Genomic DNA, 50,240 nt, shown 5'->3' on the forward strand with positions numbered 1-50,240 from the left:
GCGATATTCACTCGGCGCCAGCCCGGTGATTTTCTTGAACGTCGCGCGAAAGGCTCCCGGATCCTGATAGCCCACCGTCCACGCAATATGGTCGATGGTGCCGTTGGTGAACTCGAGCATTTCCCGGGCCTTGCCGACTCGCAGGTGCTGGCAGTATTCGGTGGGTTTCAGGCCGGTCGCCGCACGGAACCGGCGCAGAAATGTTCGCTCTTCCAGACCCGCACGTTCGGCCATTGCCGTCAGCGAGACATCGGTCGCGCCGGTGCCCTGCAGCCAATGCTGAACCTGAAGAATCGGCCCGTCGCCATGATTGAGAATCGGCGCAAAATTGCTGCCGCACGCACTGGCGCTGTCGCTGTGCTCCACCACCAGAAACCGCGCGGTGCTGCTGGCGATGCTCGGCCCGAGCAATCGGTCCACCAGCCGCAAACCAAGCTCTGACCAGGCCATCAGCCCCGCCGTCGTTATCAGGTCACCGTCATCGACAATCGGCGTGTCGGCCTTGAGCCTGATCTTCGGGTAACACTCGGCGAAGGCCTTGGCCGAAGTCCAGTGCGTGGTAGCGCTGCGACCATCGAGCAACCCGCTCTCCGCCAGCAGCCACGAGCCGACACAAACCCCGCCAAGCGTCGCGCCACGAGCATGTTGTTCACGCAGCCAGGGCAGCAGCCCGGCCGGCATCTGTGCCGCGGAAAAACCGGCAATGGACGGCGGGATCAACACCGCCAGCAAACCGTTGTCGGCAGCTGGATGACTGTCATGGACCCGTACCGGTGGCCGATCTCCATCGACCTGCCAGTGGCTGATCCGCAGCAGCGGCAGCTGTGTGGACTGGTGTTCGGCGGCGATCCGGTTGGCGACCCCGAACAGGTCGGTCAGGCCATGCACCGCCGCCATTTGCGCCCCGGGATACATCAGCACGCCCAGTTCCGCGACGGTCCTTTCTGCACCCATTGTCAGTTTTCCCCTGTGTATTGTCGGTGCGGCCAATCCTCGAAACCGTGGCCAGCGCCAATACTGAACCCACGCCAACCCACACTTCGAGGACACACCCATGGCCAAGCAAGCGCTCATCGTAGTCGATATCCAGAACGACTACTTCCCCCAAGGCAAGTGGCCGCTGGCCGGTGCCGACGCCGCCGCCGACAACGCCGCCCGGCTGATCGCGGCCTTCCGTGAAGCCGGTGATTCGGTGGTGCATATCCGCCACGAATTCACCTCGCCCGAGGCACCGTTTTTCACCCCGGGCTCCGAAGGCGCGAAACTGCATCCGAAAGTGCTCAACCGCACCGACGAGCCGGTGGTGCTCAAGCACTTCGTCAACTCGTTCCGCGAAACCGATCTGCAATCGATCCTCGACGAACAAGGCATCAAGGAGCTGGTGGTGGTCGGCAGCATGAGCCACATGTGCGTCGACGGCATCACCCGTGCGGCGGCGGATCTGGGTTACACCGTTACGGTGATCCACGATGCCTGCGCCAGCCGTGACCTGGAATTCAACGGTCTGACCGTGCCCGCCGCCCACGTGCATGCGGCGTTCATGTCGGCGCTGGGCTTTGCCTACGCCAGCGTGGTGTCCACCGACGAGTTCCTCGCCGCCAGCCGCTGAGCCCGCTCTGATACAACTGGAAATACCTGCGCCCGCCTCGTTGCGGGCGTTTTTCCGTGGGTCATGAAAATCTCACGCGTGAGCCATTGATGGCATTTTGATTTGGTTGTAGTGTGGCTCACGCGTGAGATGTTCATAACGGAGTCATCGCCATGAAAAGCCGCTCCCCTGCCACCCAGTCAGAGAGCCCAAAGGGAGTGCGCTCGACACCGTCCGCGAAAAAACCGTCGAGCTTCTACATGAAGCAGATGCGCGCGGGCCTGGCTGCCGCCGGTTATGTGAAACACGAAACTTGGGTGCTTCCGGAAAACCGAAGCTTGCTCAAGCAAATGGAGCAACAGCTACGCCAACCGATTCTGGCTGGCTCTTTCATGTCGGAGAATTACATGAGCGCAGGCAACAACTGGAACATCGATAGCCTCTACAACGCTTTCAAGGCGCTGGACGAGGTGGCTTCGCAGGAGATCACGCTGTCTCTGATCCAGAGCTCCGAACCCAGCCTCAAGCTGGAAATGAACGAATTCGGCGGTCTGCCGATTCACATCGCCCTCGCCGGTCAGCAGATCATCGTCGACACCGTGCTGGTGGACATCGATTCGATCACCGACGTGCGCGCCTTCAACGACGCCGTGCTGCGCAGCCGGGAAATGTTCCCGCTGTCGTCGATCGGCATCGAGACCATGCCCAACGGCCAGACCGTCTACAACATGTTCGGTGCACTGAGTGCCGACTCGAGCCTGACCAACGTGGTCACCGAGGTGAAAACCCTGGTCGACAACGTGCAGCGCGCCAGCGAAGCCTTCGAACACTTCTTCAAGTAATCAACAGGGAATATCCAATGACTCAGTCCATCTGGAGCAAGTTGTTCACCGCGCTGCGCGGCGGCGCCAACGAAGTCGGCGAAGCGATCGCCGATCAACAGGCCCTGCGCATCCTCGATCAGGAAATCCGTGACGCCGACAGCGCGCTGTCCAACGCCCGTCGCGAACTGGTCACCATCATGGCCAAGCACAAACTCTCCGCCGACCGCGTGAGCGAATACGAAGCCAAGATCAGGGACCTGGAAGCCAAGGCTGTTTCCGCCCTGAACGCCGGCCGTGAAGACCTGGCGCTGGAAGTCGCCGAAGCGATCTCGACCCTGACCAACGACCTGGGCGTCGAGAAGAAACAAAGCGACGAGTTCGGCACCTACGCCGACAACATGCGCAAGGACATCAACAAGGCCGAAGCGCGGATCAAGAGCCTGCGCCAGCAAGTGGACATGGCCAAGGCCCGTGACAGCGTGCAGAAGGCTCAGGTCAGCGCCTCGATCGCCAGCGGCGGCGCCAACGGCAAGCTGGAAACCGCCGTCGGCACCCTGAACCGTCTGCAAGCCAAGCAGCAGCAACGCGCTGCCGAGCTGAGCGCTGCCGACGAACTGGCCGATGCGTCGACCGGCAACGACCTGGATCGCAAGCTGCGCGAAGCCGGCATCACGCCGAACGAAGGCAGCGCCAACGCCATCCTCGAGCGTCTGAAGCAGAAGTCCGCCCAGTAACGGCGGCGGGAGTAAAGAAGGGCACCGGGTGCCCTTCTTTTTTGCCTGCTCGTTCGCCGCGCGCCCGGTACACTAGCGGCGTTTTTGCAAACGAATACCTCCACCCGCTTCAAGGAATGTACCCATGGGATGGTTCAAAGATTTGCTCGGCACCAGCAACTGGCAGTCGGCCGCGCCGGCGTCCGGGTCTGCCGGCGGCCCCCTCGGACTGGCGCAGGGCAAGGCGATCCGCTTCGACACGACCCTCGGCCTGTTGCTCGACGGCAGCACTTCAGTGCGGGTTCCCGACGCCCAGGCCATCTGGAGCGCCGGCTGGATCGACCTCGGACAGTCGAACAAACTGCATCGCTACTACCTGAACGATGAAGAATTCTGGGTACAGATCCATGTCACGGGCGACGATCAGATCGAATCGGTGACGCTGTTCAATTACGTCAGCTATGTGACGGTCAACAGTGACGCCGAACTGCAGCGCCTGGCCGGACCGAACAGCCTGATCGGCCTGCCGACCTATCGCCACGAAGGTGTCGAATACACCCGTGAATGGGGCACCGAACGCGGCCAGACCGAACTGGTGCCGCTCACCGAACAGGTGGTCAACCCCGACGAGTCGTACACCATCAACCATCACTCGATGCTCTACGCCCGGGAGACCGGCCTGACCGATCGCCGCGAGCTCTTGCTGTTCTCCGTCGAGCAGGACGAAGAAGGCACCGTCAGCCTGAGCACTTCGCTGGGCATCTCGCTGTACACCACTGATTTGAGCACCATCTAAAAGGAAGTTTTCCATGCTGGAAGCGTTGTCCATCTCCCTGAACAAAGCCGCGCTGGTCGGTTTCGTCGCCTACCTGATCGGCGCCGTGCTGCTGTTCATGCTGTTTCAGTTCGTCTACACCCGCATCACGCCGCACAAGGAATTCGAGCTGATCCGTGCTGGCAACAACGCCGCCGCGATCGCACTGTCCGGCGCGATCATCGGCTTCGCGATTCCGGCCAGCAACGTGATCGCTCATTCGATCAACGTCCTCGACTTCGTTCTCTGGGCGGTGATCGCGGCCGCGGTGCAATTGCTGGCTTTCCTGGCGACCGGGCTGGTGCTCAAAGGCACGTCCCAGCGCATCGTTAACGGTGAAATCGCCGCCGGCATCTATGTGGCGGCGGTGGCGATCAGCGTCGGCATGCTCAACGCCGCGTGCATGACCCCGTCCTACTGATCGGCAGGAAGCCTGAGATGAAACGAAGCAAGTACGTTCAACTGTCGCTGGCCGCTTCGGTAGCCCTGGCGATTTCCGCTGAAGTGGCCGCCCAGGAGCAGCAACGCAACTTCCAGAGCGTCGAACAATGCGTCGACGCCGAAGTGGCGCCGGATGTCTGCTCGAACGCCTACGTCGCAGCCCTGGCCGAACACCGACGGATCTCCCCGGCCTACGACGACAAGGCTGCCTGCGACGCGGACTTCGCCGCCGACTGGTGTCAGAAAAATTCCGCCGGCCGTTTCGTACCGAAACTCGGTGGCTTCAAAGTGCCGCAGGACGGTGAGCCGGCACAGAACCTCGATGCGATCGCCAATGCCCAGATGCCCGCCGGCGACGCGGCCGCCGTGCAGAGCAATCAGACCAGCACTTCGCACTCGTCCAGCGGTGCAGGCAACGGCTGGCTCACCGGATGGCTGATCGGCAATGCCATGAGCAACAACCGCGCGATCGACTCGCGGCCGGTTTATCGTGAGCGCAATACCCGCCAGACCTACGACACCTCGACGCTGAACCGTCGCATCGAATCGGCGCCGAGCCGCAGCCACCGGGACTACGACAGCGATTACCGCAAACCGGTCAACGTCGCTGCGTCCACCTCCCGTGGCGGCTTCGGCAGCCAGTCCAGCGCACGCAGTGGTTGGGGCGGCTGGGGCCGTTCGAGCAGCTGACCATGAAGAAGATCCACTGCGCCGAGCGCCACGACTGGAAACAGACCGCCGAGAGCCTCGGCTTTCTGTTTCACACCATCGACGACGAGCCGTACTGGGACGAGCGCGCCTACTACCAGTTCACGCTCGCACAGATCGAAAACGATCTGGAGGATCCGACCACTGAACTGCACGAGATGTGCATGGACCTGGTCGACCGCGTCGTGCACAGCGAAGAACTGCTGGATCGCCTGAGCATTCCGGCGTCGTACTACGACATGATCCGAACGTCCTGGCTGGAAGGTCATCCGCATCTGTACGGGCGTATGGACTTCTCCTACAGCGGCAAGGGCCCGGCGAAGCTGCTCGAACTCAACTACGACACGCCCACCAGCCTTTATGAAGCGGCGGCGTTTCAGTGGGGCTGGCTGGAGCAATGCATCGAGCGCGGGATGCTGCCGCGCCATGCGGACCAGTTCAACAGCATCGACACCCGGCTGCACGAGGCCTTTGCTCAACTGAAACTGAAGCGGCCGTTTTACTTCGCCTCGATGAAAGACTCGGTCGAAGACAAGGGCACCACGGATTACCTGCGGCTGATCGCAGAGAAGGTCGGCATCGAATCGCGGCACATCGACATCGAAGACATCGGCCTGAGCGCTGACGGTCGTTTCGTGGATCTCGAAGATCGCTGGATCCCGCACCTGTTCAAGCTGCACGCCTGGGAGTTCATCTTCCACGAACCGTTCGGCGCGGCGATCGCCGAATGCGACACCCAGTTTTTCGAACCGGCGTGGAAGTCGATTCTTTCCAACAAGGGCGCCCTGCCCCTGCTATGGGAGTTTCACAAGGGCCACCCGAATCTGCTCGCCGCGCACCTCGACCCGAATCCGGGCAGCGCGGTGCCCAAGGGCTGGGTGCGTAAACCGTACTTCTCTCGGGAAGGCGCCAACATCGAGTTACAGACCGCTGAAGGCCTGATCGTCAAAGAGGATGGGCCCTACACCGATGCGCCCTTCATCCTGCAGGAACTTGCCCCTTTGCCGAAGTTCGACGACAGCTACACGCTGATCGGTTCCTGGGTGATCGGCGACCAGGCGGCCGGGATTGGCGTGCGCGAAGACAACAGCCTGATCACCAAGGATTCGAGCCGGTTTTTGCCGCATTTGATTCTTGACTGAAAAACCTGCGGGCATGAAAAAGGCCCGTCGTGTTCAGCGACGGGCCTTTTTTATTCAGCGCGAATTCAGCAGCGAATCAGAACGGAATATCGTCATCGAAGCTGTCGAAATCCGGAGCCGGCTGCGGTGCGGCCTGCTGTGGAGCCGGGGCCGAACGCTGCTGAGGTGCCGACTGCTGCGGACGCGGAGCCTGCTGGCGTGGCGCCTGCTGCTGGTAGTTGTTGCCACCGCCTTGTTGGTCGCCCTGTTGTGGACGGCCGCCGAGCAGTTGCATGGTGCCCTGCATGTCGACCACGATCTCGGTGGTGTAACGCTTGATACCGTCTTTTTCCCACTCACGGGTCTGCAGCTTGCCTTCGATGTAGACCTGCGAACCCTTGCGCAGGTATTCGCCGGCGATTTCGGCAACCTTGCCGAACATCGATACGCGGTGCCACTCGGTCTTCTCGACCTTCTGACCGGTCTGCTTGTCGGTCCACTGCTCGCTGGTCGCCAGACTCAGGTTGGTCACGGCGTTACCGTTGGGCAGGTAGCGTACTTCGGGATCCTGGCCGCAAGTACCGACCAGAATGACTTTGTTAACCCCACGGGCCATAACGTTCTCCTAGGCTTCGCACGCAGTCTGCGCCGGGTTGTTCACCAGGCGTTCGAGAGTGGTGCGATCCATTAATTCGGTGTCCAGTTTGATGTAGATCGCCGCTTCATCAGCGACTATCACTGCATCAGTTACCCCTACGAGGGCCTTGAGACGCTCGACCAGACCCGCTTCGCGGATCGCTTCGGGCGACAGCGGCAGGCGCAGGCTCGTCACGTAGGGAGGTTCGCGCATGGTAACAGCAATGGCCAGCCAAAGTGCAGCCAGCCCGGCACATCCGAGGAACACAACCGACAGACCGCCATGCTGGAACATCCAGCCGCCGAGAATCCCGCCGAGTGCCGAACCGAGGAACTGACTGGTGGAGTACACGCCCATGGCCGTGCCTTTGCCACCTGCCGGTGAAACCTTGCTGATCAGCGACGGCAGCGAAGCTTCCAGCAGATTGAACGCGGTGAAGAACACCACCGTCCCGATCACCAGAGCCCGCAGGCTGTCACCGAACTGCCAGAAGAATAGCTCAGTGAGCATCAGCGTCATCACGGCGCCGAGCAAAACTCGTTTCATTTTGCGTCTCTTCTCGCCGTAGATGATGAACGGAATCATGGCGAAGAAGGAAATCAGCAGTGCGGTGAGGTACACCCACCAGTGCTGCTCCTTGGGCAGACCGGCCTTTTCGACCAGCGCCAGGGGCAGTGCGACGAAGCTCGACATCAACATCGCATGTAACACAAAAATGCCCAGGTCCAGCCGCAGCAGGTCCGGGTGCTTGAGCGTCGGCATCAACGCCTGGCGTGCAACGCCGGATTCGCGGTGGCTCAGCGGCCCGGTGGACTTCGGCACCATGAACATCACGATCACGATCCCGACCAGGGCCATGCCGCCGGTGGCGAGAAACAGGCCGGACAGGCCGAACGCACGGGTCAGCAGCGGGCCGACCACCATGGCCACGGCGAACGACAGGCCGATGGTCATGCCGATCATGGCCATGGCTTTGGTGCGGTGCTGTTCGCGGGTCAGGTCGGAGAGCAGGGCCATGACTGCCGCCGAAATCGCCCCGGCGCCCTGCAGGATCCGCCCGGCAATCACGCCCCAGATCGAATCGGCCTGAGCCGCCAGCACGCTGCCGAGGGCAAAGACGATCAGCCCCAGGTAAATCACCGGACGCCGACCGATGCGGTCGGAAATGATCCCGAACGGAATCTGGAAAATCGCCTGGGTCAGGCCGTAAGCGCCGATCGCCAGCCCGATCAGGGCCGGGGTCGCTCCCGCCAGATCCATGCCGTAGGTCGCCAGTACCGGCAACACCATGAACATGCCAAGCATACGGAAGGCGAACACCAGGGCCAGACCGCTCGCCGCGCGGGTCTCGCTGCCACTCATGCGTTCGCTGTGGGGATCGTGCATGGAAAAACCTCGTGTGAACCGGCGGCGATTCTACCAGTCCCATCGAGAGACGGGGTATATCGCGACGCTTTGACGCGTACAGATGAAACTCTCTTCATGTAAGGCAAAAAACCCTTCACTTGATAGTGTGCATCCATCCAGTATTTGGCCGTATACTCCTGTGTTTTCGACGCCCGCCGAGCGAGGCCATTTTGGACAAGATCCTGATTCGTGGGGCCCGTACCCACAACCTGAAGAACATCGACCTGACCCTGCCACGGGACAAACTGATCGTCATCACCGGCCTGTCCGGATCCGGCAAGTCTTCCCTGGCTTTCGACACGCTGTACGCCGAAGGTCAGCGCCGCTATGTCGAATCCCTGTCGGCCTATGCCCGACAGTTCCTGTCGATGATGGAGAAGCCCGACGTCGACACCATCGAAGGCCTGTCGCCGGCGATCTCCATCGAACAGAAGTCGACCTCGCACAACCCGCGCTCCACGGTCGGCACCATCACCGAAATCTACGACTACCTGCGTCTGCTTTATGCGCGCGTCGGGACGCCACGCTGCCCGGATCACGACATTCCGCTGGAAGCGCAGACCGTCAGCCAGATGGTCGACCTGGTGCTGGCTCAGCCGGAAGGCAGCAAGCTGATGCTGCTGGCGCCGGTGATCCGCGAGCGCAAGGGCGAGCACCTGTCGGTGTTCGAAGAACTGCGTGCCCAGGGCTTCGTCCGGGCCCGGGTCAACGGCCGGCTCTGCGAGCTGGACGAACTGCCGAAGCTGGATAAACAGAAGAAGCATACGATTGAAGTGGTGGTCGACCGCTTCAAGGTTCGCGCCGACCTGCAGCAGCGTCTGGCCGAATCCTTCGAAACCGCGCTGAAGCTGGCCGACGGCATCGCTTTGGTGGCCTCGATGGACGACGAGCCGGGCGAAGAGATGATCTTCTCTGCGCGCTTCGCCTGCCCGGTCTGCGGCCACGCGATCAGCGAGCTGGAACCCAAGCTGTTTTCCTTCAACAACCCGGCCGGCGCCTGCCCGACCTGCGATGGTCTGGGGGTGAAGCAGTTTTTCGACATCAAGCGACTGGTCAACGGTGATTTGACCCTGGCCGAAGGCGCGATCCGTGGCTGGGACAGGCGCAACGTCTATTACTTCCAGATGCTCGGCTCACTGGCCGCGCATTACGGCTTCAGTCTGGAGCAGCCGTTCAACGAGCTGCCGGCCGATCAGCAGAAGTTCATCCTGCACGGCAGCGGTTCGCAGAACGTCGATTTCAAATACCTCAACGACCGGGGCGACATCGTCAAACGCTCGCACCCGTTCGAAGGCATCGTGCCGAACCTTGAGCGCCGCTACCGCGAAACCGAATCGGCCAGCGTGCGTGAAGAACTGGCGAAGTTCCTCAGCACCCAGTCGTGCCCGGATTGCCGTGGCACCCGCCTGCGTCGCGAAGCGCGGCATGTGTGGGTCGGCGAGAAAACCCTGCCGGCGGTGACCAACCTGCCGATCGGTGACGCCTGCGATTACTTCGGGGCGCTGAAGATGACCGGCCGCCGTGGCGAGATCGCCGACAAGATTCTCAAGGAAATCCGCGAGCGCCTGCAGTTTCTGGTTAACGTCGGTCTCGACTACCTGTCGCTGGATCGCAGTGCCGACACTTTGTCTGGCGGTGAAGCGCAGCGGATTCGTCTGGCCAGCCAGATCGGCGCGGGCCTTGTGGGTGTTCTGTACATCCTCGATGAGCCGTCGATTGGTCTGCACCAGCGCGACAACGATCGGCTGCTCGGCACCCTCAAGCACCTGCGCGACATCGGCAACACGGTGATTGTGGTCGAACACGACGAAGACGCGATTCGACTGGCCGACTACGTAGTGGATATCGGCCCGGGCGCCGGTGTTCATGGTGGGCAGATCGTCGCTGAAGGCACGCCGGACGAGGTCATGGCGCACCCGGATTCGTTGACCGGTAAATACCTGTCGGGCCGGGTCAAGATCGAGGTGCCGGCCAAGCGCACGCCGCGCAACAAGAAACAGGTGCTGTCGCTCAAGGGCGCGCGGGGCAACAACCTGCGCAACGTCGACCTTGAAATCCCGATCGGCCTGCTGACCTGCGTGACCGGCGTCTCCGGCTCCGGCAAATCGACGCTGATCAACAACACGCTATTCCCGCTGAGTGCCACGGCACTCAATGGCGCGACTACCCTGGAAGCGGCAGCCCACGACAGCATCAAGGGCCTGGAACATCTGGACAAGGTCGTCGACATTGACCAGAGCCCGATCGGCCGCACGCCGCGCTCCAACCCGGCGACCTACACCGGCCTGTTCACGCCGATTCGCGAACTCTTCGCCGGCGTGCCCGAGTCCCGCTCCCGTGGTTACGGGCCGGGGCGTTTCTCGTTCAACGTCAAGGGCGGGCGTTGCGAGGCCTGCCAGGGCGACGGTCTGATCAAGGTGGAAATGCACTTCCTGCCGGACATCTACGTCCCGTGTGACGTGTGCAAGAGCAAGCGCTACAACCGCGAAACCCTGGAGATCAAATACAAGGGCAAGAGCATCCACGAAACCCTCGAGATGACTATCGAGGAAGCGCGGGAGTTCTTCGACGCGGTGCCGGCGCTGGCGCGCAAGCTGCAAACGCTGATGGATGTGGGCCTGTCGTACATCAAGCTCGGGCAGTCGGCCACGACGCTGTCTGGTGGTGAGGCCCAACGGGTCAAGTTGTCCCGCGAACTGTCCAAGCGCGATACCGGCAAAACCCTGTACATCCTCGATGAGCCGACCACCGGTCTGCACTTCGCGGATATCCAGCAACTGCTCGACGTACTGCATCGCCTGCGCGACCACGGCAACACCGTGGTGGTGATCGAGCACAACCTCGACGTGATCAAGACGGCCGACTGGCTGGTGGATCTTGGCCCCGAGGGTGGTTCGAAAGGTGGACAGATCATCGCCACCGGTACGCCGGAGGAAGTGGCCGAGATGAAGCAATCTCACACCGGTCACTATCTCAAGCCGCTGTTGATTCGCGATCGGGCCTGATTACCGGGCATGAAAAAGCCCCTGTCACTTCGTCAGTGACAAGGGCTTTTTTTGTATCAATTGCAATCAGGACGCGTGGGACTGCAGGTAGTTCTGGATACCGATCAGCTTGATCAGGCCGAGCTGCTTTTCCAGCCAGTAGGTGTGATCTTCCTCGGTGTCATTGAGCTGAACCCGAAGGATCTCGCGGCTGACATAGTCGCCGTGCTGTTCGCACAGTTCGATGCCCTTGCACAGCGCGGCGCGCACCTTGTACTCCAGGCGCAGATCCGCTTCGAGCATGGTTTGCACGGTAGTGCCGACATCCAGATCATCCGGGCGCATGCGCGGGGTGCCTTCAAGCATCAGAATCCGGCGCATCAGCGCATCGGCATGACCGGCCTCTTCTTCCATCTCGTGGTTGATTCGTTCGTAGAGCTTGGTGAATCCCCAGTCCTCATACATCCGCGAGTGAACGAAATATTGGTCACGCGCGGCCAGTTCGCCGGTCAGCAACGTGTTGAGGTAATCGATAACGTCTGGGTGGCCTTGCATCGCCCTACATCTCCCTGCTTGAAAGTCTGTAGTTTGAACCAACCTGACTGGAAGGTCACTCACTTAGCGCAATAAAAGCGAAGATATTCCGAGAAAAGCAGCCTAAATAACGCAAAAACCGCCCAAATGAGGGCGGTTCTGCTTCTCGTTTAGACTTCGTTAAGCTGTACGTTGAGCAGCTTTGCGATTGCTTCTCCGTACGCCGGATCGGCCGTGTAGAAATGCTGCAGCTGACGATCGACGACGTCACTCGACACCCCCGCCATCGCCCCGGCGATGTTGCTGACCAGCAGCGCTTTCTGTTCGTCACTCATCAAGCGGAACAGCGCACCGGCGTGACTGTAGTAGTCAGTGTCTTCACGGTGATCGTAACGATCAGCCGCGCCGCTCAGGGCCAGTGCAGGCTCGGCGTAGTGCGGCGCTTGTTTCGGCGACTCCACGTAGCTGTTCGGCTCGTAGTTAGGCGCTGCGCCACCATTGCTGCCAAAAGCCATCGAACCATCACGCTGGTAAGTATTCACCGGGCTACGCGGAGCGTTCACTGGCAGTTGCTGGTGATTGGTACCTACGCGATAGCGGTGGGCATCGGCGTACGCGAATACCCGACCTTGCAGCATGCGATCTGGCGACAGACCTACGCCAGGCACCATGTTGCTCGGGCCGAACGCGGCTTGCTCGACTTCGGCAAAGTAGTTGAGCGGGTTACGGTTCAGTTCCAGCTCACCCACTTCGATCAGTGGAAACTCCTTTTGCGACCAGGTCTTGGTCACGTCGAACGGGTTCTCATAGTGCGCAGCGGCTTGGGCTTCGGTCATGATCTGGATGCATACGCTCCATTTCGGGAAGTCACCACGCTCGATGGCTTCGAACAGGTCACGCTGTGCGTAATCCGGATCAGTGCCCGCCAGGCGTGCAGCGTCTGCCGGCGCAAGGTTCTTGATCCCTTGCTTGGTCTTGTAGTGCCACTTCACCCAGTGACGCTCGCCCTGAGCACTGATCAGGCTGTAGGTGTGACTGCCGAAACCGTGCATATGGCGATATCCGTCCGGAATACCGCGATCAGAGAACAGAATCGTGACCTGGTGCAGCGCTTCAGGCGAATGCGACCAGAAGTCCCACATCATCTGCGCGCTTTTCAGGTTGCTTTGCGGCAGGCGTTTCTGGGTGTGGATAAAGTCAGGGAATTTCAGTGGATCACGAATGAAGAACACGGGCGTATTGTTGCCAACGATGTCCCAGTTGCCTTCTTCGGTATAGAACTTGAGAGCGAAGCCACGTGGATCGCGCTCGGTGTCAGCCGAGCCACGCTCGCCACCTACAGTGGAGAAGCGCAGGAATGTCGGGGTTTGCTTGCCGACGGCAGAAAACAGTTTGGCGCTGGTGTACTGAGTAATGTCACGGGTGACGGTAAAAGTGCCGTAGGCACCCGACCCCTTGGCGTGTACACGACGCTCAGGAATGTTTTCCCGGTTGAAGTGGGCGAGCTTCTCGATCAAGTGGAAGTCATCGAGCAGCAACGGGCCACGAGGGCCAGCGGAGCGAGAGTTCTGGTTGTCGGCGACAGGTGCGCCACTGGCGGTCGTAAGCGTCTTGTTCTGGCTCATGCGATCTTCATCCTCTATCGGTCTTGAACTGCCGGCTAATCGGCTTGTTGGGGAGTATCGATCATCAATATGACAGCCACAAATTCATTAACTTATGGTCATCAATAGATAAAAACTAACGATCAATCCGCACACATAGTGCAGACCCAAACAGGGTAGAAGCTTGTACGAACAGCGCATTTCTTACAGGCACAAAAAACCGGGCACTCGGCCCGGTTCTTTGTTTCAGACTGACGTCTTACTCAGCGGATACAGCTTCACCGCCGACAGCACGATCAACCAGTTCGACGTACGCCATAGGCGCGTTGTCGCCAGCGCGGAAACCGCACTTGAGGATGCGCAGGTAGCCACCCTCACGGGTAGCGTAACGCTTGCCCAGGTCGTTGAAGAGCTTACCAACGATAGCTTTCGAACGAGTACGGTCGAAAGCCAGACGACGGTTAGCAACGCTGTCTGTCTTGGCCAGAGTGATCAGCGGCTCGGCAACGCGGCGCAGTTCTTTGGCTTTTGGCAGAGTAGTTTTGATCAGCTCGTGCTCGAACAGCGACACCGCCATGTTTTGGAACATGGCCTTGCGGTGCGAGCTGGTGCGGCTCAGGTGACGCCCACTTTTACGATGACGCATGGTTCATTCCTTACCAAACACTACGTTCGGTGATTACGACGATCAGGCAGTCGCCTTGTCGTCCTTCTTAAGACTTGCAGGCGGCCAGTTGTCGAGGCGCATGCCGAGGGACAGACCGCGGGAGGCCAGAACGTCCTTGATTTCAGTCAAGGATTTCTTGCCCAGGTTCGGAGTCTTCAACAGCTCTACTTCGGTACGCTGAATCAGGTCGCCGATGTAGTAGATGTTTTCCGCCTTAAGGCAGTTAGCCGAACGTACAGTCAGTTCCAGATCGTCAACCGGGCGAAGCAGGATCGGATCGATCTCGTCTTCCTGCTCGACAACCACTGGCTCACTGTCACCTTTGAGGTCGACGAACGCAGCCAACTGCTGTTGCAGGATGGTTGCAGCGCGGCGGATAGCCTCTTCAGGATCCAGGGTACCGTTGGTTTCCAGATCAATAACCAGCTTGTCCAGGTTGGTACGCTGCTCGACACGGGCGTTTTCCACCACGTATGCGATACGGCGAACCGGGCTGAACGAAGAGTCAAGCTGCAAGCGACCGATGCTACGGCTTTCGTCTTCATCGCTCTGACGCGAGTCGGCTGGTTCATAACCACGACCACGAGCTACGGTGAGCTTCATGTTCAGGGCGCCGTTAGACGCCAGGTTAGCGATTACGTGATCGGGATTAACGATCTCGACATCATGATCCAGCTGAATATCGGCAGCGGTAACCACCCCCGAACCCTTCTTCGACAAGGTCAGCGTAACTTCGTCACGACCGTGCAGCTTGATGGCCAGACCTTTAAGGTTCAACAGGATTTCAATTACGTCTTCCTGTACACCTTCGATGGCGCTGTACTCGTGGAGCACACCGTCAATCTCGGCCTCGACTACTGCGCAGCCGGGCATTGAGGACAACAGGATGCGGCGCAGCGCGTTGCCCAGGGTGTGGCCAAAACCACGCTCGAGAGGCTCGAGAGTGATCTTGGCGCGGGTTGGACTGACAACCTGCACATCAATGTGGCGGGGTGTCAGGAACTCATTTACCGAAATCTGCATGGATGCACCTATTTTCTAGCCCTTACTTACTTGGAGTAGAGCTCGACAATCAGGCTTTCGTTGATGTCGGCGGACAGATCACTGCGAGCAGGAACGTTCTTGAAAACGCCCGACTTCTTCTCAGCATCTACCTCTACCCATTCTACGCGACCACGTTGGGCGCACAGCTCGAGAGCTTGGACAATGCGAAGTTGGTTCTTTGCCTTCTCGCGAACAGCAACCACGTCACCAGCACGAACCTGGTAGGACGGAACGTTTACGGTCTGGCCGTTAACGCTGATCGACTTGTGCGATACCAGCTGACGGGATTCGGCACGAGTCGAACCGAAGCCCATACGGTATACAACGTTGTCCAGACGGCATTCGAGCAGTTGCAGCAGGTTTTCACCAGTTGCACCTTTCTTGCTGGCAGCAGCTTTGTAGTAGCCGCTGAACTGACGCTCGAGAACGCCGTAAATACGACGGACCTTCTGCTTTTCGCGCAGTTGGGTGCCGTAATCGGACTGGCGACCGCGGCGTTGGCCGTGGATACCAGGTGCTGCTTCAATGTTGCACTTCGATTCGATCGCGCGCACGCCGCTCTTCAGGAAGAGATCGGTGCCTTCGCGACGAGCGAGTTTGCATTTTGGACCAATGTAACGAGCCATTCTTTACAATCTCCTGGATTACACGCGGCGCTTCTTCGGCGGACGGCACCCGTTGTGCGGGATTGGCGTCACGTCGGTGATGCTGGCGATCTTGTAGCCACAGCCGTTCAAAGCGCGGACTGCGGATTCACGACCTGGACCTGGGCCCTTGACGTTCACGTCGAGGTTTTTCAGGCCGTATTCCAGCGCAGCTTGACCAGCACGCTCAGCAGCTACTTGAGCAGCGAACGGGGTGGACTTGCGGGAACCGCGGAAACCCGAACCACCGGAGGTAGCCCAGGAAAGAGCGTTACCTTGACGGTCGGTGATGGTCACGATGGTGTTGTTAAAAGAGGCATGGATGTGGGCGATGCCATCAACCACTGTCTTTTTAACTTTTTTACGAGGACGAGCAGCAGGTTTTGCCATGATTAAATTCCTGTCGATTCGCTGGGGCGATTACTTGCGGATCGGCTTACGCGGACCTTTACGGGTACGCGCGTTGGTCTTGGTACGCTGACCGCGTACTGGCAGACCACGACGATGACGCAGACCGCGATAGCAACCGAGGTCCATCAAGCGCTTGATTTTCATGTTGATTTCGCGACGCAGGTCACCTTCAGTGGTGAACTTCGCCACTTCGCCACGCAGCTGTTCAATCTGCTCGTCGCTCAGATCCTTGATCTTTGCGGCTGGGTTTACCCCAGTCTCTGCACAGATCTTCTGTGCAGTAGTGCGACCAACACCATAGATGTAGGTCAGCGAGATAACAGTATGCTTGTTATCTGGAATGTTAACGCCTGCAATACGGGCCATTCAGTGGGACTCCAATTGACAGCTACCTACGCCCCGGAAGCCAAGAAATAGGGCGCGAGATAATATCGCTGTAATAACAAATAATCAACCCGGTAGCGCACTAGCTACCGGGCTTGAAGCACAATCACACTCAGCCTTGGCGCTGTTTGTGACGCGGTTCCGCGCTGCAAATTACTCGAACAACACCTTCGCGGCGAATAATCTTGCAGTTACGGCACAGCTTTTTCACCGATGCACGAACTTTCATCACCAACTCCTCGAACCTTATGGGTACTCAGCGCAACATGCCGCTGCCGTAACCCTTCAGGTTGGCTTTCTTCATCAGGGATTCGTACTGGTGCGAAACGAGGTGCGATTGTACTTGGGACATGAAGTCCATCACAACCACGACCACGATCAGCAACGAGGTCCCGCCAAGGTAGAACGGAACGTTTGCTGCAACCACCAGGAACTGGGGCAACAAGCACACGGCCGTCATGTAAAGAGCACCGAACATGGTCAAGCGAGTCAGAACGCCATCAATATAGCGTGCGGACTGCTCACCTGGACGGATGCCCGGAATAAAGGCACCGGACTTCTTCAGGTTTTCCGCTACGTCTTTCGGATTGAACATCAACGCCGTATAGAAGAAGCAGAAGAAAATAATCCCTGCACTAAACAGCAGAATATTCAACGGCTGACCAGGAGCGATCGACTGCGAGATGTCCTGCAACCAGCCCATACCTTCAGACTGACCAAACCAGGCACCCAACGAAGCCGGGAACAGCAAAATGCTGCTCGCGAAAATAGCCGGAATAACACCGGCCATGTTCACCTTCAGCGGCAAGTGGCTTGTCTGCGCAGCAAAAACCTTGCGGCCCTGCTGACGCTTGGCGTAGTGAACAGCGATACGACGCTGACCACGCTCAATGAACACCACGAAACCGATAATCGCTACTGCCAGCAAACCGATGGCAACCAAGGCGAAGATATTGATATCGCCCTGACGCGCAGACTCGAAAGACTGCCCGATTGCTCTCGGAAGACCGGCGACGATACCCGAAAAAATCAACATCGAGATACCGTTGCCTACACCACGCTCAGTAATCTGCTCACCCAGCCACATCATGAACATCGCGCCAGCCACAAACGTGGAGACCGCGACGAAATGGAAGCCAAAGTCACCAGTGAACGCAACGCCCTGCCCCGCCAGACCAATGGACATGCCAATGGCCTGAACGAGAGCGAGGACGACGGTGCCGTAGCGGGTGTACTGGCTGATCTTGCGACGGCCAGCTTCACCTTCCTTCTTCAACTGCTCCAGCTGCGGGCTGACGGCGGTCATCAGTTGCATGATGATCGATGCCGAAATGTACGGCATGATCCCCAGTGCAAAGATGCTCATCCGCTCCAGCGCGCCGCCGGAAAACATGTTGAACAAGCTAAGAATGGTCCCCTCATTCTGTCGAAACAGGTCTGCGAGTCGGTCCGGGTTGATACCTGGAACCGGGATGTGTGCGCCTATTCGGTAGACGATAATCGCCAGGAACAGAAAACGCAGACGAGCCCAAAGTTCAGACATACCGCCTTTGCCGAGCGCAGAGAGAGCACCTTGCTTAGCCATTTATTCCTCGAACTTGCCGCCAGCTGCTTCGATAGCCGCACGCGCACCTTTGGTGGCGCCGATTCCCTTGCCGATAGTGACAGCGCGAGTCACTTCACCGGACAGCATGATTTTCACACGCTGTACGTTGACGTTGATCACGTTGGCATCTTTCAGGGACTGCACGGTGACGATGTCGCCTTCCACTTTAGCCAGCTCGGACAGACGCACTTCTGCGCGGTCCATGGCTTTCAGGGAAACGAAACCGAACTTCGGCAGGCGACGATGCAGCGGCTGTTGACCGCCTTCAAAGCCTGGAGCGATGGTGCCACCGGAGCGGGAAGTCTGACCTTTGTGACCACGGCCACCAGTCTTACCCAAACCACTACCGATACCACGGCCCGGACGATGCTTTTCGCGACGGGAACCCGGCGCTGGACTCAGATCATTGAGTTTCATCGATTAACCCTCGACACGCAGCATGTAGTAAGCCTTGTTGATCATCCCGCGATTCTCGGGAGTATCCTGGACTTCTACAGTGTGACCGATGCGACGCAGACCCAGACCCTTCACGCACAGTTTGTGGTTAGGGATGCGGCCGGTCATGCTTTTGATCAGCGTTACTTTAACGGTAGCCATGATCAGAAGATCTCCTTGACAGTCAGGCCGCGCTTGGCAGCGATGGACTCAGGAGATTGCATAGCTTTCAGACCCTTGAAAGTGGCGTGAACCACGTTTACCGGGTTAGTCGAGCCGTAGCACTTGGCCAGAACGTTCTGAACGCCAGCAACTTCGAGGACAGCACGCATAGCGCCGCCAGCGATGATACCGGTACCTTCAGAAGCAGGCTGCATGTACACCTTCGAAGCGCCGTGAGCGGACTTCATTGCGTACTGCAGAGTGGTGCCGTTCAGATCAACCTGGATCATGTTGCGGCGAGCAGCTTCCATTGCCTTCTGGATCGCAGCAGGCACTTCACGCGACTTGCCACGGCCGAAGCCAACACGCCCTTTACCATCACCAACCACGGTCAACGCGGTGAAAGTGAAGATACGGCCGCCTTTAACGGTTTTGGCTACGCGGTTAACTTGAACCAGCTTCTCGATGTAGCCTTCGTCGCGCTTTTGGTCGTTATTTGACATAACTTAGAACTCCAGCCCAGCTTCACGAGCAGCATCAGCCAGCGCTTTAACGCGGCCGTGGTACTTGAAGCCAGAGCGGTCGAAAGCCACCTGCGAGACGCCAGCGGCCTTAGCACGCGTAGCGACCAGCTGGCCAACCTTAGTGGCCGCGTCGATGTTGCCAGTGGCGCCATCACGCAGTTCTTTATCCAAAGTCGAGGCGCTTGCCAGGACTTTGTTGCCGTCGGCCGAAATGACCTGGGCGTAGATGTGCTGCGAAGAGCGGAACACGCAGAGACGCACGACTTCGAGTTCGTGCATTTTCAGGCGTGCTTTGCGAGCGCGACGCAGTCGAGTAACTTTTTTGTCGGTCATTTGCTATGCCCTACTTCTTCTTGGCTTCTTTACGACGGACGACTTCGTCCGCGTAGCGCACACCTTTGCCTTTGTACGGCTCTGGTGGACGGAAGTCGCGGATCTCGGCGGCCACTTGACCTACCAGCTGCTTGTCGATGCCCTTGATCAGGATATCGGTCTGGCTAGGAGTCTCAGCGGTGATGCCTTCCGGCAGTTCGTAATCCACTGGGTGCGAGAAGCCAAGAGCCAGGTTCAGCACCTGACCTTTTGCTTGCGCTTTGTAACCAACACCGACCAGCTGGAGCTTGCGCTCGAAGCCTTGGCTTACGCCCTGGACCATGTTGTTTACCAACGCACGAGTGGTACCGGCCATTGCGCGAGTCTGTTGATCGCCATTGCGAGCAGCAAAACGCAGCTCACCGGCTTCTTCAACGACTTCAACGGACGAATGGACGTTCAGTTCAAGAGTACCCTTGGCACCCTTCACCGAAAGCTGTTGGCCTGCGAATTTTACTTCGACACCGGCTGGCAGCTTAACGGGGTTCTTAGCGACGCGAGACATGCTTATCCCCCCTTAGAACACAGTGCAAAGAACTTCGCCGCCGACACCGGCAGCGCGCGCAGCACGATCAGTCATCACACCTTTGTTGGTGGAGACGATAGACACACCGAGGCCGCCACGTACTTTTGGCAGATCTTCGACGGACTTGTACTGACGCAGGCCTGGACGGCTAACGCGCTTCACTTCCTCGATGACCGGACGGCCTTCGAAGTATTTCAGCTCGATGGACAGCAGCGGCTTGGTTTCGCTGCTGATCTGATAACCCGCGATGTAACCTTCGTCCTTCAGGACTTTTGCTACAGCCACCTTCAACGTGGAAGACGGCATGCTTACGACGGACTTTTCAGCCATCTGGGCATTACGGATTCGAGTTAGCATGTCCGCTAACGGGTCCTGCATACTCATGGGCTAGACGCTCCTAATACAGAAAAATTAGCCTTGCGGCTACTACTTGTCGCCGAGGAATTCCGGGCGTAAAAAACACGGGCTCAGGCGAGCCGGTCATTCTAGACACACCCCAGAAATGAATCAAGCCCCAAAAGGGGCTTGATTCAAGTTCAAGGCCACCGATGGTCAGGTTCTTGCGACCCCGACCATCAAGGCTTTGACAGCAATTACCAGCTGGCTTTAACCAGACCTGGTACGTCACCACGCATTGCCGCTTCACGCAGTTTGTTACGGCCGAGGCCGAACTTGCGGTAAACGCCGTGCGGACGACCGGTCAGACGGCAACGGTTACGCATGCGCGAAGCGCTTGCGTCACGCGGTTGCTTCTGCAGAGCTACGGTAGCTTCCCAACGCGCTTCTGGACTTGCGTTCAGATCGACGATGATAGCTTTCAGCGCTGCACGCTTGACGGCGTATTTGGCAACGGTGAGCTGACGTTTCAGCTCACGGTTTTTCATGCTCTTCTTGGCCATTTTCCTACTCCAATCAGTTGCGGAACGGGAATTTGAAAGCACGCAGCAGAGCGCGGCCTTCGTCATCGTTCTTAGCAGTGGTGGTCAGGGTAATGTCCAGACCGCGGAGAGCATCGATCTTGTCGTAGTCGATTTCCGGGAAAATGATCTGCTCTTTCACGCCCATGCTGTAGTTGCCACGACCATCAAAGGACTTGGCATTCAGGCCGCGGAAGTCGCGAACCCGAGGCAGGGAGATCGACAGCAGACGATCCAGGAACTCGTACATACGCTCACGGCGCAGGGTCACTTTGACGCCGATCGGCCAACCTTCACGGACTTTAAAGCCAGCGATGGATTTGCGAGCGTAGGTCACAACGACTTTCTGGCCGGTGATCTTTTCCAGGTCAGCAACAGCGTGCTCGATGACTTTTTTGTCGCCGATCGCTTCGCCCAGACCCATGTTCAGGGTGATCTTGGTAACGCGCGGAACTTCCATCACGTTCGAAAGCTTAAGTTCTTCCTTAAGTTTCGGAGCGATTTCCTTCCGGTAAATCTCTTTTAGTCGTGCCATGGTCTTCTACCTAGCAGTGTTCAAGCATCAACCGCTTTTTGGGTCGACTTGAAGACACGAATTTTCTTACCATCTTCTACTTTGAAACCAACGCGGTCAGCCTTGTTGGTTTCGCCGTTGAAGATGGCGACGTTGGAAGCGTGCAGTGGCGCTTCTTTCTCGACGATACCGCCCTGTACGCCCGACATCGGGTTAGGCTTGGTATGACGCTTGACCAGGTTCAGACCACCAACAACCAGACGGTTGTCAGCAAGAACCTTCAGCACCTTACCGCGCTTACCTTTGTCTTTGCCGGCGATCACGATGATCTCGTCGTCACGACGAATCTTTTGCATGTCGGATCTCCTTACAGCACTTCTGGGGCGAGCGAGACGATCTTCATGAACTTCTCGGTACGAAGTTCACGGGTCACTGGCCCAAAGATACGGGTGCCGATCGGCTCTTGCTTGTTGTTCAGAAGAACAGCAGCGTTGCCATCAAAGCGGATAATGGAGCCATCAGCACGACGTACGCCGTGACGAGTGCGGACTACAACAGCAGTCATCACTTGGCCTTTTTTCACCTTACCGCGAGGAATTGCTTCCTTCACGGTAACTTTGATGATGTCACCGATACCAGCGTAACGACGATGGGAGCCACCCAGCACCTTGATGCACATAACACGGCGAGCGCCGCTGTTATCGGCCACATCGAGCATGGATTGAGTCTGAATCATATAATTTCTCCGACCCCTAGCCCTTAGACTTCCACAGCGCGTTCGAGAACATCAACCAGCGCCCAAGACTTGGTCTTGGCCATCGGACGAGTTTCACGAATAGTGACTTTGTCGCCGATGTGGCACTGATTGGTTTCGTCGTGCGCGTGCAGCTTAGTCGAACGCTTAACGTATTTACCGTAGATCGGGTGCTTAACGCGACGCTCGATCAGAACGGTGATGGTTTTGTCCATCTTGTCGCTGACAACACGGCCAGTCAGCGTACGGACAGTTTTTTCGGCTTCAGCCATGATCACTTACCTGCCTGCTGGTTGAGCACAGTCTTCACGCGAGCAATGTCACGCTTAACTTGCGAGAGCAGATGAGACTGCCCCAACTGGCCAGTTGCTTTCTGCATGCGCAGATTGAACTGGTCGCGCAGCAAGCCGAGCAGTTGCTCGTTCAGCTGCTGTGCGGATTTTTCACGAAGTTCATTCGCTTTCATCACATCACCGTCCGTTTAACAAAGGAGGTGGCGAGCGGCAGCTTTGCAGCAGCCAGGGCGAAAGCCTCACGCGCCAGCTCTTCAGAAACACCCTCGATTTCATACAGGACTTTGCCTGGCTGAATCTGGGCAACCCAGTACTCCACGTTACCCTTACCTTTACCCATACGAACCTCGAGAGGCTTCTTGGAGATCGGCTTGTCCGGGAATACACGGATCCAGATCTTGCCGCCACGTTTTACGTGACGGGTCAGTGCACGACGCGCTGACTCGATCTGACGAGCGGTGAGACGACCACGAGCTACAGACTTCAGCGCGAACTCGCCGAAGCTGACTTTGCTACCGCGCAGTGCCAGACCACGGTTGTGGCCGGTCATCTGCTTGCGGAACTTCGTACGCTTAGGTTGCAACATTTGGCGTACCCCTTACTTAGCAGCTTTTTTACGAGGCGCTGGTGCTTGTGGCTTCAGCTCTTCTTGGCGACCACCAATTACTTCGCCTTTGAAGATCCAAACCTTTACACCGATCACACCGTAAGTGGTGTGAGCTTCGTAGTTGGCATAGTCGATGTCGGCACGCAGGGTGTGCAGTGGCACACGACCTTCGCGATACCATTCAGTACGTGCGATTTCAGCACCGCCGAGACGACCGCTCACTTGGATTTTGATGCCTTTGGCACCAATGCGCATGGCGTTCTGTACAGCGCGCTTCATGGCGCGACGGAACATTACACGACGCTCCAGCTGCTGAGCTACGCTCTGCGCAACCAGCATACCGTCGAGCTCCGGCTTGCGGATCTCTTCGATATTGATGTGCACAGGCACACCCATTTGCTTGGTCAGGTCCTGACGCAGTTTCTCAACATCTTCACCTTTCTTCCCGATAACAATACCTGGACGAGCGGTGTGGATGGTGATGCGTGCAGTTTGGGCCGGACGATGGATATCGATACGGCTTACGGACGCGCTTTTTAGTTTGTCTTGGAGGTATTCACGCACCTTCAGATCAGCGAACAAGTAGTCCGCATAAGTCCGACCGTCTGCGTACCAGACGGAGGTGTGCTCCTTGACGATTCCCAGGCGAATGCCAATGGGATGTACTTTCTGACCCATCTCTTCGACTCCGTTACTTGTCAGCAACCTTGACAGTGATATGGCAAGACCGCTTGACGATGCGATCAGCACGGCCTTTGGCACGTGGCATGATGCGCTTCAGCGAACGCCCTTCGTTGACGAAAACGGTGCTGACCTTCAGGTCATCAACGTCTGCGCCTTCGTTATGCTCGGCGTTGGCTACGGCCGACTCCAGCACTTTTTTCATGATCTCGGCGGCTTTCTTACTGCTGAAAGCCAACAGGTTGAGCGCTTCGCCCACCTTCTTCCCGCGGATCTGGTCGGCGACCAAGCGGGCTTTCTGGGCGGAGATTCGAGCGCCCGACAACTTAGCGGCTACTTCCATTTCCTTACCCCTTAACGCTTGGCTTTCTTGTCTGCCACGTGCCCGCGATAGTTGCGGGTACCGGCGAACTCGCCCAGTTTGTGGCCGACCATGTCTTCGTTAACGAGAACTGGGACGTGCTGACGACCGTTGTGTACTGCGATGGTCAGACCGACCATTTGTGGCAGGATCATCGAACGACGCGACCAAGTCTTAATTGGTTTGCGATCGTTCTTTTCCGCCGCCACTTCGATCTTCTTCAGTAGGTGAAGATCAATAAAAGGACCTTTTTTCAGAGAACGTGGCACTGTCGTATCCCTCTATTTACTTGCGACGACGGACGATCATTTTGTCGGTACGCTTATTACCACGAGTCTTCGCGCCCTTAGTCGGGAAGCCCCATGGCGATACCGGATGACGACCACCAGAGGTACGACCTTCACCACCACCATGTGGGTGGTCAACCGGGTTCATGGCAACACCACGAACGGTTGGGCGAACGCCACGCCAGCGCTTGGCACCAGCTTTACCCAGCGAACGCAGGCTGTGCTCGGAGTTCGAGACTTCGCCCAGGGTCGCACGGCACTCAGCCAGCACTTTACGCATTTCACCGGAACGCAGACGCAGGGTCACGTAAACGCCTTCACGAGCGATCAGCTGAGCCGAAGCGCCAGCGGAACGAGCGATTTGCGCGCCTTTACCTGGCTTCAGTTCGATGCCGTGTACGGTGCTACCAACTGGAATGTTGCGCAGTTGCAGAGCGTTGCCCGGCTTGATCGGTGCCAGAGCACCTGCGATCAGCTGGTCGCCAGCGCTCACGCCTTTAGGGGCGATGATGTAGCGACGCTCGCCATCTGCGTACAGCAGCAGAGCGATGTGAGCAGTACGGTTTGGATCGTATTCGATACGCTCGACAGTGGCAGCGATGCCATCTTTGTCGTTGCGACGGAAGTCGACCAGACGATAATGCTGCTTATGACCACCACCGATGTGACGAGTGGTAATACGGCCATTGTTGTTACGACCACCAGACTTCGATTTTTTCTCGAGCAGCGGTGCGTAAGGAGCGCCTTTATGCAGCTCCTGGTTGACCACCTTGACCACAAAACGGCGGCCAGGGGAAGTCGGTTTGCATTTAACGATTGCCATGATGCACCCCTTCCTTACTCAGCACTGCTGCTGAAATCGAGATCTTGGCCTGGCTGAAGGGAGATAACTGCCTTCTTCCAGTCATTACGCTTGCCCAGACCGCGAGCGGTGCGCTTGCTCTTACCCAGAACATTCAGGGTAGTAACACGCTCAACCTTCACGCTGAACAGGCTTTCGACGGCCTTCTTGATTTCCAGCTTGGTTGCGTCAGTAGCAACCTTGAAAACGAACTGGCCTTTCTTGTCTGCCAGAACCGTAGCCTTCTCGGAAACGTGCGGGCCAAGCAGAACTTTAAATACGCGTTCCTGGTTCATCCCAGCAGCTCCTCGAATTTCTTCACGGCCGACACGGTGATCAACACCTTGTCGTATGCGATCAGACTAACTGGATCGGAACCTTGCACGTCACGTACATCTACGTGCGGCAGGTTGCGAGCAGCCAGGTACAGGTTCTGATCAACAGCATCCGACACGATCAGAACATCGGTCAGGCTCATGTTGTTCAGTTTGCCCAGCAGGTCTTTGGTTTTCGGAGTTTCAACTGCGAAATCCTGAACCACGACCAGACGATCAGTACGCACCAGCTCAGCAAGGATGGAACGCATTGCTGCGCGATACATCTTCTTGTTCAGCTTCTGGGAGTGATCCTGTGGACGAGCTGCAAAGGTGGTGCCGCCGCCGCGCCAGATTGGGCTGCGGATAGTACCGGCACGAGCACGGCCAGTACCTTTCTGACGCCATGGGCGCTTGCCGCCACCACGAACGTCGGAACGGGTCTTCTGCTGCTTGCTACCCTGACGGCCGCCAGCCATGTAGGCCACGACTGCTTGGTGAACCAGCGTCTCGTTGAACTCGCCGCCAAATGTCAGTTCGGAAACTTCGATCGCTTGAGCGTCATTTACATTTAATTGCATGTCAGCTTCCCCTTAACCGCGAGCCTTGGCTGCCGGACGTACAACCAGGTTGCCGCCAGTAGCGCCAGGTACAGCGCCCTTGACCAACAACAGATTGCGTTCAGCGTCCACGCGCACTACTTCCAGGGACTGCACGGTCACGCGCTCAGCGCCCATATGACCGGACATTTTTTTGCCCTTGAATACACGACCAGGAGTCTGGCACTGGCCGATAGAGCCTGGGACGCGGTGGGATACGGAGTTACCGTGGGTGTTATCTTGCCCGCGGAAGTTCCAACGCTTGATCGTACCCTGGAAGCCTTTACCTTTGGACTGACCGGTTACATCAACCAGTTGACCAGCAGCGAAGATTTCAGCGTTGATCAGATCGCCGGCCTGGTACTCGCCTTCTTCAAGACGGAATTCCATTACGGTACGACCAGCGGCAACGTTCGCCTTGGCGAAGTGGCCAGCTTGAGCAGCTGTAACACGGGAAGCACGACGCTCGCCGACAGTGACTTGCACTGCACGATAGCCATCGGTTTCTTCAGTTTTGAACTGGGTGACGCGATTCGGCTCGATCTCAATGACCGTGACCGGAATGGAGACACCTTCTTCGGTGAAAATACGGGTCATACCCGCTTTACGACCGACTACACCAATAGTCATGTTGTAAACCTCATGAGTGTACGGGGCTTTCACCCGCTATGGCCGCCCATTTCAGAGCGTTACACGACCAAGACCGAGTCTTAGCCGAGGCTGATCTGCACTTCCACACCGGCCGCAAGATCAAGCTTCATAAGTGCATCAACGGTTTTATCCGTTGGCTGGACGATGTCCAGAACGCGCTTATGAGTGCGGATCTCGTACTGGTCACGCGCGTCTTTGTTGACGTGCGGAGAAACCAGAACGGTGAACCGCTCTTTACGGGTAGGCAGTGGAATTGGACCACGCACTTGAGCACCAGTACGTTTCGCGGTTTCCACGATTTCCTGGGTTGATTGGTCGATCAGGCGATGGTCAAAAGCCTTCAACCTGATACGGATTTGCTGATTTTGCATTGGATTTCAGACTCCGGCTGCTATTCCCACCGGGCGCAATACGCCCGTTAAAAGGAGGCGCAATTCTATAGACGCCCCAGATAGGTGTCAACCCAATAAAAAAGCCCCCGCTAAGCGGGGGCTTTTTCAACTCATCAAAGCTGACTCAATAAAGAGATTACTCGATGATTTTAGCTACGACGCCAGCACCAACGGTACGGCCGCCTTCACGGATTGCGAAACGCAGACCGTCTTCCATCGCGATGGTTTTGATCAGGGTAACAGTCATTTGAATGTTGTCACCTGGCATTACCATTTCAACGCCTTCTGGCAGCTCGCAGTTACCAGTCACGTCAGTAGTACGGAAGTAGAACTGTGGACGGTAGCCTTTGAAGAACGGAGTGTGACGGCCGCCTTCTTCCTTGCTCAGAACGTAAACTTCTGCGGTGAACTTGGTGTGCGGCTTAACCGAACCCGGCTTAACCAGAACCTGACCACGTTCAACGTCGTCACGCTTGGTGCCACGCAGCAGAACGCCGCAGTTCTCGCCAGCACGACCTTCGTCCAGCAGCTTGCGGAACATCTCAACACCAGTGCAGGTGGTGGTGGTGGTGTCACGCAGACCAACGATTTCCAGGGCGTCTTGAACGCGAACGATACCGCGCTCGATACGACCGGTCACAACAGTACCGCGACCCGAGATCGAGAACACGTCTTCGATTGGCATCAGGAAAGGCTTGTCGATAGCACGCTCTGGCTCTGGGATGTAGCTGTCCAGAGTTTCCACCAGCTTCTTAACAGCGGTGGTGCCCATTTCGTTGTCGTCTTTGCCTTCCAGCGCCATACGAGCAGAACCGATGATGATCGGAGTGTCGTCGCCTGGGAAGTCATAGGTGGACAGCAGGTCGCGAACTTCCATCTCAACCAGTTCCAGCAGCTCAGCGTCGTCTACCAGGTCAGCCTTGTTCAGGAAAACCACGATGTACGGAACGCCTACCTGACGGGACAGCAGGATGTGCTCACGGGTTTGCGGCATCGGACCATCAGCGGCCGAGCAAACCAGGATCGCGCCGTCCATCTGCGCAGCACCAGTGATCATGTTCTTCACGTAGTCAGCGTGACCTGGGCAGTCAACGTGAGCGTAGTGACGAATGTTCGAGTTGTACTCAACGTGCGCGGTGTTGATGGTGATACCGCGAGCTTTTTCTTCTGGTGCGCTGTCGATCTTGTCGAACTCAACTACGGCCGAACCGAAAACTTCGGAGCAGACGCGAGTCAGAGCAGCGGTCAGAGTGGTTTTACCGTGGTCAACGTGGCCGATGGTGCCAACGTTTACGTGCGGTAGGGAACGATCAAATTTTTCTTTAGCCACGACAATTAACTCCTAGCCTAAAGGGGCTGAATCAGCCTTGTTTTTTGGTAACGGATTCGACGATGTGCGACGGAGCCGTATCGTATTTTTTGAATTCCATAGAGTAGCTTGCGCGACCCTGGGACATGGAACGAACGTCGGTCGCATAACCGAACATCTCACCCAGTGGAACCTCGGCACGGATAACCTTGCCGGACACTGTGTCTTCCATACCCTGGATCATGCCGCGACGACGGTTAAGGTCGCCCATCACATCACCCATATAGTCTTCAGGCGTAACAACCTCTACCGCCATGATCGGCTCGAGCAACTCACCACCGCCCTTCTGGGCCAGTTGCTTGGTCGCCATGGAAGCAGCCACTTTAAACGCCATCTCGTTGGAGTCGACGTCGTGGTAAGAACCATCGAACACGGTAGCCTTCAGGCCGATCAGCGGATAGCCGGCAACAACGCCGTTCTTCATCTGCTCTTCGATACCCTTCTGGATAGCCGGGATGTATTCCTTAGGAACCACACCACCCACTACTTCGTTCAGGAATTGCAGACCTTCCTGACCTTCGTCAGCAGGAGCAAAGCGAATCCAGCAGTGACCGAACTGGCCACGACCGCCGGACTGACGAACGAACTTGCCTTCGATTTCGCAGTTCTTCGTGATGCGCTCACGGTACGAAACCTGTGGCTTGCCGATGTTGGCTTCGACGTTGAACTCACGGCGCATCCGGTCAACCAGGATGTCCAGGTGCAGCTCGCCCATGCCGGAGATGATCGTTTGACCAGTCTCTTCATCAGTTTTAACGCGGAAAGACGGGTCTTCCTGAGCAAGCTTGCCCAGAGCGATACCCATTTTTTCCTGGTCATCCTTGGTCTTAGGCTCTACGGCAACCGAAATAACCGGCTCCGGGAAGTCCATACGAACCAGGATGATTGGCTTGTCAGCGTTGCAGAGGGTTTCACCAGTGGTGACGTCCTTCATGCCGATCAGGGCCGCGATGTCGCCAGCGCGTACTTCCTTGATCTCTTCACGGGCGTTTGCGTGCATTTGCACCATACGACCCACGCGCTCTTTCTTGCCTTTAACCGAGTTGATCACGCCGTCGCCGGAGTTCAACACGCCCGAGTAAACGCGGACGAAGGTCAAGGTACCCACGAATGGGTCGGTAGCGATCTTGAACGCCAAGGCCGCGAACGGCTCGTCGTCGCTTGCATGACGCTCCATCTCTTCTTCCTCGTTATCAGGGTTGGAACCCTTGATAGCAGGAATGTCGGTCGGAGCAGGCAGGAAGTCGATAACGGCGTCGAGAACCAGGGGAACACCCTTGTTCTTGAACGAAGAACCGCAAACAGCCAGAACGATTTCACCGGCGATAGTACGCGCACGCAAAGCAGCCTTGATCTCTTCGATCGACAGCTCTTCACCCTCCAGGTACTTGTTCATCAGCTCTTCGCTGGCTTCGGCGGCGGCTTCAACCATGTTGTTGCGCCATTCTTCAGCCAGTTCAAGCATGTCCGCAGGGATTTCCTTGCGAACCGGAACCATACCCTTGTCAGAGTCGTTCCAGTAGACAGCTTGCATGTTGATCAGGTCGATCTGGCCCTGGAAGTTATCTTCCGAACCGATAGCCAGCTGGATCGGCACCGGAGTGTGACCCAGACGCTGTTTGATCTGACCGATCACGCGCAGGAAGTTGGCACCAGCACGGTCCATCTTGTTTACGTAAACAAGACGTGGAACGCCGTATTTGTTGGCCTGACGCCATACGGTTTCCGACTGAGGCTCAACACCCGAAGTACCGCAGAACACAACGACAGCGCCGTCGAGTACACGCAGGGAACGCTCTACTTCAATAGTGAAGTCTACGTGGCCCGGGGTATCGATTACGTTGAAGCGATGCTCGTGTGGGTACTGCTTCTCGGAACCTTTCCAGAAGGCGGTAATGGCAGCAGAAGTAATGGTAATACCACGCTCCTGCTCCTGAACCATCCAGTCTGTGGTCGCGGCGCCATCATGCACCTCGCCCATTTTGTGACTTTTGCCAGTGTAAAAAAGGACGCGCTCGGTGGTGGTGGTTTTACCAGCATCCACGTGAGCGACGATACCGATGTTACGGTAGCGACTAATCGGAGTAGTACGAGCCATAAAGCCCTCGCAAAATTAGTGAAGCTAAAATTAGAAGCGGTAGTGCGAGAAAGCTTTGTTAGCTTCGGCCATACGGTGCACGTCTTCACGCTTCTTAACAGCAGCACCTTTACCTTCAGCAGCATCCAGCAGCTCGCCAGCCAAGCGCAGAGCCATAGACTTCTCGCCACGCTTGCGGGCGAAGTCTACCAACCAGCGCATTGCCAGAGCGTTACGACGGGACGGACGAACCTCGACCGGAACCTGGTAAGTAGCACCACCAACGCGGCGCGACTTCACTTCGACCAGCGGAGCGATGGCGTCGAGTGCTTTTTCGAAGAGTTCCAGGGGATCGGTGCCGGTCTTGCGAGCCGCAACGGTTTCCAGGGCACCATAAACGATACGCTCGGCAACGGCTTTCTTGCCGCTTTCCATAACGTGGTTCATGAATTTGGCGAGGATTTGGCTTCCGTATTTCGGATCGTCCAGAATCTCACGCTTTGCTGCTACGCGACGTCTTGGCATTGATAAGCCCTCAAACGGTCTTCAGGTTAGCTCGGGACAGATCCAGTGGATGCGCGCCCGACCTTACTCTTATCGACTCAATAAAATGAAAAACTGCAAAACGGCCGATTACTTCGGACGCTTGGTACCGTACTTCGAACGACCCTGGTTACGGCCTTTAACGCCGGAAGTATCCAAGGAGCCGCGAACGGTGTGGTAACGAACACCTGGCAAGTCTTTTACACGACCGCCGCGGATCAGTACCACGCTGTGCTCTTGCAGGTTGTGGCCTTCACCACCGATGTACGAGGAAACCTCGAAACCGTTGGTCAGACGCACACGGCATACTTTACGCAGTGCCGAGTTAGGTTTTTTCGGCGTAGTGGTGTACACACGGGTGCACACGCCACGACGTTGCGGGCAGTTCTGCAGCGCAGGCACGTCGGATTTCTCGACGATACGCTTACGCGGCTGACGTACCAGCTGGTTGATAGTTGCCATCTACTAGCTCCACTGTTGTCTTGCGACGCTATTGTCTTGCAAGAAAAGCAAAATGGCAGGAACGAATTCCCGCCAAATTTAGGGGATCAAGAGTCTAAAGAGGATCTTGTCCCCAGTCAAGGCAAGGCCCCGACCTCCCCGCTCGTCGAACCTCGACAAATTGTCTTGATTCGATGAACGGCTTGATCAGGGCCTCAGCTCATTTTTTCGCAGAACTCAGTTACCGCTCGAGTTCAGCGCTTCGGTCAGTGCAGCTTCCACTTCACTGGCGCTTACGCGCAACGGCTTGTCTGCATCACGACGACGCTTGCGCTCGCTGTGATAAGCCAGACCGGTACCGGCCGGGATCAGACGACCCACAACCACGTTTTCTTTCAGGCCGCGCAGGTAATCGCGCTTGCCGGTTACCGCTGCTTCGGTCAGTACGCGAGTGGTCTCCTGGAAGGAGGCCGCCGAGATGAACGATTCAGTCGACAACGACGCCTTGGTGATACCCAGCAGCACGCGAGTGAACTTGGACACGAATTTGTCTTCGGTCGCCAAGCGCTCGTTTTCCACCAGTACGTGAGTCAGTTCCATCTGGTCGCCCTTGATGAAGCTGGAGTCGCCGGACTCGGAGATCTCAACTTTACGCAGCATCTGACGCAGGATGGTCTCGATGTGCTTGTCGTTGATCTTCACGCCTTGCAGGCGGTAAACGTCCTGGATCTCGTTGACGATGTACTTGGCCAACGCGCTTACACCCAGCAGACGCAGGATGTCGTGCGGATCGCTCGGACCGTCGGAGATAACTTCGCCGCGGTTTACCTGTTCGCCTTCGAACACGTTCAGGTGACGCCACTTCGGAATCAGCTCTTCGTACGGATCGCTACCGTCGTTCGGGGTAATGACCAGACGGCGCTTGCCCTTGGTCTCTTTACCGAACGCGATGGTGCCGCTGACTTCAGCCAGAATCGACGCCTCTTTCGGACGACGGGCTTCGAACAGGTCGGCAACACGCGGCAGACCACCGGTGATGTCACGGGTTTTCGAAGTTTCTTGCGGGATACGAGCGATAACGTCACCGATCGCAATCTTCGCACCGTCCGCAACACCGACCAGGGCGTTGGCTGGCAGGAAGTACTGAGCGATAACGTCAGTGCCTGGCAGCAACAGATCCTTGCCGTTGTCATCAACCATCTTCACCGCAGGACGAATGTCCTTGCCGGCAGCCGGACGGTCTTTGGCATCGAGTACTTCAATGTTGGTCATACCGGTCAATTCGTCAGTCTGACGCTTGATCGTGATGCCTTCTTCCATGCCCACGTAGGTCACGGTACCTTTCATTTCGGTAACGATCGGGTGAGTGTGCGGATCCCACTTGGCCACGATTGCGCCAGCGTCGACCTTGTCACCTTCTTTAACCGAAATCACGGCACCGTACGGCAGCTTGTAACGCTCGCGCTCACGACCGAAGTCGTCAGCGATTGCCAGCTCACCGGAACGAGACACGGCAACCAGGTTGCCATCCACACGCTCAACGTGTTTCAGGTTGTGCAGACGGACGGTACCGCCATTCTTCACCTGAACGCTGTCGGCTGCGGAAGTACGGCTTGCCGCACCACCGATGTGGAACGTACGCATCGTCAGCTGGGTACCCGGCTCACCGATGGACTGGGCAGCGATAACGCCGACCGCTTCACCGATGTTCACCTGGTGACCACGAGCCAGGTCACGGCCGTAGCACTTGGCGCAAATGCCATAGCGGGTTTCGCAGCTGATCGGCGAACGCACGATTACTTCGTCGATGCTGTTCAGCTCGATGAACTCAACCCACTTCTCGTCTACCAGAGTGCCTGCAGGAACGATAACGTCCTCGGTACCCGGCTTGAATACGTCACGAGCAATGACACGACCCAATACGCGCTCACCCAACGGCTCTACAACGTCACCGCCTTCAATGTGCGGAGTCATCAGCAGACCGTGTTCGGTGCCGCAATCGATCTCGGTCACGACCAGATCCTGCGCCACGTCTACCAGACGACGAGTCAGGTAACCGGAGTTCGCAGTTTTCAACGCGGTATCCGCCAGACCTTTACGAGCACCGTGAGTCGAGATGAAGTACTGGAGTACGCTCAGACCTTCACGGAAGTTCGCAGTAATCGGCGTTTCAATGATGGAACCGTCCGGCTTGGCCATCAGACCACGCATACCGGCCAGCTGACGAATCTGTGCTGCGGAACCCCGCGCACCCGAGTCGGCCATCATGTACATCGAGTTGAACGATTCTTGCTCGACTTCGTCGCCGTGACGGTCGATGACTTTCTCTTTCGAGAGGTTGGCCATCATCGCCTTGGAGACTTCGTCGTTCGCTTTCGACCAAAGGTCGATCACTTTGTTGTACTTCTCGCCCTGGGTTACCAGGCCGGAGGCGTACTGGCTCTCGATCTCTTTCACTTCGTCGGTGGCAGCACCGATGATGCGGGCTTTCTCATCCGGGATAACGAAGTCGTTAACACCGATGGAAACGCCGGAAATGGTCGAGTAGGCAAAACCGGTGTACATCAACTGGTCAGCAAAGATCACGGTCTCTTTCAGACCAACCACGCGGTAGCACTGGTTGATCAGCTTGGAGATCGCCTTTTTCTTCATCGGCAGGTTGACGACGTCGAACGACAGACCTTTTGGCACAACCTGGAACAGCAGCGCACGGCCGACAGTGGTGTCGACGATACGGGTGTTGTTCACGCTGTTGCCGTCACGATCGTTCACGGTTTCGTTGATACGAACCTTGATCTTGGCGTGCAGTGCGGCTTCGCCGGCACGGAACACACGGTCAACTTCCTGCAGATCCGCGAACACACGACCTTCGCCCTTGGCGTTGATCGCTTCACGAGTCATGTAGTAGAGACCCAATACAACGTCCTGCGACGGAACGATGATTGGCTCACCGTTGGCTGGCGACAGAATGTTGTTGGTCGACATCATCAACGCACGCGCTTCGAGCTGGGCTTCCAGCGTCAGCGGTACGTGCACGGCCATTTGGTCGCCGTCGAAGTCGGCGTTGTACGCGGCGCAGACCAGAGGGTGCAGCTGGATAGCCTTACCTTCGATCAGTACCGGTTCAAACGCCTGGATACCCAGACGGTGAAGGGTCGGTGCACGGTTGAGAAGAACCGGGTGTTCGCGAATCACTTCCGCGAGAACGTCCCAAACCTCTGGCAGTTCGCGCTCGACCATTTTCTTGGCCGCTTTGATGGTGGTCGCCAGACCACGCATTTCCAGCTTGCCGAAAATGAACGGCTTGAACAGCTCGAGAGCCATCTTCTTCGGCAGACCGCACTGGTGCAGACGCAGGGTCGGACCAACGGTAATTACCGAACGACCGGAGTAGTCAACACGCTTACCGAGCAAGTTCTGACGGAAACGACCTTGCTTACCCTTGATCATGTCAGCCAGGGATTTCAGAGGACGCTTGTTCGAACCTGTGATAGCGCGGCCACGACGACCGTTGTCGAGCAGTGCATCGACAGCTTCCTGCAACATACGCTTTTCGTTGCGCACGATGATGTCCGGAGCGGACAGATCCAGCAGGCGCTTCAAACGGTTGTTACGGTTGATCACTCGACGATACAGATCGTTGAGGTCGGAAGTCGCGAAACGACCGCCATCCAGTGGAACCAGTGGACGCAGATCTGGCGGCAGAACCGGCAGAACGGTCAGCACCATCCACTCTGGCAGGTTGCCGGAGCCCTGGAAGGCTTCCATCAACTTCAGACGCTTGGACAGCTTCTTGATCTTGGTTTCGGAGTTGGTTTGCGGAATTTCTTCACGCAGCCGGCCGATCTCGTGTTCCAGGTCGATAGCGTGCAGCAGTTCGCGGACAGCTTCGGCACCCATGCGGGCGTCGAAATCGTCACCGAACTCTTCCAGCGCTTCGAAGTACTGCTCGTCGTTCAGCAGCTGACCTTTTTCAAGAGTGGTCATGCCCGGATCGATAACGACATAGCTCTCGAAGTAGAGAACGCGTTCGATATCACGCAGGGTCATGTCCATCAGCAGGCCGATACGGGACGGCAGCGATTTCAGGAACCAGATGTGGGCAACCGGCGAAGCCAGTTCGATGTGCGCCATGCGCTCACGACGAACCTTGGCCAGTGCAACTTCAACGCCGCACTTCTCGCAGATCACACCACGGTGCTTCAAGCGCTTGTACTTACCGCACAGGCACTCGTAATCCTTTACCGGGCCAAAGATCTTGGCGCAGAACAGACCGTCACGCTCAGGTTTGAACGTACGGTAGTTGATGGTTTCCGGCTTTTTAACTTCACCGAACGACCACGAGCGGATCATCTCAGGCGAGGCCAATCCGATACGGATGGCGTCGAACTCTTCGACTTGACCCTGGTTTTTCAGCAAATTCAGTAGGTCTTTCAAGGCCTTTCCTCCTGGCGGAGCAGAGAGCGGGCAATCCTGCCCCGCTCTCGATCGCGTCACGTGTTATTCGGTTTCCAGATCGATATCGATGCCGAGGGAACGAATTTCCTTGATCAACACGTTGAAGGACTCGGGCATGCCCGGCTCCATACGGTGATCGCCGTCCACGATGTTTTTGTACATCTTGGTCCGGCCGTTCACATCGTCCGACTTCACTGTGAGCATTTCTTGCAGAGTGTAAGCAGCACCGTATGCTTCCAGTGCCCAGACCTCCATCTCCCCGAAACGCTGACCACCGAACTGCGCCTTACCACCCAGCGGCTGCTGGGTAACCAGGCTGTACGAACCGGTAGAACGCGCGTGCATCTTGTCGTCTACCAAGTGGTTCAGCTTCAGCATGTACATGTAGCCAACGGTAACTGGACGCTCGAACTTGTTGCCGGTACGGCCGTCGGTCAGCTGCATCTGGCCGCTTTCTGGCAGGTCTGCCAGTTTCAGCATGGCCTTGATTTCGCTTTCCTTGGCACCGTCGAACACTGGAGTGGCCATTGGAACACCGCCACGCAGGTTCTTAGCCAGATCCAGGATTTCCTGATCGGAGAAGCTGTCCAGATCTTCGTTACGACCGCCGATCTGGTTGTAGATCTCGTCCAGGAAGGTGCGCAGTTCAGCGACTTTACGCTGCTCTTCGACCATCCGGTTGATCTTCTCGCCCAGACCTTTGGCCGCGAGGCCGAGGTGGGTTTCAAGGATCTGACCAACGTTCATACGCGAAGGTACGCCCAGTGGGTTGAGGACGACGTCGACCGGTGTGCCATTGGCATCGTGCGGCATGTCTTCAACCGGCATGATCACGGAGACCACACCTTTGTTACCGTGACGACCGGCCATCTTGTCGCCCGGCTGGATGCGACGACGGATTGCCAGGTAAACCTTGACGATTTTCAGCACACCTGGAGCCAGGTCATCGCCCTGCTGCAGTTTGCGCTTCTTGTCTTCGAACTTGTCGTCCAGCAGACGGCGACGATCAACGATGTAGGCTTGGGCCTTCTCGAGCTGCTCGTTCAGAGCATCTTCAGCCATGCGCAGTTTGAACCACTGACCATGCTCAAGACCGTCGAGTACTTCGTCGGTGATGTCCTGACCTTTCTTCAGGCCCGCGCCACCTTCAGCCTTGTGGCCTACCAGAGCGGAACGCAGACGCTCGAAGGTCGCGCCTTCAACGATGCGGAACTCTTCGTTCAGATCCTTGCGGATCTCGTCCAGCTGGGACTTCTCGATCGACAGGGCACGAGCATCACGCTCAACGCCGTCACGAGTGAAGACCTGTACGTCGATGACAGTACCTTTGGTGCCGGTTGGCACACGCAGGGAAGTGTCTTTAACGTCGCTGGCTTTCTCACCGAAGATTGCGCGCAGCAGTTTTTCTTCCGGAGTGAGTTGGGTCTCGCCTTTCGGAGTGACCTTACCTACCAGGATGTCGCCTGCGCCGACTTCAGCACCTACGTAAACGATACCGGCTTCGTCCAGCTTGTTCAGCGCAGCTTCACCCACGTTAGGGATGTCCGCAGTGATTTCCTCTGGGCCAAGCTTGGTGTCACGAGCCACACAGGTCAGTTCCTGAATGTGGATCGTGGTGAAACGGTCTTCCTGAACCACACGCTCGGACAGACAGATGGAGTCTTCGAAGTTGAAGCCGTTCCATGCCATGAACGCGATGCGCATGTTCTGACCCAGAGCCAGTTCACCCATGTCGGTGGACGGACCGTCGGCCATGATGTCGCCACGCTGAACACGATCACCCTTGCTCACCAGCGGACGCTGGTTGATGCAGGTGTTCTGGTTCGAGCGGGTGTATTTGGTCAGATTGTAGATGTCGACACCAGCTTCGCCGGTTTCAACTTCGTCATCGGCAACGCGAACCACGATACGGCTGGCATCAACGGAGTCGATCACGCCGCCACGACGAGCCACGACGCAAACGCCGGAGTCGCGAGCCACGTTACGCTCCATGCCGGTACCGACCAGCGGCTTGTCAGCGCGCAGGGTTGGTACAGCTTGACGCTGCATGTTGGAACCCATCAACGCACGGTTGGCGTCGTCGTGCTCGAGGAACGGAATCAGCGACGCTGCAACCGAAACTACCTGCTTCGGCGAAACGTCCATCAAGGTGACGTCTTCCGGCGCCTTGACGGTGAATTCGTTCAGGTGACGTACGGCCACCAGTTCGTCGATCAGGACTTTCTGCTCGTTCATGGTCGCCGAAGCCTGCGCGATCACGTGATCGGCTTCTTCAATGGCGGACAGGAACACGATGTCGTCGGTGACCACACCCTCTTTCACCACACGGTACGGGCTCTCGAGGAAGCCGTACTGGTTGGTGCGAGCGTAAGCAGCCAGGGAGTTGATCAGACCGATGTTCGGACCTTCCGGCGTTTCAATCGGGCAGACACGACCGTAATGAGTCGGGTGTACGTCACGGACTTCGAAGCCCGCGCGCTCACGAGTCAGACCGCCAGGGCCGAGTGCAGAGACACGACGCTTGTGGGTGATCTCGGACAGCGGGTTGTTCTGGTCCATGAACTGCGACAGCTGGCTGGAACCGAAGAACTCTTTCACCGCCGCAGCCACTGGCTTGGCGTTGATCAGGTCTTGCGGCATCAGGCCTTCGCTTTCGGCCATCGACAGACGCTCTTTGACCGCACGCTCAACACGTACCAGGCCAACGCGGAACTGATTCTCGGCCATTTCGCCTACGCAGCGAACACGACGGTTACCCAGGTGGTCGATGTCGTCGACAATGCCTTTACCGTTACGGATGTCGACCAGAGTCTTCAGTACCGCGACGATGTCTTCCTTGCACAGCACGCCCGAACCTTCGATCTCGGTACGACCGATACGACGGTTGAACTTCATCCGGCCGACCGCAGACAGGTCATAGCGCTCAGGGCTGAAGAACAGGTTGTTGAACAGGGTCTCGGCAGCGTCTTTGGTTGGCGGCTCGCCTGGACGCATCATGCGATAGATCTCGACCAGCGCTTCCAATTGGTTGCTGGTGGAGTCGATCTTCAGCGTGTCGGAGACGAACGGACCGCAGTCGATGTCGTTGGTGTACAGAGTCTCGATGCGTACGACGCCGGCCTTGGCGATTTTCGCCAGGATTTCGGTCGACAGCTCGGTGTTGCACTCTGCCAGGATCTCACCGGTAGCCGGATGCACAATCGCCTTGGCGGTGGTACGACCCAGAACGTAATCCAGAGGCACGTCCAGCTCTTTGATCCCGGCTTTTTCCAGCTGGTTGATGTGGCGGGCAGTAATACGACGGCCCTGCTCAACGATCACCTTGCCTTTGTCGTCCTGGATATCGAGAACCGCAACTTCACCACGCAGGCGCTGAGGCACCAGCTCCAGGCTCAGGCCTTCGCCCTTCACGTGGAATACGTTGGTGGTGTAGAACGCGTCCAGCACTTCCTCGGTGGTATAACCGAGCGCGCGCAGCAGTACCGAGGCCGGCAGTTTGCGACGACGGTCGATACGCACGAATACGCAGTCTTTCGGGTCGAACTCGAAGTCCAGCCACGAACCGCGGTAAGGAATGATGCGCGCGGAGTACAGCAGTTTACCGGAGCTGTGCGTCTTGCCACGGTCGTGGTCGAAGAACACGCCCGGGGAACGGTGCAGCTGGGAAACGATAACACGCTCGGTACCGTTGATTACGAAGGTACCGTTTTCAGTCATCAATGGGATTTCACCCATGTAGACTTCTTGCTCTTTGATGTCCTTGATCGCTTTGTTCGACGATTCTTTGTCGAAAATGATCAGGCGCACTTTTACCCGCAAAGGTACGGCGAAAGTTACACCGCGCAATACGCATTCTTTGACATCAAATGCCGGTTCGCCCAGGCGATAACCGACGTACTCCAGCGCAGCATTGCCGGAGTAGCTGATGATCGGGAAAACGGATTTGAAGGCCGCATGCAGGCCCACGTCGCGGAACTGATCTTTAGTCGCTCCCGCTTGCAAGAATTCACGATAAGAATCCAGCTGGATGGCCAGGAGGTAAGGCACATCCATGACGTCCGGCAACTTGCTAAAGTCCTTGCGGATACGTTTTTTCTCAGTATATGAGTAAGCCATCAGCGTTCCCCAGCTTGGTCACCTGCTTGTTTGGCCTCTCCCGACGGGAGCAGCCAGAAAATCGTGCAAACCCCATGGTTTGCGCCACCGCATCGGGTGGTTACAGCTCGTTATCGACACCGACCCAGTCGGCTGCCAATAACGGAAAAAGGCCGGTGGCAAGAGCCACCAGCCATCAGCCTGTCGCTTGACGCTCGGGCTGGAGGAGCAAAGTCGATACTTATTTCAGCTCGACTTTAGCGCCTGCTTCTTCCAGCTTCTTCTTGGCGTCTTCAGCAGCTTCTTTCGAAACGCCTTCAGCTACAACCTGAGGAGCGCCGTCTACTTTCTCTTTGGCTTCTTTCAGGCCCAGACCGGTCAGTTCACGAACTGCCTTGATCACGTTAACCTTCTTCTCGCCAGCTTCCAGCAGAACAACGTTGAACTCGGTTTGCTCTTCAACAACAGCGGCAGCAGCAGCTGGACCAGCCGAAGCAGCAGCAGCGGTCACGCCGAAGGTTTCTTCCATCGCTTTGATCAGCTCAACGATTTCCACTACGGATTTCTGGCCGATTGCTTCGATGATTTGTTCGTTAGTCAGAGACATGACTCAATTCCTGAATTGGGGGACGGCCTACGCGACCATCGAAATAAACAAAAAACGCGAGAAGCTGACGAGCCTTAGGCTGCAGCAGCTTCTTTCTGGTCGCGAATTGCCGCCAGAGTACGAGCCAATTTGCTGGTAGCGCCTTGAATCACGCTCATCAGCTGGGAAATTGCTTCGTCACGGGTCGGCAGAGTTGCCAGAACGTCGATCTGATTAGCTGCGAGGAACTTGCCCTCGAACGCAGCTGCCTTGATCTCGAACTTGTCCTGACCCTTCGAAAACTCTTTGAAAATACGAGCAGCAGCGCCCGGATGTTCGTTCGAGAATGCGATCAGGGTCGGGCCGGTGAACACGTCGTTGAGGACACTGTATTGAGTGTCAGCAACAGCGCGCTTGAGCAGGGTGTTACGTACAACACGTACGTAAACGCCAGCTTCACGAGCCTCTTTACGGAGTCCGGTCATTGCGCCTACTGTTACGCCACGGGCATCAACCACGACAGCGGACAGAGCGACTTTGGCAGCCTCGTTGACTTCAGCGACGATGGCCTTCTTGTCTTCGAGATTAATTGCCACGGGTTTAACTCCTGCTTGTTACCGTTTCATTCGATCGAAACCGAATGTCGTTTTGGTGTCTGATTCGGTAAGGAACCGGGAGCACCATCTGCGTAGGCTTGAGGTTTAAGACTTGCGTCGCCTACGGTCTTGGATAGCCCCCGCCAGGCAGGGACCCCAATCTTTCAATTGGCGCAGTCAACTGCGCCAATTTTTGTCTTACGCGTCCAGCGAGCTCTGGTCGATAACCAGACCTGGGCCCATAGTGGTGCTCAGGGTAACGCGCTTGACGTAGATACCTTTCGAAGAAGCTGGCTTGATACGCTTCAGATCAGCGATCAGGGCTTCAACGTTTTCCTTCAGCTTGACGGCATCGAAGCCGATCTTGCCAACGGAAGTGTGGATGATGCCGTTTTTGTCGGTGCGATAACGAACCTGACCAGCCTTGGCATTTTTAACCGCGGTAGCGACGTCTGGGGTAACAGTGCCGACTTTCGGGTTAGGCATCAGACCACGTGGACCGAGGATCTGACCCAGTTGACCTACAACGCGCATGGCATCCGGGGATGCGATCACTACGTCATAGTTCAGGTCGCCGCCTTTCATTTCGGCAGCCAGGTCGTCCATACCTACACGGTCAGCGCCGGCAGCCAGAGCGGCCTCAGCAGCTGGACCCTGGGTGAACACAGCAACGCGAACAGTCTTGCCAGTGCCGTGTGGCAGCACAGTAGCGCTACGAACAACCTGGTCGGATTTACGCGGGTCTACGCCCAGGTTTACAGCTACGTCGAACGACTCGCTGAACTTGACAGTCGACAGCTCGGCCAGCAGTGCAGCGGCGTCTACAATGTTGTAGGCCTTGCCTGCTTCGATTTTGCCGGCGATAGCCTTTTGACGCTTGGTCAGCTTAGCCATTACACACCCTCCACGTTAAGGCCCATGCTACGAGCAGAACCGGCGATAGTACGCACGGCTGCATCCATATCAGCTGCAGTCAGATCCGCGTTTTTGGTTTTCGCGATTTCTTCCAGCTGAGCACGGGTAACAGTGCCAACCTTAACGGTGTTCGGACGAGCGGAACCGCTGGTCAGACCGGCCGCCTTCTTCAGCAGAACCGAAGCAGGGGTGGATTTGGTTTCGAAAGTGAAGCTACGGTCGCTGTAGACAGTGATGATCACTGGAGTCGGCAGACCAGCTTCCAGACCCTGGGTACGGGCGTTGAAAGCTTTGCAGAATTCCATGATGTTCACGCCGTGCTGACCCAGAGCAGGACCAACAGGTGGGCTTGGGTTAGCCTGAGCGGCCTTCACTTGCAGCTTGATGTAAGCGGTAATCTTCTTGGCCATGAGGCACTCCAATTACGGGTTCGAACGCCTCGAAAGGCTCCCCGGTTACTTGCGCGTTTATCCCAGTGACGACAAAACCCCACAGCCTAGGGCTGCGGGGTTGGGATGCTTGCTCAGCTAGACCTTTTCGACCTGACTGAACTCCAACTCTACCGGAGTAGAGCGTCCGAAAATGAGCACTGCCACTTGGATCCGGCTCTTTTCGTAGTTAACTTCTTCAACAACGCCGTTAAAGTCAGCGAACGGCCCGTCATTGACTCGAACGGTTTCGCCTGGCTCGAACAACGTCTTCGGCTTCGGCTTGTCGCTACCGTCGGCAACGCGACGCAAAATCGCCTCAGCTTCTTTATCGGTGATTGGTGCCGGCTTATCAGCAGTACCGCCGATAAAACCCATCACCCGAGGAGTATCCTTGACCAAGTGCCAAGTACCCTCATTCATATCCATCTGAACCAGCACATAACCTGGGAAGAATTTGCGCTCGCTTTTGCGTTTCTGGCCATTACGCATTTCAACCACTTCTTCAGTGGGAACCAGAATTTCGCCGAAGCCATCTTCCATGCCAGCCAGCTTTACACGCTCGATCAACGAACGCATGACATGCTTCTCGTAACCCGAGTAAGCATGCACAACGTACCAACGCTTAGCCACGGGACACCCTTAGCCGACAATCAAGGAAACAAGCCAACCGAGCAGGGAATCAAGCCCCCACAACAGCAACGCCATAACCAGGACAACAGCCACAACAATCAGTGTGGTCTGCGTGGTTTCTTGGCGAGTTGGCCATACGACTTTACGAATCTCGGTGCGAGCTTCCTTAACCAGTACAAAGAAAGACTTGCCCTTGGCAGTCTGCAGGCCTACAAAGGCAGCTACAGCAGCAATAACAAGCAATGCGAGTACACGGTACAGGATCGGCGAAGCAGCGTAATACTGATTACCGACAACGCCAACAATTACCAAAGCGACCACTACAAGCCACTTGAGCAAATCGAAGCGAGAGCCTTGAGCTTCAGCTTTAGGAGTCATCTATGAAGATCCTGTGAAAAGAAAGCCAGACACACCGAGTGAATCTGGCAGGTCAGGAGGGAATCGAACCCCCAACCTACGGTTTTGGAGACCGTCGCTCTGCCAATTGAGCTACTGACCTAAAACAAAATCAGGCCGACCATTATGCCGGCCTGAAAAAGACATTACAACTGTTTACTCGATGATCTTGGCCACTACGCCAGCACCAACGGTACGACCGCCTTCACGGATTGCGAAACGCAGACCGTCTTCCATCGCGATGGTTTTGATCAGGGTAACAGTCATCTGAATGTTGTCACCTGGCATTACCATTTCAACGCCTTCTGGCAGCTCGCAGTTACCAGTCACGTCAGTAGTACGGAAGTAGAACTGCGGACGGTAGCCTTTGAAGAACGGAGTGTGACGACCGCCTTCTTCCTTGCTCAGAACGTAAACTTCTGCGGTGAACTTGGTGTGCGGCTTAACCGAACCCGGCTTAACCAGAACCTGACCACGCTCAACGTCGTCACGCTTGGTGCCACGCAGCAGAACGCCGCAGTTCTCGCCAGCACGACCTTCGTCCAGCAGCTTGCGGAACATCTCAACACCGGTGCAGGTGGTGGTGGTGGTATCACGCAGACCAACGATTTCCAGAGCATCTTGAACGCGAACGATACCGCGCTCGATACGACCGGTCACAACAGTACCGCGACCCGAGATCGAGAACACGTCTTCGATTGGCATCAGGAAAGGCTTGTCGATAGCACGCTCTGGCTCTGGGATGTAGCTGTCCAGAGTTTCCACCAGCTTCTTAACAGCGGTGGTGCCCATTTCGTTGTCGTCTTTGCCTTCCAGCGCCATACGAGCCGAACCGATGATGATCGGAGTGTCGTCGCCTGGGAAGTCATAGGTGGACAGCAGGTCGCGAACTTCCATCTCAACCAGTTCCAGCAGCTCAGCGTCGTCTACCAGGTCAGCCTTGTTCAGGAAAACCACGATGTACGGAACGCCTACCTGACGGGACAGCAGGATGTGCTCACGGGTTTGCGGCATCGGACCATCAGCGGCCGAGCAAACCAGGATCGCGCCGTCCATCTGCGCAGCACCAGTGATCATGTTCTTCACGTAGTCAGCGTGACCTGGGCAGTCAACGTGAGCGTAGTGACGAATGTTCGAGTTGTACTCAACGTGCGCGGTGTTGATGGTGATACCGCGAGCTTTTTCTTCTGGTGCGCTGTCGATCTTGTCGAATTCAACTACGGCCGAACCGAAAACTTCGGAGCAGACGCGAGTCAGAGCAGCGGTCAACGTGGTTTTACCGTGGTCTACGTGACCGATGGTGCCAACGTTGACGTGCGGCAGGGAACGATCAAATTTTTCCTTAGCCATCGATATCACCCCTAACAGAAGAAATTGAGCAAACAACACAAGCCATTAAAACAAAGGCAGATATTTTCATATCTGCCTTGTTATATGGAGCTCTTGAGCGGATTTGAACCGCTGACCTCACCCTTACCAAGGGTGTGCTCTACCAACTGAGCTACAAGAGCGTAACACTTTGCACAACCTGCAAACTTGGAGCGGGTAGCGGGAATCGAACCCGCATCATCAGCTTGGAAGGCTGAGGTTCTACCACTAAACTATACCCGCGGAGCCTGCAGCTCACGCTAAAATCTGGTGGAGGGAGAAGGATTCGAACCTTCGAAGTCGTAGACGTCAGATTTACAGTCTGATCCCTTTGGCCGCTCGGGAACCCCTCCTAATCAGGCCGGCATTCTATACTATGCCAACCCCCTGTCAAGCATTTTCTCATTTAAAAACCTGAGGTTAGCTGCGTTGACATCACTCCATCATACCAACCTTTTCAGGTCTTCGCTGTGGAGCGGGCGCCATTCTATGCAAACTATTCAGTAGGTGCAACCCCCTCGCACAGCATTATTTTATGTTTTAACTCATTGAATTCCTTGGAAAGGTTTTGCAGCTGAGCATCACCCAACAAATGCTGGGTTTCGGGCGTAACCTTGAACCAATATGAGCCGCCGGAAGACTCTTTTGACGAAGGAAGAACTTTTGCACCAAGCTCCGTCAAACGCTGCTCCAACGCCTGAGCGGACTCGGGGCGCGCCAAACCACCCACATAAAGGCACTGCCCATCAGGCTTTCCTCCAGTCCTTTTTTCACGGGAAGCATCACCACCAGCCTCACTCAGCAAGCGAATATCCTGTTGCGACCCACGATAAAGACTGAGAGGCGTGACATCCTTTGCGCGTAGCGGGGCCTCCTGCTGATGCCAGACGTAATAAAACACATTGAGTACCAGAAGCAGAAGGAACAACCAACGCATACAAACCTCAGGACAAAGGACACGCCATAGCCAAACCCACGAACACCAGATCGGAAACAATCCGAGCCTCAGGCGCAACATCCGAAACCAACTCGGCATCACCACCCGTAATGAAGACCCTGTAGTCGTCACCCCAGTAGGAACGCGCCACCTCCAGCTGCGTCAATACGAATCCTCTTAGCATCAACAAACAGCCACGCTCGACAGCCTCGGCCGTGTTGCGCCCAGGAGCCTGACTCGCCAATGCCCGCTCCGCCGCCAGATCCCCATAGCGAATTTTCCGAGTATGCGTACGCAACTGATTACGCATCAGCGGCATGCCAGGACAAATGAAGCCTCCCAGATGTTCACCGTCCGCGGAGACAAAGTCCGCGGTCACCGCCGTCCCGAAATCAAGAACCAGACAAGCACCTTTAGCCAGGTGAAAACCACCAAGCATCGCCAGCCAGCGATCGAGACCGAGGCGCTCATAGTCGTCGTAACCGTTCGTTACGCCAGACATCTCGCGAGCGGGCGACGCACAGACAACGGAAATGCCGAACTCGCGCCTGAGCAAGCCAATAAGCAAATTGGTCTCATCTTCAGTTCTTACGCTGACAAGGCGACATTTACCGAGAGATATCTTCTCAAGCGACCGAAGACTGTCGACCAAGGCGCCATCAGAGTCGACCACACCTTCTGCGACCAAGGCGCCCAACTCTGCACTCAGCACCCGCCATTTGATAAAACTGTTTCCACAATCGAGCTCAAGAATCATGACGCAACCTCAAGCTGAGCTCACCACCACTAAAGACCTTTTCCACACCATCTACCTTTAGCCGCAGCGCGCCTTGATTATCGATTCCCAGCACGACACCCTCTACCTGATTGACACCGGCAGTGAGAGAAACCGGCTGCCCCTGCCACAAATGGCTCGCCTCCCACTCCGCCTGAAGCGCAGAGAAGCCGCCTGACTGGTGACGTCGCAGATAGAGTTGCAGCTGCTTACTCAGCTCAACCGCCAGAATATTGCGATCACAAGATTTACCCGACTCTAGACGCAGTGAAGTCCATTGCTGATCGACTTCGTCTGTAGCCTGCATGTTCACATTAATGCCCACGCCCAACACTACATGACAAACGTCCGCTGGATCTCCGACGAGCTCCAGCAGGATGCCTGCAATTTTTTTTCGCCCGACCAAAACATCATTGGGCCATTTCAGTCCCGCACCTGGCACCCCAAACGCGCGCAGGGTCTGCATGACCGCGAGACCGACAACGAGACTTAACCCCTCGAGCTGACGCATCCCTCCATCGATACGCAACACGAGGCTGTAATAAAGGTTTTCAGCAAACGGGCTTACCCATTTACGCCCCCTGCGCCCGCGCCCGGAACTCTGACGCTCAGCCAGTATTAGAAAAGGCGCAACCCGCCCTCGATCTACCGCTCGCAACGATTCAGCATTAGTTGAGTCGATGGAATCGAAGACACTGACAGACCAGCCGGCAAGACCTTCCTCTATTGCGAGCGAGTCAAGCAACGCCAGCGGCGAAGCCAATTGATAGCCCCGCCCTCGAACTTTATGTATGGATAACCCAAGCTCCGTCTCCAGATGCTGAAGCTGCTTCCACACCGCACTTCGACTAATTCCCAGAGCAACGCCCAGGGCCTGACCGGAATGGAATCGACCATCCTTCAGAAGGTTCAACAACGTCAGCATGCAGGTCTCGCCTCAGAATGAGGCCCGAATAATAGCCATGCACCGGGCCGCTGCATAGAATTCAAACAACCCATTTTCCTGCGGACAAAACAAAACCCCAACTGCTTTCGCAATTGGGGTTTCGGAATTTAATCTTGACGATGACCTACTCTCACATGGGGAAACCCCACACTACCATCGGCGATGCATCGTTTCACTTCTGAGTTCGGGATGGGATCAGGTGGTTCCAACGCTCTATGGTCGTCAAGAAATTCGGGTACTGACTCGTGACCGGATGGTCTCGCTTCAGCAAATTGGGTATGTGACAGCTGTCGGTGTTTTGTGAGCGTCGAACTTTCGGTTCATTTTCGTCTTCACACACCGCAATCTGGTCTCTTTCGAGTCTACAGATTGCTTGGGTGTTATATGGTCAAGCCTCACGGGCAATTAGTATTGGTTAGCTCAACGCCTCACAGCGCTTACACACCCAACCTATCAACGTCGTAGTCTTCGACGGCCCTTCAGGGAACTCAAGGTTCCAGTGAGATCTCATCTTGAGGCAAGTTTCCCGCTTAGATGCTTTCAGCGGTTATCTTTCCCGAACATAGCTACCCGGCAATGCCACTGGCGTGACAACCGGAACACCAGAGGTTCGTCCACTCCGGTCCTCTCGTACTAGGAGCAGCCCCTCTCAAATCTCAAACGTCCACGGCAGATAGGGACCGAACTGTCTCACGACGTTCTAAACCCAGCTCGCGTACCACTTTAAATGGCGAACAGCCATACCCTTGGGACCGGCTTCAGCCCCAGGATGTGATGAGCCGACATCGAGGTGCCAAACACCGCCGTCGATATGAACTCTTGGGCGGTATCAGCCTGTTATCCCCGGAGTACCTTTTATCCGTTGAGCGATGGCCCTTCCATACAGAACCACCGGATCACTAAGACCTACTTTCGTACCTGCTCGACGTGTCTGTCTCGCAGTCAAGCGCGCTTTTGCCTTTATACTCTACGACCGATTTCCGACCGGTCTGAGCGCACCTTCGTACTCCTCCGTTACTCTTTAGGAGGAGACCGCCCCAGTCAAACTACCCACCATACACTGTCCTCGATCCGGATAACGGACCTGAGTTAGAACCTCAAAGTTGCCAGGGTGGTATTTCAAGGATGGCTCCACGCGAACTGGCGTCCACGCTTCAAAGCCTCCCACCTATCCTACACAAGCAAATTCAAAGTCCAGTGCAAAGCTATAGTAAAGGTTCACGGGGTCTTTCCGTCTAGCCGCGGATACACTGCATCTTCACAGCGATTTCAATTTCACTGAGTCTCGGGTGGAGACAGCGCCGCCATCGTTACGCCATTCGTGCAGGTCGGAACTTACCCGACAAGGAATTTCGCTACCTTAGGACCGTTATAGTTACGGCCGCCGTTTACCGGGGCTTCGATCAAGAGCTTCGCGTTAGCTAACCCCATCAATTAACCTTCCGGCACCGGGCAGGCGTCACACCCTATACGTCCACTTTCGTGTTTGCAGAGTGCTGTGTTTTTAATAAACAGTCGCAGCGGCCTGGTATCTTCGACCGGCGTGGGCTTACGCAGCAAGTGCTTCACCCTCACCGGCGCACCTTCTCCCGAAGTTACGGTGCCATTTTGCCTAGTTCCTTCACCCGAGTTCTCTCAAGCGCCTTGGTATTCTCTACCCAACCACCTGTGTCGGTTTGGGGTACGGTTCCTGGTTATCTGAAGCTTAGAAGCTTTTCTTGGAAGCATGGCATCAACCACTTCGTCGCCTAAAGGCAACTCGTCATCAGCTCTCGGCCTTGAAACCCCGGATTTACCTAAGATTTCAGCCTACCACCTTAAACTTGGACAACCAACGCCAAGCTGGCCTAGCCTTCTCCGTCCCTCCATCGCAATAACCAGAAGTACAGGAATATTAACCTGTTTTCCATCGACTACGCTTTTCAGCCTCGCCTTAGGGACCGACTAACCCTGCGTCGATTAACGTTGCGCAGGAAACCTTGGTCTTTCGGCGTGGGTGTTTTTCACACCCATTGTCGTTACTCATGTCAGCATTCGCACTTCTGATACCTCCAGCAAGCTTCTCAACTCACCTTCACAGGCTTACAGAACGCTCCTCTACCGCATCACTTGCGTGATACCCGTAGCTTCGGTGTATGGTTTGAGCCCCGTTACATCTTCCGCGCAGGCCGACTCGACTAGTGAGCTATTACGCTTTCTTTAAAGGGTGGCTGCTTCTAAGCCAACCTCCTAGCTGTCTAAGCCTTCCCACATCGTTTCCCACTTAACCATAACTTTGGGACCTTAGCTGACGGTCTGGGTTGTTTCCCTTTTCAC

Annotated in this window: 57 protein-coding genes, 4 tRNA genes and 2 rRNA genes (2 of these 63 only partly in view); 8 read left to right on the forward strand and 55 right to left on the reverse strand. The window is 56.6% G+C overall.

Translation table 11 applies throughout. The annotated features are described in order from the left end of the window. Window positions 1-954: the 5' portion of a GlxA family transcriptional regulator gene (locus tag K3819_RS25905; RefSeq protein ID WP_085613351.1), read on the reverse strand. Its footprint begins 42 nt before the window's first position; only the first 954 of its 996 coding nucleotides appear in the window; the start codon lies at window positions 952-954; its stop codon lies beyond the left edge, outside the window. A gap of 100 nt (window positions 955-1,054) precedes the next feature. Between K3819_RS25905 and K3819_RS25910 the strand changes: the two genes are divergently transcribed. The 7 genes from K3819_RS25910 to K3819_RS25940 all read left to right on the forward strand — a co-directional run bounded on the left by K3819_RS25910 (window position 1,055) and on the right by K3819_RS25940 (window position 6,230). After that, complete coding sequence (locus tag K3819_RS25910) at window positions 1,055-1,609, forward strand: cysteine hydrolase family protein (protein ID WP_221398193.1); 555 nt, start codon at window positions 1,055-1,057, stop codon at window positions 1,607-1,609. Window positions 1,610-1,761: 152 nt separating this feature from the next. Continuing rightward, a complete protein-coding gene (locus K3819_RS25915) occupies window positions 1,762-2,430 on the forward strand; it encodes a YjfI family protein (RefSeq protein ID WP_039771966.1) in 669 nt (222 codons plus the stop codon). Between the two features lie 17 nt (window positions 2,431-2,447). After that, complete coding sequence (locus tag K3819_RS25920) at window positions 2,448-3,146, forward strand: PspA/IM30 family protein (protein ID WP_064599771.1); 699 nt, start codon at window positions 2,448-2,450, stop codon at window positions 3,144-3,146. A gap of 124 nt (window positions 3,147-3,270) precedes the next feature. Then, on the forward strand, window positions 3,271-3,921 hold the full coding sequence (locus K3819_RS25925; protein WP_064599773.1) for a DUF2491 family protein: 651 nt from the start codon (window positions 3,271-3,273) through the stop codon (window positions 3,919-3,921). A gap of 13 nt (window positions 3,922-3,934) precedes the next feature. Continuing rightward, on the forward strand, window positions 3,935-4,360 hold the full coding sequence (locus K3819_RS25930; protein ID WP_221398194.1) for a DUF350 domain-containing protein: 426 nt from the start codon (window positions 3,935-3,937) through the stop codon (window positions 4,358-4,360). Window positions 4,361-4,377: 17 nt separating this feature from the next. Then, the gene (locus K3819_RS25935) at window positions 4,378-5,070 is read left to right on the forward strand and encodes a DUF1190 domain-containing protein (protein WP_221398195.1); all 693 of its coding nucleotides are present in this window, start codon (window positions 4,378-4,380) and stop codon (window positions 5,068-5,070) included. 2 nt (window positions 5,071-5,072) lie between these two features. Continuing rightward, window positions 5,073-6,230, forward strand: a complete 1,158-nt coding sequence (locus tag K3819_RS25940; protein ID WP_085613349.1) for a glutathionylspermidine synthase family protein — start codon at window positions 5,073-5,075, stop codon at window positions 6,228-6,230. Between the two features lie 76 nt (window positions 6,231-6,306). Here the strand turns inward: K3819_RS25940 and K3819_RS25945 are convergent, their stop codons facing one another. Both K3819_RS25945 and K3819_RS25950 read right to left on the reverse strand, forming a co-directional pair. Next, a complete protein-coding gene (locus K3819_RS25945; RefSeq protein ID WP_003228709.1) occupies window positions 6,307-6,825 on the reverse strand; it encodes a single-stranded DNA-binding protein in 519 nt (172 codons plus the stop codon). 9 nt (window positions 6,826-6,834) lie between these two features. Continuing rightward, the gene (locus tag K3819_RS25950) at window positions 6,835-8,232 is read right to left on the reverse strand and encodes an MFS transporter (RefSeq protein WP_085613348.1); all 1,398 of its coding nucleotides are present in this window, start codon (window positions 8,230-8,232) and stop codon (window positions 6,835-6,837) included. A 191-nt stretch (window positions 8,233-8,423) separates the two neighbouring features. Here K3819_RS25950 and uvrA point away from each other — a divergent pair, with 191 nt between their 5' ends. Next, complete coding sequence (gene uvrA, locus K3819_RS25955) at window positions 8,424-11,258, forward strand: excinuclease ABC subunit UvrA (protein ID WP_221398196.1); 2,835 nt, start codon at window positions 8,424-8,426, stop codon at window positions 11,256-11,258. A gap of 66 nt (window positions 11,259-11,324) precedes the next feature. On the opposite strand, the gene bfr is transcribed toward uvrA, so the two are convergent. From bfr to K3819_RS26215, 52 genes are all read right to left on the reverse strand, one after another. Further along, window positions 11,325-11,792: a bacterioferritin gene (bfr, locus tag K3819_RS25960; RefSeq protein WP_064382244.1), complete on the reverse strand. Its 468-nt coding sequence runs from the start codon at window positions 11,790-11,792 to the stop codon at window positions 11,325-11,327. A 149-nt stretch (window positions 11,793-11,941) separates the two neighbouring features. Next, complete coding sequence (locus tag K3819_RS25965; protein ID WP_221398197.1) at window positions 11,942-13,396, reverse strand: catalase; 1,455 nt, start codon at window positions 13,394-13,396, stop codon at window positions 11,942-11,944. Window positions 13,397-13,634: 238 nt separating this feature from the next. Beyond that, window positions 13,635-14,021, reverse strand: a complete 387-nt coding sequence (gene rplQ / locus K3819_RS25970) for a 50S ribosomal protein L17 (protein ID WP_007955635.1) — start codon at window positions 14,019-14,021, stop codon at window positions 13,635-13,637. 42 nt (window positions 14,022-14,063) lie between these two features. Continuing rightward, window positions 14,064-15,065 carry a DNA-directed RNA polymerase subunit alpha gene (locus tag K3819_RS25975; RefSeq protein WP_003186012.1) on the reverse strand — a complete coding sequence of 334 codons (1,002 nt, stop codon included), beginning with the start codon at window positions 15,063-15,065 and terminating at the stop codon, window positions 14,064-14,066. A gap of 26 nt (window positions 15,066-15,091) precedes the next feature. Beyond that, window positions 15,092-15,712, reverse strand: coding sequence for a 30S ribosomal protein S4 (gene rpsD / locus K3819_RS25980; RefSeq protein WP_011336168.1), 621 nt, complete (start codon window positions 15,710-15,712; stop codon window positions 15,092-15,094). A gap of 18 nt (window positions 15,713-15,730) precedes the next feature. After that, the gene (gene rpsK, locus K3819_RS25985; RefSeq protein WP_002555466.1) at window positions 15,731-16,120 is read right to left on the reverse strand and encodes a 30S ribosomal protein S11; all 390 of its coding nucleotides are present in this window, start codon (window positions 16,118-16,120) and stop codon (window positions 15,731-15,733) included. Window positions 16,121-16,150: 30 nt separating this feature from the next. Further along, window positions 16,151-16,507 (reverse strand): 30S ribosomal protein S13, encoded by a 357-nt coding sequence (gene rpsM, locus K3819_RS25990; RefSeq protein ID WP_009045849.1) that lies wholly within the window; start codon window positions 16,505-16,507, stop codon window positions 16,151-16,153. Window positions 16,508-16,637: 130 nt separating this feature from the next. Beyond that, on the reverse strand, window positions 16,638-16,754 hold the full coding sequence (gene rpmJ, locus K3819_RS25995) for a 50S ribosomal protein L36 (RefSeq protein ID WP_002555468.1): 117 nt from the start codon (window positions 16,752-16,754) through the stop codon (window positions 16,638-16,640). 27 nt (window positions 16,755-16,781) lie between these two features. Continuing rightward, window positions 16,782-18,110 (reverse strand): preprotein translocase subunit SecY, encoded by a 1,329-nt coding sequence (secY, locus tag K3819_RS26000; RefSeq protein ID WP_003228718.1) that lies wholly within the window; start codon window positions 18,108-18,110, stop codon window positions 16,782-16,784. Beyond that, window positions 18,111-18,548: a 50S ribosomal protein L15 gene (gene rplO / locus K3819_RS26005; protein ID WP_003228720.1), complete on the reverse strand. Its 438-nt coding sequence runs from the start codon at window positions 18,546-18,548 to the stop codon at window positions 18,111-18,113. A gap of 3 nt (window positions 18,549-18,551) precedes the next feature. Beyond that, on the reverse strand, window positions 18,552-18,728 hold the full coding sequence (gene rpmD, locus K3819_RS26010; RefSeq protein WP_003176408.1) for a 50S ribosomal protein L30: 177 nt from the start codon (window positions 18,726-18,728) through the stop codon (window positions 18,552-18,554). A 2-nt stretch (window positions 18,729-18,730) separates the two neighbouring features. Beyond that, window positions 18,731-19,231, reverse strand: a complete 501-nt coding sequence (gene rpsE / locus K3819_RS26015) for a 30S ribosomal protein S5 (protein WP_003176409.1) — start codon at window positions 19,229-19,231, stop codon at window positions 18,731-18,733. A 3-nt stretch (window positions 19,232-19,234) separates the two neighbouring features. After that, window positions 19,235-19,585, reverse strand: coding sequence for a 50S ribosomal protein L18 (rplR, locus tag K3819_RS26020; protein WP_003186037.1), 351 nt, complete (start codon window positions 19,583-19,585; stop codon window positions 19,235-19,237). Window positions 19,586-19,595: 10 nt separating this feature from the next. Then, window positions 19,596-20,129: a 50S ribosomal protein L6 gene (rplF, locus tag K3819_RS26025; protein WP_011336170.1), complete on the reverse strand. Its 534-nt coding sequence runs from the start codon at window positions 20,127-20,129 to the stop codon at window positions 19,596-19,598. A gap of 12 nt (window positions 20,130-20,141) precedes the next feature. Then, entirely contained in the window at window positions 20,142-20,534 is a 393-nt protein-coding gene (gene rpsH / locus K3819_RS26030) for a 30S ribosomal protein S8 (RefSeq protein WP_003228724.1), read from the reverse strand. Between the two features lie 209 nt (window positions 20,535-20,743). Further along, on the reverse strand, window positions 20,744-21,049 hold the full coding sequence (gene rpsN / locus K3819_RS26035; protein ID WP_007955639.1) for a 30S ribosomal protein S14: 306 nt from the start codon (window positions 21,047-21,049) through the stop codon (window positions 20,744-20,746). Between the two features lie 13 nt (window positions 21,050-21,062). After that, window positions 21,063-21,602, reverse strand: a complete 540-nt coding sequence (gene rplE, locus K3819_RS26040) for a 50S ribosomal protein L5 (RefSeq protein WP_003210069.1) — start codon at window positions 21,600-21,602, stop codon at window positions 21,063-21,065. Between the two features lie 20 nt (window positions 21,603-21,622). Further along, window positions 21,623-21,937: a 50S ribosomal protein L24 gene (gene rplX, locus K3819_RS26045; protein ID WP_003186046.1), complete on the reverse strand. Its 315-nt coding sequence runs from the start codon at window positions 21,935-21,937 to the stop codon at window positions 21,623-21,625. Window positions 21,938-21,948: 11 nt separating this feature from the next. Further along, window positions 21,949-22,317: a 50S ribosomal protein L14 gene (rplN, locus tag K3819_RS26050; RefSeq protein WP_002555479.1), complete on the reverse strand. Its 369-nt coding sequence runs from the start codon at window positions 22,315-22,317 to the stop codon at window positions 21,949-21,951. A gap of 23 nt (window positions 22,318-22,340) precedes the next feature. Next, window positions 22,341-22,607 (reverse strand): 30S ribosomal protein S17, encoded by a 267-nt coding sequence (gene rpsQ, locus K3819_RS26055; RefSeq protein WP_003194644.1) that lies wholly within the window; start codon window positions 22,605-22,607, stop codon window positions 22,341-22,343. Window positions 22,608-22,609: 2 nt separating this feature from the next. Continuing rightward, window positions 22,610-22,801, reverse strand: coding sequence for a 50S ribosomal protein L29 (gene rpmC, locus K3819_RS26060; RefSeq protein ID WP_002555481.1), 192 nt, complete (start codon window positions 22,799-22,801; stop codon window positions 22,610-22,612). Continuing rightward, complete coding sequence (rplP, locus tag K3819_RS26065) at window positions 22,801-23,214, reverse strand: 50S ribosomal protein L16 (RefSeq protein WP_003228729.1); 414 nt, start codon at window positions 23,212-23,214, stop codon at window positions 22,801-22,803. The genes rpmC and rplP overlap by 1 nt, the downstream gene beginning before the upstream one ends. A 12-nt stretch (window positions 23,215-23,226) precedes the next feature. Then, a complete protein-coding gene (rpsC, locus tag K3819_RS26070) occupies window positions 23,227-23,913 on the reverse strand; it encodes a 30S ribosomal protein S3 (RefSeq protein WP_003176422.1) in 687 nt (228 codons plus the stop codon). A 13-nt stretch (window positions 23,914-23,926) separates the two neighbouring features. Then, window positions 23,927-24,259, reverse strand: coding sequence for a 50S ribosomal protein L22 (gene rplV / locus K3819_RS26075; RefSeq protein ID WP_003103908.1), 333 nt, complete (start codon window positions 24,257-24,259; stop codon window positions 23,927-23,929). A gap of 11 nt (window positions 24,260-24,270) precedes the next feature. Continuing rightward, the gene (gene rpsS, locus K3819_RS26080) at window positions 24,271-24,546 is read right to left on the reverse strand and encodes a 30S ribosomal protein S19 (protein WP_011336172.1); all 276 of its coding nucleotides are present in this window, start codon (window positions 24,544-24,546) and stop codon (window positions 24,271-24,273) included. Between the two features lie 16 nt (window positions 24,547-24,562). Continuing rightward, window positions 24,563-25,387 (reverse strand): 50S ribosomal protein L2, encoded by an 825-nt coding sequence (gene rplB, locus K3819_RS26085; protein WP_221398198.1) that lies wholly within the window; start codon window positions 25,385-25,387, stop codon window positions 24,563-24,565. Between the two features lie 14 nt (window positions 25,388-25,401). Further along, window positions 25,402-25,701: a 50S ribosomal protein L23 gene (gene rplW, locus K3819_RS26090; protein WP_002555488.1), complete on the reverse strand. Its 300-nt coding sequence runs from the start codon at window positions 25,699-25,701 to the stop codon at window positions 25,402-25,404. Continuing rightward, on the reverse strand, window positions 25,698-26,300 hold the full coding sequence (gene rplD, locus K3819_RS26095; protein WP_003228735.1) for a 50S ribosomal protein L4: 603 nt from the start codon (window positions 26,298-26,300) through the stop codon (window positions 25,698-25,700). Before rplD ends, rplW begins: the two co-directional genes overlap by 4 nt. Before the next feature lie 12 nt (window positions 26,301-26,312). Then, complete coding sequence (gene rplC / locus K3819_RS26100; RefSeq protein ID WP_007955641.1) at window positions 26,313-26,948, reverse strand: 50S ribosomal protein L3; 636 nt, start codon at window positions 26,946-26,948, stop codon at window positions 26,313-26,315. An 80-nt stretch (window positions 26,949-27,028) separates the two neighbouring features. Further along, on the reverse strand, window positions 27,029-27,340 hold the full coding sequence (gene rpsJ / locus K3819_RS26105) for a 30S ribosomal protein S10 (protein WP_003186070.1): 312 nt from the start codon (window positions 27,338-27,340) through the stop codon (window positions 27,029-27,031). 157 nt (window positions 27,341-27,497) lie between these two features. Next, the gene (gene tuf, locus K3819_RS26110) at window positions 27,498-28,691 is read right to left on the reverse strand and encodes an elongation factor Tu (RefSeq protein ID WP_010220303.1); all 1,194 of its coding nucleotides are present in this window, start codon (window positions 28,689-28,691) and stop codon (window positions 27,498-27,500) included. Between the two features lie 31 nt (window positions 28,692-28,722). Next, window positions 28,723-30,828: an elongation factor G gene (gene fusA, locus K3819_RS26115; RefSeq protein ID WP_064599781.1), complete on the reverse strand. Its 2,106-nt coding sequence runs from the start codon at window positions 30,826-30,828 to the stop codon at window positions 28,723-28,725. A gap of 30 nt (window positions 30,829-30,858) precedes the next feature. Then, window positions 30,859-31,332 (reverse strand): 30S ribosomal protein S7, encoded by a 474-nt coding sequence (gene rpsG, locus K3819_RS26120; protein ID WP_007957592.1) that lies wholly within the window; start codon window positions 31,330-31,332, stop codon window positions 30,859-30,861. 108 nt (window positions 31,333-31,440) lie between these two features. Further along, complete coding sequence (gene rpsL, locus K3819_RS26125; RefSeq protein WP_003186084.1) at window positions 31,441-31,812, reverse strand: 30S ribosomal protein S12; 372 nt, start codon at window positions 31,810-31,812, stop codon at window positions 31,441-31,443. Between the two features lie 216 nt (window positions 31,813-32,028). Next, complete coding sequence (rpoC, locus tag K3819_RS26130; RefSeq protein ID WP_064599784.1) at window positions 32,029-36,228, reverse strand: DNA-directed RNA polymerase subunit beta'; 4,200 nt, start codon at window positions 36,226-36,228, stop codon at window positions 32,029-32,031. A 63-nt stretch (window positions 36,229-36,291) separates the two neighbouring features. Further along, window positions 36,292-40,365, reverse strand: coding sequence for a DNA-directed RNA polymerase subunit beta (rpoB, locus tag K3819_RS26135; RefSeq protein ID WP_039772428.1), 4,074 nt, complete (start codon window positions 40,363-40,365; stop codon window positions 36,292-36,294). Between the two features lie 220 nt (window positions 40,366-40,585). Beyond that, the gene (gene rplL, locus K3819_RS26140) at window positions 40,586-40,951 is read right to left on the reverse strand and encodes a 50S ribosomal protein L7/L12 (RefSeq protein WP_003228750.1); all 366 of its coding nucleotides are present in this window, start codon (window positions 40,949-40,951) and stop codon (window positions 40,586-40,588) included. Window positions 40,952-41,025: 74 nt separating this feature from the next. Next, entirely contained in the window at window positions 41,026-41,526 is a 501-nt protein-coding gene (gene rplJ / locus K3819_RS26145; protein WP_085613345.1) for a 50S ribosomal protein L10, read from the reverse strand. Window positions 41,527-41,724: 198 nt separating this feature from the next. Then, window positions 41,725-42,420 (reverse strand): 50S ribosomal protein L1, encoded by a 696-nt coding sequence (gene rplA, locus K3819_RS26150; RefSeq protein ID WP_003228754.1) that lies wholly within the window; start codon window positions 42,418-42,420, stop codon window positions 41,725-41,727. Then, window positions 42,420-42,851, reverse strand: coding sequence for a 50S ribosomal protein L11 (rplK, locus tag K3819_RS26155; protein ID WP_003228756.1), 432 nt, complete (start codon window positions 42,849-42,851; stop codon window positions 42,420-42,422). Before rplK ends, rplA begins: the two co-directional genes overlap by 1 nt. Window positions 42,852-42,968: 117 nt before the next feature. Beyond that, window positions 42,969-43,502 carry a transcription termination/antitermination protein NusG gene (gene nusG / locus K3819_RS26160; protein WP_007957598.1) on the reverse strand — a complete coding sequence of 178 codons (534 nt, stop codon included), beginning with the start codon at window positions 43,500-43,502 and terminating at the stop codon, window positions 42,969-42,971. 9 nt (window positions 43,503-43,511) lie between these two features. Next, window positions 43,512-43,880, reverse strand: a complete 369-nt coding sequence (secE, locus tag K3819_RS26165) for a preprotein translocase subunit SecE (RefSeq protein ID WP_007957600.1) — start codon at window positions 43,878-43,880, stop codon at window positions 43,512-43,514. 45 nt (window positions 43,881-43,925) lie between these two features. Further along, window positions 43,926-44,001: transfer RNA gene (locus K3819_RS26170), tRNA-Trp, on the reverse strand. 53 nt (window positions 44,002-44,054) lie between these two features. Beyond that, window positions 44,055-45,248 carry an elongation factor Tu gene (gene tuf / locus K3819_RS26175; protein ID WP_010220303.1) on the reverse strand — a complete coding sequence of 398 codons (1,194 nt, stop codon included), beginning with the start codon at window positions 45,246-45,248 and terminating at the stop codon, window positions 44,055-44,057. A gap of 85 nt (window positions 45,249-45,333) precedes the next feature. After that, window positions 45,334-45,409 (reverse strand) — tRNA-Thr (locus tag K3819_RS26180). Between the two features lie 26 nt (window positions 45,410-45,435). Beyond that, a tRNA-Gly gene (locus K3819_RS26185) sits at window positions 45,436-45,509 on the reverse strand. A gap of 25 nt (window positions 45,510-45,534) precedes the next feature. After that, a tRNA-Tyr gene (locus K3819_RS26190) sits at window positions 45,535-45,619 on the reverse strand. A 143-nt stretch (window positions 45,620-45,762) separates the two neighbouring features. After that, window positions 45,763-46,203, reverse strand: coding sequence for a hypothetical protein (locus K3819_RS26195; RefSeq protein WP_221398199.1), 441 nt, complete (start codon window positions 46,201-46,203; stop codon window positions 45,763-45,765). Window positions 46,204-46,210: 7 nt separating this feature from the next. Beyond that, window positions 46,211-46,960, reverse strand: coding sequence for a pantothenate kinase (locus K3819_RS26200; RefSeq protein WP_085613343.1), 750 nt, complete (start codon window positions 46,958-46,960; stop codon window positions 46,211-46,213). Next, the gene (gene birA / locus K3819_RS26205; protein WP_085613342.1) at window positions 46,950-47,903 is read right to left on the reverse strand and encodes a bifunctional biotin--[acetyl-CoA-carboxylase] ligase/biotin operon repressor BirA; all 954 of its coding nucleotides are present in this window, start codon (window positions 47,901-47,903) and stop codon (window positions 46,950-46,952) included. Before birA ends, K3819_RS26200 begins: the two co-directional genes overlap by 11 nt. A gap of 132 nt (window positions 47,904-48,035) precedes the next feature. Next, window positions 48,036-48,151, reverse strand: a 5S ribosomal RNA gene (gene rrf, locus K3819_RS26210). Between the two features lie 157 nt (window positions 48,152-48,308). Next, a 23S ribosomal RNA gene (locus K3819_RS26215) occupies window positions 48,309-50,240 on the reverse strand (it continues 959 nt past the right edge of the window).

This window comes from Pseudomonas sp. 3-2, assembly GCF_019710535.1.
GTDB classification, from domain to species: domain Bacteria; phylum Pseudomonadota; class Gammaproteobacteria; order Pseudomonadales; family Pseudomonadaceae; genus Aquipseudomonas; species Aquipseudomonas pharyngis.

What these genes read in the sequence shown, in the direction of transcription:
- secY (WP_003228718.1), bottom strand. Translation starts at nt 18,110, where the DNA reads ATGGCTAAGCAAGGTGCTCTCTCTGCGCTCGGCAAAGGCGGTATGTCT.
- rplQ (WP_007955635.1), bottom strand. Translation starts at nt 14,021, where the DNA reads ATGCGTCATCGTAAAAGTGGGCGTCACCTGAGCCGCACCAGCTCGCAC.
- rplF (WP_011336170.1), bottom strand. Translation starts at nt 20,129, where the DNA reads ATGTCTCGCGTCGCTAAGAACCCCGTTAAGCTGCCAGCCGGTGTCGAA.
- rplK (WP_003228756.1), bottom strand. Translation starts at nt 42,851, where the DNA reads ATGGCCAAGAAGATTACCGCTTACATCAAGCTGCAAGTGAAGGCCGCT.
- K3819_RS25935 (WP_221398195.1), top strand. Translation starts at nt 4,378, where the DNA reads ATGAAACGAAGCAAGTACGTTCAACTGTCGCTGGCCGCTTCGGTAGCC.
- rpsL (WP_003186084.1), bottom strand. Translation starts at nt 31,812, where the DNA reads ATGGCAACTATCAACCAGCTGGTACGTCAGCCGCGTAAGCGTATCGTC.
- rplE (WP_003210069.1), bottom strand. Translation starts at nt 21,602, where the DNA reads ATGGCACGACTAAAAGAGATTTACCGGAAGGAAATCGCTCCGAAACTT.
- birA (WP_085613342.1), bottom strand. Translation starts at nt 47,903, where the DNA reads ATGCTGACGTTGTTGAACCTTCTGAAGGATGGTCGATTCCATTCCGGT.
- secE (WP_007957600.1), bottom strand. Translation starts at nt 43,880, where the DNA reads ATGACTCCTAAAGCTGAAGCTCAAGGCTCTCGCTTCGATTTGCTCAAG.
- rpmD (WP_003176408.1), bottom strand. Translation starts at nt 18,728, where the DNA reads ATGGCTACCGTTAAAGTAACGCTGATCAAAAGCATGACCGGCCGCATC.
- rplL (WP_003228750.1), bottom strand. Translation starts at nt 40,951, where the DNA reads ATGTCTCTGACTAACGAACAAATCATCGAAGCAATCGGCCAGAAATCC.
- K3819_RS25910 (WP_221398193.1), top strand. Translation starts at nt 1,055, where the DNA reads ATGGCCAAGCAAGCGCTCATCGTAGTCGATATCCAGAACGACTACTTC.
- rplV (WP_003103908.1), bottom strand. Translation starts at nt 24,259, where the DNA reads ATGGAAGTAGCCGCTAAGTTGTCGGGCGCTCGAATCTCCGCCCAGAAA.
- rplO (WP_003228720.1), bottom strand. Translation starts at nt 18,548, where the DNA reads ATGAAACTCAATGATCTGAGTCCAGCGCCGGGTTCCCGTCGCGAAAAG.
- rplP (WP_003228729.1), bottom strand. Translation starts at nt 23,214, where the DNA reads ATGTTGCAACCTAAGCGTACGAAGTTCCGCAAGCAGATGACCGGCCAC.
- rpsK (WP_002555466.1), bottom strand. Translation starts at nt 16,120, where the DNA reads ATGGCAAAACCTGCTGCTCGTCCTCGTAAAAAAGTTAAAAAGACAGTG.
- rplB (WP_221398198.1), bottom strand. Translation starts at nt 25,387, where the DNA reads ATGGCAATCGTTAAATGCAAACCGACTTCCCCTGGCCGCCGTTTTGTG.
- rpsG (WP_007957592.1), bottom strand. Translation starts at nt 31,332, where the DNA reads ATGCCAAGACGTCGCGTAGCAGCAAAGCGTGAGATTCTGGACGATCCG.
- tuf (WP_010220303.1), bottom strand. Translation starts at nt 45,248, where the DNA reads ATGGCTAAGGAAAAATTTGATCGTTCCCTGCCGCACGTCAACGTTGGC.
- K3819_RS25940 (WP_085613349.1), top strand. Translation starts at nt 5,073, where the DNA reads ATGAAGAAGATCCACTGCGCCGAGCGCCACGACTGGAAACAGACCGCC.
- K3819_RS26195 (WP_221398199.1), bottom strand. Translation starts at nt 46,203, where the DNA reads ATGCGTTGGTTGTTCCTTCTGCTTCTGGTACTCAATGTGTTTTATTAC.
- rpsC (WP_003176422.1), bottom strand. Translation starts at nt 23,913, where the DNA reads ATGGGTCAGAAAGTACATCCCATTGGCATTCGCCTGGGAATCGTCAAG.
- K3819_RS25920 (WP_064599771.1), top strand. Translation starts at nt 2,448, where the DNA reads ATGACTCAGTCCATCTGGAGCAAGTTGTTCACCGCGCTGCGCGGCGGC.
- rplN (WP_002555479.1), bottom strand. Translation starts at nt 22,317, where the DNA reads ATGATTCAGACTCAATCCATGCTCGATGTGGCCGATAACAGCGGCGCT.
- rpoB (WP_039772428.1), bottom strand. Translation starts at nt 40,365, where the DNA reads ATGGCTTACTCATATACTGAGAAAAAACGTATCCGCAAGGACTTTAGC.
- K3819_RS25945 (WP_003228709.1), bottom strand. Translation starts at nt 6,825, where the DNA reads ATGGCCCGTGGGGTTAACAAAGTCATTCTGGTCGGTACTTGCGGCCAG.
- rplC (WP_007955641.1), bottom strand. Translation starts at nt 26,948, where the DNA reads ATGACTATTGGTGTAGTCGGTCGTAAAGCGGGTATGACCCGTATTTTC.
- rpsH (WP_003228724.1), bottom strand. Translation starts at nt 20,534, where the DNA reads ATGAGTATGCAGGACCCGTTAGCGGACATGCTAACTCGAATCCGTAAT.
- rpsN (WP_007955639.1), bottom strand. Translation starts at nt 21,049, where the DNA reads ATGGCCAAGAAGAGCATGAAAAACCGTGAGCTGAAACGTCAGCTCACC.
- K3819_RS25950 (WP_085613348.1), bottom strand. Translation starts at nt 8,232, where the DNA reads ATGCACGATCCCCACAGCGAACGCATGAGTGGCAGCGAGACCCGCGCG.
- K3819_RS25965 (WP_221398197.1), bottom strand. Translation starts at nt 13,396, where the DNA reads ATGAGCCAGAACAAGACGCTTACGACCGCCAGTGGCGCACCTGTCGCC.
- rpsJ (WP_003186070.1), bottom strand. Translation starts at nt 27,340, where the DNA reads ATGCAAAATCAGCAAATCCGTATCAGGTTGAAGGCTTTTGACCATCGC.
- K3819_RS25925 (WP_064599773.1), top strand. Translation starts at nt 3,271, where the DNA reads ATGGGATGGTTCAAAGATTTGCTCGGCACCAGCAACTGGCAGTCGGCC.
- rplD (WP_003228735.1), bottom strand. Translation starts at nt 26,300, where the DNA reads ATGCAATTAAATGTAAATGACGCTCAAGCGATCGAAGTTTCCGAACTG.
- bfr (WP_064382244.1), bottom strand. Translation starts at nt 11,792, where the DNA reads ATGCAAGGCCACCCAGACGTTATCGATTACCTCAACACGTTGCTGACC.
- rpmJ (WP_002555468.1), bottom strand. Translation starts at nt 16,754, where the DNA reads ATGAAAGTTCGTGCATCGGTGAAAAAGCTGTGCCGTAACTGCAAGATT.
- K3819_RS25915 (WP_039771966.1), top strand. Translation starts at nt 1,762, where the DNA reads ATGAAAAGCCGCTCCCCTGCCACCCAGTCAGAGAGCCCAAAGGGAGTG.
- rplR (WP_003186037.1), bottom strand. Translation starts at nt 19,585, where the DNA reads ATGACCGACAAAAAAGTTACTCGACTGCGTCGCGCTCGCAAAGCACGC.
- K3819_RS26200 (WP_085613343.1), bottom strand. Translation starts at nt 46,960, where the DNA reads ATGATTCTTGAGCTCGATTGTGGAAACAGTTTTATCAAATGGCGGGTG.
- K3819_RS25930 (WP_221398194.1), top strand. Translation starts at nt 3,935, where the DNA reads ATGCTGGAAGCGTTGTCCATCTCCCTGAACAAAGCCGCGCTGGTCGGT.
- rpsQ (WP_003194644.1), bottom strand. Translation starts at nt 22,607, where the DNA reads ATGGCTGAAGCCGAAAAAACTGTCCGTACGCTGACTGGCCGTGTTGTC.
- rplX (WP_003186046.1), bottom strand. Translation starts at nt 21,937, where the DNA reads ATGCAAAAGATTCGTCGTGACGACGAGATCATCGTGATCGCCGGCAAA.
- rpsE (WP_003176409.1), bottom strand. Translation starts at nt 19,231, where the DNA reads ATGTCAAATAACGACCAAAAGCGCGACGAAGGCTACATCGAGAAGCTG.
- K3819_RS25975 (WP_003186012.1), bottom strand. Translation starts at nt 15,065, where the DNA reads ATGCAGATTTCGGTAAATGAGTTCCTGACACCCCGCCACATTGATGTG.
- rplA (WP_003228754.1), bottom strand. Translation starts at nt 42,420, where the DNA reads ATGGCTAAGCTGACCAAGCGTCAAAAGGCTATCGCCGGCAAAATCGAA.
- fusA (WP_064599781.1), bottom strand. Translation starts at nt 30,828, where the DNA reads ATGGCTCGTACTACTCCGATTAGTCGCTACCGTAACATCGGTATCGTC.
- rpmC (WP_002555481.1), bottom strand. Translation starts at nt 22,801, where the DNA reads ATGAAAGCGAATGAACTTCGTGAAAAATCCGCACAGCAGCTGAACGAG.
- rpsM (WP_009045849.1), bottom strand. Translation starts at nt 16,507, where the DNA reads ATGGCCCGTATTGCAGGCGTTAACATTCCAGATAACAAGCATACTGTT.
- rpsD (WP_011336168.1), bottom strand. Translation starts at nt 15,712, where the DNA reads ATGGCTCGTTACATTGGTCCAAAATGCAAACTCGCTCGTCGCGAAGGC.
- rplW (WP_002555488.1), bottom strand. Translation starts at nt 25,701, where the DNA reads ATGAACCAGGAACGCGTATTTAAAGTTCTGCTTGGCCCGCACGTTTCC.